Raw genomic sequence first — 55,291 nt, 5'->3', positions numbered from 1 at the left:
ACCGGCGCATGTCACGCCTGCTGAAATAGCTCAGCCCGCGCGCGCGGCGGTGACAGCCACCGTCGTGTAGGGCATGGTGAAACTGCCGCCCAGCGCATCGATGGCGTCGCCCACGCCGGCCAGGAGTTCGTCCAGGCGATCGGTGGGTAGCCGGGTCAGCAGGCCCGTCGTGGGCAACTGGTCGAGCCATTCGTCGCGGGTGTAGATCCGCTGCCACTCGAAGTGCCACTCCTGCGGTTCACCGAAATCGCCTGTCGCCCGGATCGTCTCGGCGGTCTTGTCGAAATGCGGCCTGTACAGATCCAAGGCCGACCGCGTCGGCCGGTTGACGGCAGGCAAGTCGGGAGCCACACGGCGATAGACCTCGCCGAGCGCCTCACCGACCTCCGGCGGCGGCTGGAAGACGTGATGAAAGGGCGCGAACAGGCCGCCCGGACGCAGCACCCGCGCCGCCTGCTCGGCCCCGGCGACCGGGTCCACCCAGTGCCAGGCCGTACCCGCCACGACCGCGTCGAACCGGCGGCCTACCGGATCCCAGTCCTCGAACGTGGCCACCTCGGTGTCGACTCCGGTGCCGCGTGCGAATTCGGCCATCCGCGCGTCGGGTTCGACTCCGAGCACCGTGCATCCGGCCGCCTGGAACTGCCGTGCGACGATCCCCGTGCCGCCGCCGACGTCGAGGACGTCCCGGCCGGGGGCGACCTCGAGGATGCGCGCGATGAGGGCGGCCGGATAAGCCGGCCGGGTTCGGTCGTAGCGCGCGGCGTCCGCGCCGAACGATTCCGCGACGGCGCGGGCGCGATGGGGTGCGGGCGACTCCGGCCGTGCGCGTTCGGGGCGGCGAGGTTCCGGCGGTAAAGTGGGCATGCGCCCACTCTAATTATCGAGTGGGCGCATGCCCACTAAACGGTACGATCAGTGGTTCGCCCTGAGCGAAAGGATGTCCGGTGCCGACAGGAGTGGCGCTGCGCGATGTGCGTGAGCAATTGTTCGGCGCGGCCGAGCGGATCCTGCTTCGGGCCGGGCCGGACGCGCTGACCAGCCGGGCGGTCACCACGGAGGCCGGATGTGCGAAAGGCGTGCTGCACCGGCATTTTACGGACTTCGACGACTTCCTCATCGAACTCGTCCAGGATCGGATCACGCGTATCCGCCTGCAGGCCGACACGCTGTACGGCGCTGCGGGGACGGGCACGGTCGTCGGCAACCTCGCGGACGCGCTGACCGAGCTGTTCGGCTCGGTCGCGGTGGCGATCGTCAGCCTGGTCATCTTCCGCGACGAGTTGCGAGCCCGGCTGCGGCGCACCCAGCCCACCGGAATCCCGATGATGCGCGAGGCCGCCACGATGGTCGCGGACTACCTGAGTCGCGAACGCGACCTCGGGCGCATCGCCGCCGACGCCGATATCGACACGCTCGCACCCACAGTGATCGGCGCCGGACATCTGAGCTTCGCCGACCGCACCGCACCGCCCGACGCCCCGGAGGTGCACCGGATGGTGAGCACGGTGCTGGCGGGCGTCCTACGGCAGTAGCCTCACTCCGGCACCGGGACTCGAACACTCTCCCAGGCAAGGCGTTTGGATTTCCCGGGGTCCACCTCGAGTCGCGGCGGATAGTCGATCACCCGGGTGATCCGGTGTTCCTCGGAGTATTCCGGCCACGTGGCCAGCGGCTTTCCGGTGCGGGCGAAAGCCAGCCAGTTGTCTTGGAATTCGTGCTGGACCGCGCGGAAACCTTTGTGCCCTCCCGCGATCGTCGTCGCCCGGCCGAAGGCCGAGTCCACGCCGCCGAACACCGGCAGCAGATCCAGGGCATGGGTGGCGCCGAATCCCGCGAGGCGCACCGCGCGTGGCGCGTAGTCGAAGCGGTAGGCGTAGGTGGGCGCCCGGCGGCTGTGAGCCTCCATGACCTGGAGGCTGGGGCGCAGGAACATGTAGTCGCCGCCCGCGCGCACCGCCGCCTTCGGTGCGGGATATCCGGGATACGCCGCGGCGATGCGGGATTCGGCCTCGCGCGATCCGGACAGCACGCCACGCAGTCGTTCCGGGGTGGTGGGCAATGTGTCGTCGAAACGGACGAACAGCCTGGCCTCGTCGAGGTTGGTCCCGATGATCAGCGGGACGGGATGCGCGCTGCCCTCGATGATCGCCGTGATCGGCAACTTCGGCAGGTAGTCGCCGTCCACCTCCGGTGCTATCGCGAACGCGCCGGGACGTTCGTGCGTGTCCCGGGCCATCTGCCGTTCGACCGCCTTGCGGATATCGTGCGTGCTCGCCTGCTGCAGCATCGTCACGGCGTTCGCGGGGGTGGCGCCGAGGTTGCCGACGCAACCGCGGGCGAACGCCCGGGCGTCCTCACGTGGCACGCCCCAGTCCGCGGGCGCGCTCTGGGCGATGCCGCGGTGGAACAGTCCGGCCGCGGCGGGCGTGGCCAGCAGGGTCAGCACGGCATGCGCACCCGCCGATTCGCCGAACACCGTGACGTTCTCCGGGTCGCCGCCGAATGCGGCGATATTGCGCCGCACCCACTCCAGCGCCGCGACCTGATCGCGCAGTCCGAGGTTGGAGTCGAAAGGCCTTTCCGGGGTGGAGAATTCACCGAAATCGACATAGCCGAAGGCGCCGAGACGGTAATTGATCGACACCACGATCACATCGCCGCGCAGTGCGAGCCGCGATCCCGAATACAGCCGCAGCGCGGTCGTGCCGATGAAGTACGCGCCGCCGTGGATGAACATCATGACCGGTCGCGGGGTCGACGACGGCGCGGCGGGCGCGACCACATTCAGCGTCAGGCAGTCCTCGCCGGACGGCTGCGCGCGCCGCGGACCGATCTGTGTGCCCCAGCGCGGCTGCACGGAGGCCAGGCCGAATTCGGTGGCCTCGCGTACCCCCGTCCAGGGCCGGACCGGTTGGGGGGCGCGGAAGCGCAAATCGCCGACCGGAGCGGCGGCGTACGGTATCCCGCGCCACCGCGCCAGGTGCGCACCACGCTGACCGCGAACGACACCGTCGGCGGTGGTGATCACCGCATCGGTGGCAGGACTCCCTGAACTCCCCGAACTCTCCGACATTCGTCGATGGTAACCGTTACTGGAGGTAACCTTCGACCTGCTTCACGGGGTTGACCTGGGCGTCCTCCGGGCTGACACCCTGATCGATGCGCGCGCGGCGCTGCCGCAGCAGGTCCCAGCACTGATCGAGCTGCACCTCGAGCTCGGCCAGTTGCGCCCGCTCGGCCCCCGGATCGAGTTCGCCCGAGGTGGCCTTGGACCGGAGTGCATGCTCCCGGTCCACCAGTTGAGTGATTCGCGTGAGGATGTCTTGATCGGTCATGTGGTCATGCTACGGGGCCGCGCGAATCGGGCGCGGCGCTCGGTCGATGCCCGCCAGACATCGCGCGGCGATGCGAGCCGCGCCCGGCAGGGCGGCACGCGGGAGCGCGGCGTAGCCCAGGGCTATGCCGTAGCGGCTCGGCGTGCCGAGGTGGTGCCGGGTGAGCCCGTCCAGCAGCACGCCCTGGGCGCGCGCCGCGGCGATCACCCGGGCCTCGGCCGCCGCCGACCCGAGCGTGGCCACCACATGCGATCCGGCGTCGTCACCGAGGACCCGCACACCGCGGCCACGCAGCTCATCGACGAGAAGTGCGCGCCTGGGCGGCATTTCGCGGCGGAGGCGACGCAGGTGACGGGCCAGGTCGCCGTGTGCGGCCAGCTCGGCGACGACCTGCTGGCCGGCCGGCGCGGGCCCGGTTCCGGTCGATTCCCGGTGTGCCACAATCGCTCGCGCCACCTGTGGCGCGGCGACCAGCCAGCCGACGCCGAGGCCGGTCGACAGGATCTTCGAGGCTGTGCCCAGATGGACGACGACGTCCGGCGCGAGGCTGATCAGCAGCGGTAAAGGCGCCGTGTCGTACCGCAATTCGCCGTCATAGTCGTCCTCGATGACGAATGCGCCGATGCGGCGGGCCAATTCGACCAGCGCTATGCGGCGCGTTGCGGGCATCCGGGACCCGAGCGGAAACTGGTGTGCCGGAGTGCAGTACACCGCCTTGACGTCCGAGGGGATCGCATCGATTCGCAACCCGTCGGCATCGACGGGTATCGGAACCAGCCGGATGCCCTCGGCGCGCAGCGCGCCGGCCGCACGCTGATATCCGGGATCCTCCATCGCGACCGCGTCACCCGGCCGCAGCAGCGCCGCGGCGAGTTCGCCGATCGCCGAACCGGTGCCCGACGTCGCCAGCACCACGCTGTCGCCGTCCGTGGCCAACCCGCGATGCCGCAGCAGATGGTCGGTGACGGCCGCGCAGAAGTCCGGGACGCCCGCTCTGGCCTTGTACATCAGCGGGGTCCGGTCGCCCGCGAGTCGCCACGCCCGGCGCCACGCCGCCCGATCGATCGCCTCCACGCACGGCGTACCGGGCGTGAGATCCAGCAGTCCGGCGACGGGATCCGGATCGGGCGGAGGAGCCGGATGCGGCCGCGCGGGCGCCGGGGCGGCGGTGAGATAGGTACCCGAACCGTGGCGTCCGCTCAGCCAGCCCTCGGCGTGCAGCTGGTCGTAGGCAGAGGTCACCACGGTGCGACTGACTCCCAGCTGAGTCGCCAGCGCGCGTGAGGACGGCAGCCTGTCGCCGCCGCGGAGGCTGCCCGCGACGGCGGCGGCCCGCAATCCGTCGGCGATCTGGACTGCCAGGGGGCGCGCGGCCGTGCGGTCGAGGATCAGCGGTAGATCGAGCTCGGCCATGAGTGAGCAGAGGTTGCGGCCAAGTGGTCTTCCGATCTCGTTGTCGATTGGCCATTTCATCATGCCACTGGGCCGGGCAGGCTGAGAATATGACCACTTCAGCCGACATCCGTACCCCGCTGTCGCCGACGCCGCGCAGCACCCTCACCCGCTACCGGGGCCAGCGCGACGCCACCGACCGCGCGGCGCTGGACGCCGTGCTGGACACCGGGACGGTCTGCCACCTCGGCGTGCTGATGCACGGCGCCCCGGTTGTCGTGCCCACCATCTACGGCCGCGACGGAGACACCCTCTACCTGCACGGATCCACCGGCGCGGGCAACCTGCGCACGGCCATGACCGGTGACGTCTGCGTCTCGGTCACCCTCGTGGACGGCATCGTCTACGCCCGCGCGGTCATGCACTTCTCGATGAACTACCGCTCGGCGGTCATCCACGGCCGGCCCGTGGAACTCACCGACCAGGACGAGCGCCTGCACGCCCTGCGCGTGATCGTCGAGCACGCCGCCCCCGGCGCCTGGGACAACGCCCGCCCACCCACCAAGAAGGAACTGGCCGCCACCACGGTCCTGTCCCTGGACCTGACCGAGGCCTCGGTGAAGACCCGCGCCGGCGACCCCTCCGACGACGAGTCCGACCTCGCCTCCGACACCTGGGCCGGAGTCCTGCCCATCCGCCAAACCTTCGGCGACCCGATAACCTCCGCCGACCTCACCCCGGGCATCGCCGTCCCCGAGCACGTTCGCACCCGTAACGCAACGTCGTAGTGCTGCAACGGGACTCCGTCGTCCTAGCCGTCGGCCAACCGTTGTCCAGCTCGCAGTCCCACCGTCATCGCGGCTGGCTGTCCCACCGTCATCCCGCATCGTCCCATCGTGGTCCGGCCGTCCCACTGTCGTCCCAGCCCACGGTCCGTATGTCCGCATGATTCGCGTCGGAGCCATCAGAAACAGGCGTGACGGGAGTGTCACCAATAGGTGGCGGGTAGGTCGAGTCCGGTCAGCGCGGCTTCGGTGAGGGTTCCCAAGGCGGCGGCCGATTCGATGCGTTCTCGATCCAGGGAGGTCAGGGCCAGCGTGTAGGTGTTCCCCAGACGCGACAGGTAGGCCGATAGGCGGGTGCGGGGCAGTGGGGTGACCAGGCCGGGGTGGATGGCGCGGGCGGCGACGCCGACGCAGCGGTGTGGGCCCAGGTGCGACAGGGAGGAGGGTAAGGGGCCGAGGTTGGAGCACAGGATGTCGCGTTCGCCCGCACCTCGGGTCAAGGCGTGGGCGGCTCGTGCGGGAAGCAGTTGCACGATCTCCTCCGGCATTCCGTCGGGGCTAGACATTCGGTATTCGTATGCGGCGCGGCATTTTTCGCGCAGCGTCGCGGGTGTGTCGGCGCGCGTCACGGTGACCTCGGTCATGGCCATGTCGTTGTTCACATGCGTTGTGGTGCGGGTGTCGACCGGGACGCTCGCGGTGATGGCCGGTCCACCGAATCCGCTGTCCCACAGCATCTGTGCGATCAGATAGATGAACAATGTATTGGTCGTGCCGCCGCGTGCGGTGGCCGCGAGTTCCCAGTCTGCCGCCGGGATCTCCAGTACCGCACCGTATATCGCGATGGTTCCGGTGCGAGACGGGGTCGTCGCCGGCCGCTTCGGTATGCCGCCGCGCACGGCACGCGCCGTCCCGCCGAGCACGGTGGTCCACTGGCGCCAGGCATCCGCCCAATCCGACTGCGGCACCATGGATTCGGAGGCGTTCGCATCCGGTCGCGCACTGCCGGTCGGTGATCGCCGATCGTCGATCGCCGACAGAGCCCGGTCGACCGCGATGGTCAGCCCTCGACCGTCGGTGAGCGCATGTGAACAGGTCAGCGCCACCACGGAGCCGCCGTCGGCCAGTGCCGCGGCCGCGAGCCGCCATCCGGGGCCGAACTGCGGGTCCAGATCGAATCCCAGCCCGTCGGCCCAGCCGAGCACCTCATCCGCACGCAGTGTCCGTTCGGTCGGCGACAGCGGATAGGCGCTGTCGTTCGCCCGCCAGTGCGGTCGAGCCCCGAGCACGCGCGCCCGGACCACCCGTCGCCCGAGCGGCCCGGTTCGCAGCGCGGAGTGCACCCGCTGCAGCAGTTCCGGCGGCACACGGTCGGCCGTCCGCCAGAGACCCTGCAGCGCGATCGGTGTACCCATGCCGCGATGCGTCCGCAGGAAGATCTCGTCCACGACGCTCAGCCTGCTCATGTTGCCCATGGTGCCATCGCTGCCGAGCCTGTCCACTCCGTCGGCCGCGGCAAGTTCCGTCGGCTCACCGTCCCCGATGTGCCGTGAAGGCTCCAGGTGGCCGGGGACCGGGTAGGCCGATTCAGGCGGAGGCGCCGTGGCGGCCCGCGCCGGAGGCGAAGCGCTCGGCTCCGGCCAGAGCCCCGTCGGAGTCGGCGAGGGCGGACAAGCCATGGCGCAGTTCGTTGGCCATGGCGGCGGATTCGTCCAGACCCTGCTGTTCCAGTGCGGACATGCGGTCCGTGCGCAGACAGGTCTGCGGGAGGGCGGCCAGCTGACTTGCGAGTTCCTCTGCGGCACGCCGTGATTCGCCGTTCTGTACGACGCGGTTCACCAGTCCCATCTGCAACGCCTCGGCGGCGCCCACGGCCCGGCCGGTGAGGATCATGTCCATCGCCCGGCCCGCGCCGACGATGCGGGGCAGCCGGACGGTGCCGCCGTCGATGAGCGGCACACCCCAGCGTCGGCAGAACACGCCGAAGGTGCTGTCCTGCTCCGCGATTCGCAGATCACACCACAGCGCCAGCTCCAGCCCGCCCGCTACCGCATAGCCGGATACCGCCGCGATCACCGGCTTGGACAGGCGCAGCCGCGTCGGCCCCATCGGCCCGTCGCTCTCCGGCTCCACCCGGTTGGAGTTCTCGGTGCCGAGGGCCTTCAGGTCCGCGCCCGCGCAGAATGTTCCGCCCGTGCCCCACAGCACCGCCACCGACGCGCTCGGGTCGGCGTCGAATTCCCGAAACGCGTCGGCCAGCGCCTGGGCGGTCGGCCCGTCGACCGCGTTGCGGGCCTGCGGACGATCCAGGACAACGGTGGAAACGGGCCCATTGCGCTCGATTCGCACACTCACAACTGCTCCTAGCTGGTTCCTCGGCCTGCCGCCGATGCTGTCACGGGACGTGGACTCGCTAGCCCGACCATACGTCCTGGATCGGGGGTTGCGTCAAGAAATGAATTAGTGGTTCACTTCTTGTATGGCCTACCGCCGCACACCCGCCGTGCAGGCCCGCCTGGACGCGCAGGCGGGCGTGATCGTGCATGCGGCCACGCGGGTGTTGTCGCGAGCGGGCTTCGCCGGGCTGTCCATGGCGGCGGTGGCGGCGGAGGCGGGCGTGGCGACGGGGACGGTGTACAAACACTTCAGCGGCAAGTCCGAGCTGATGACCGCGGTCTTCCGTGAGGTCGTGGGCCGTGAGGTGGCGGCCGTCGCGCGGGCCGCCGGGAGTGTCGTCGAGGGCGAGCCCGTGTCCGATGCCCCGCGCGGCGCGGTCGAGCGGGTCGTCGCCGCGACGGAGACCTTCGCCGCCCGCGCGCTGAAGAACCCGAAGCTGGCCTACGTGCTGCTGGCCGAGCCGGTGGACACGACCGTCGACGCCGAGCGGCTGCGCTTCCGCCGCGCCTTCACCGACCTCTACGAGGCCGCAGTGGCCGACGGTGTCGCCGATGGTCAACTGCCGCCGCAGAATCCGCGCACCACCGCCGCCGGACTGGTCGGCGCGATGGGTGAGGTCCTGGTCGGTCCGCTCGCGCAGGAGCAGCAGAGTGAGGCGGTGATCCCCGAGCTCGTCGGCTTCGCGCTGCGCGCGTTGGGGTTTCGGGAACCCGCTGCCGACACCACAGATCGCCGATAAGGAGTTCCCATGCCCACTCACGAGGTCTTCAACCAGGTTCCGCCGATCACACCGTTCGACTTCTCCCGCAATCCGGCCCTGATCGAGGGCCTGCACCGCGAGGGCGCGGGCTGGGCCGAGCCGGAGGTACGTGAATTAGGCGCTCTCGCAGGGGGAGTCGAGGCGCAGGAGTGGGGCCGGGTGGCCGAGGGGAATCCGCCGGTGCTGCACACCCACGACCGCTACGGAAATCGGATCGACGAGGTGGAGTTCCACCCGTACTGGCACCGGTTGATGGATGTGGCGGTGACGCACGGCCTGCACGGCGCGCCCTGGCTGGACGAGCGCCCCAGCGCGCACACCGCCCGCGCGGCCAAGTTCTACACCTGGGGCACCGCCGATCCCGGTCATATGTGCCCGATCTCGATGACCTACGCGGTGGTGCCCGCGCTGCGGCACAATCCCGAGCTGTCCGCCCGCTACGAGCCGCTGCTCGGTTCGCGCACCTACGATTTCGGCCTGCGCGAGCCCTCGACCAAGGCGGGGCTGATCGCCGGGATGTCGATGACCGAAAAACAGGGCGGCTCGGACGTGCGGGCCAACACCACCACGGCCACACCGCGATCCGACGGCGGCTACACCGTCGTCGGGCACAAGTGGTTCACCTCCGCACCCATGTCGGATATGTTCCTGACCCTGGCCCAGGCGCCCGGCGGGCTGTCGTGTTTCCTGCTGCCCCGTGTCCTGCCCGACGGCACCCGCAATGCCCTTCGCCTCCAACGCCTGAAGGACAAGCTGGGGAACAAGTCCAACGCCTCCTCGGAGATCGAATACGACAACGCCGTCGGTTGGCTGGTCGGTCAGGAGGGTGCGGGTGTCAAGACGATCATCGAGATGGTCAATATGACCCGCCTGGACTGCGTGATCGGCTCGGCCACCGGTATGCGCAGCGGCGTCGTGCAGGCGGTACACCACGCACGGTATCGGGAGGCATTCGGCGCCAAGCTGATCGATCAACCGGCCATGCGCAATGTGCTGGCCGATCTGGTGATCGAGTCCGACGCGGCCACCACCGTGATGATGCGTCTGGCCGGCGCCACCGATCGTGCGGCGAACGACCCGGCCGAGGCGTCGCTACGCCGGATCGCCCTGGCGGTCACCAAGTACTGGGTCTGCAAGCGTGCGCCCGTCCACGCGGCCGAGGCGCTGGAATGCCTGGGCGGCAACGGGTACGTCGAGGAATCCGGCATGCCTCGCCTGTACCGTGAGGCCCCGCTGTCCTCGATCTGGGAGGGTTCGGGCAATGTCGCCGCCCTGGACGCGTTGCGCGCCATGGGACGTCAGCCGGAGACCGTCGAGGCGTACTTCAACGAGGTCGCCCTGGCCCGCGGCGGTAACCACTACCTCGACGACGCGATCGACCGCCTCGGCAAGGAGCTCACCGACCTCGGCGATATCGAATATCGGGCCCGCCGCGTCGTCGAGCTGATGGCACTGGTCCTGCAGGGCGCCCAACTGGTCCGCCACGGCCACGCCGCCATCGCGGATGCGTTCTGCGCCAGCCGATTCGGTGGCGACTGGGGTATCGCGTTCGGCACTCTCCCGGTCGGGGTCGACACCGCCGCGATTCTCGAGCGCGCGTACGTCGACTGATCAGCCGAGTGCCTGTCCGCGCTCGGCCAGCACCTCGGACAGGATCCGAATCGCCTTCGGCCCCACACCGTGCAGCGCGAGCAGTTCGGCCTGCGATACCCCGGCCAGTTGGTCGAGCGTGTGATATCCGGCTCCGGTCAACGCCCGGGTCGCCGGGGCGCCGATCCCCTCGGGCAGGTCGCTGGCCACCATGAACGGGAGTTTATCGCGCCCGCCGGTCGACCGCGCGTGATCCGCGCGGGTGAGCGAGCACACGCTTCCGGCGGTACCCCGTGCGGATTAGCGTCGAGACATGGCTCGTACAACGACGTACACGCAGTTCATCGCCCTACGGCCCGAACGGTTGTGGGCGGTGCTGGCCGATCCGGCCCGCTGGCCGGAGTGGAATCCCGGCGTCACGGCGGTGACTCTGCGGGGCGCACCCGGCACCGGGGTCCGCGGTGACTATCTCCCGCGCGGACGGACGAGTGCGATGGTGCACGGACGGCTGGCCGAGCCGTTCACCATCACACGTTTCGTACCCGACCGCGAGCTGATCATCGAGCAGCCCGAACCGGCCGGGGTGATGCGCATCTCCTGGACCCTGACACCCCGGCACGGCGGTACCGAACTGGTGCAGCGAATCGGGGTGACCGGGATCTCGGCGCCCGCGTTCTGGCAGATCATCGGCCGGCGATTGCAGACCGATGCCCGTGTGTGTTTCGCGCGATTGGCTCGTCTGGCGGGAATCGAGCCCGATGAGAACGCGCGCCGTGTGATCATCGCCGGTGGCAGCGGCGCGTTGGGCCGCAATATCGCCGCCGACCTGATCTGCCGCGGCCAGCGCGTCACCATCCTGACCCGTCAGCGCGATCCCGCACTGCCGTTCGACCAGGTGTACTGGGACGGCCGCAGTGTCGGGGATTGGGTTGCGGCGCTGCGTAATCCGGGCGCAACCGCCGTGATCAACCTGGCCGGGAAGCTGGTCGACTGCCGCCCCACCGCGGCCAATGTCGCCGAATTGCGGTGCAGCCGAGTCGATTCCACCGCGGCGCTGGTCGCGGCGTCGAGGACGCTGGACCGTCCGATCGACTACTGGATCCAGGCCAGTACCACCGCGATCTGGTCCGATGCGGGCGAAAAACGCTGCACCGAGACGACCCCGCTCCCCGTCGGCCTGCCGCAGATGACCGGCGTCGCCGAGCCCTGGGAGCGGGCGTTCGAGGGCGCGAACACCGATCACTGGACGATCCTGCGCACCTCGATCGTGCTCGACCCCGATTCACCGGCCCTGCGGCGTCTGTGCGATCTGACTCGCGCCGGACTCGGCGGCCGGGTGGGCCCGGGCAACCAGTGGTTCAGCTGGATTCACGTCGAGGACTGGCTGGCGCTCGTGCGCGCGGCGCTCGGTCTCGATCCCGAGGTTCGGCTGCCGAATGGAATCCTGGTCGCGGCAACCGATTTCCCGGTGCGCAATCGCGACCTCATGGCGACATTGCGCCGTCACCTGCGCCGACCATCCGCCCCGCCGACCCCCACCACGGCGCTGAAGATCGGCGCGGTCTTCCTGCGAACCGATCCCGCTCTGGGCCTCACCGGCCGCCACGCCACCTCGGAAGTGCTGCCGCACACCGGATTCCGCTTCCGCTACCCGACCCTAAACGAGGCCTTGACCGACCTGCTGCCGCACTGACCCGGGCGGGCGGTCTCGACCACCGCACGCACCCGCTGGGCCTCGTACCGCGACGCATCGAAGGGCGCTACGCCGTTCGAACTCGTACCTACGGGACGACGGCGAAGGCGAGACCGATGAGCGTGACCACCTTGACCAGTTCGAGGCCGATGTACCAGAAGTGGGCGTGTGAGCGCGGTCCGTCCTCGCCCGCGAGGACTCGGTCCGAACGGCGGGACAGGGGCGGACGCACGAACGCCAACTGCATGGCGAGCACCACAGCGGTGATCACCAGCCAAACCCAGGTCGCGGTGGACGCGCGGATCACTGCGGCGGCGATGAGCAGCAGCACGCCCAGCACCGCCTCGACCGTGTTCAGGGCGCGAAAGACCATGCGGCCGATGCCGAGTCCGAGCGCCAGGGTGACACCCGGCGCTCGGAACTTCAGCGGGGCCTCCAGGAACGAGATCGCCAGTACCATGCCGAGCCAGAGTTCATGAGCTCAGCGGTGGTCGCGGTACCAGCGGATCAGCGCGTCGGTGGACGAATCCGCTTGGGGGGCGGGAGCTTCGGTGGAGGTGAGCAGCGGCGCGAGTTCCAGAGCCTGCTGCTTGCCGAGTTCCACGCCCCACTGGTCGAAGCTGTCGATGCCCCAGATGGTGCCCTCGACGAACACCTGATGCTCGTACAGCGCGATCAGCTGACCCAGCACCGACGGGGTAAGCCGCGGGGCCATGATGGCGGTGGTGGGACGGTTGCCGGGCATCACCTTGTGCGGCACGACCTTAGGGTCGGTGCCCTCGGCGGCGATCTCCTCGGCGGTCTTGCCGAACGCCAGCACCTTGGTCTGCGCGAACAGGTTGCTCATCAGGATGTCGTGCATGCTGCCGGTGCCATCGATGGTCGGCAGATCGTCGGTGGGCTGGGCGAATCCGATGAAATCGGCGGGGATCAGGCGCGTGCCCTGATGCAGCAGCTGATAGAAGGCGTGCTGCCCGTTGGTGCCCGGCTCACCCCAGAAGATCTCGCCGGTGGATGTGCTCACCGGGGTGCCATCGGCCCGTACGGATTTGCCGTTGGACTCCATGGTCAGCTGCTGCAGGTAGGCCGGGAACCGGGCCAGATCGTTCGAGTACGGCAGGACCGCCCGCGACTGCGCGCCGAAGAAGTTCGAGTACCACACGCCGAGCAGGCCCAGCAGTACCGGAGCATTCCGCGCCAGCGGGGCCTCCACGAAATGCCGGTCCACACTGTGCATTCCGGCCAGGAATTCGGCGAAGCGCTCGCGGCCGATGGCCGCCATCACCGACAGGCCGATCGCCGAGTCCACCGAATAGCGCCCGCCGACCCAGTCCCAGAACCCGAACATGTTCGCGGTATCGATGCCGAAGGCCGCCACCCGCTCCGCATTGGTCGATACGGCGACGAAGTGCTTGGCGACCGCGTCCTCGCCGAGCGCGGCGACCAGCCACCGCCGCGCGGCGGTGGCGTTGGTGAGGGTCTCGAGCGTCGAGAAGGTCTTGGACGAGATGATGAACAACGTCGAGGCCGGGTCCAGGCCGTCGAGCTTGGCGGTCAGATCCGCCGGGTCCACATTGGAGACGAACCGCGCCGAGATTCCGGCGTCCGCATAGTGCCGCAGCGCCTGGTACACCATGACCGGGCCCAGATCCGAGCCGCCGATGCCGATGTTCACCACCGTCGTGATGCGCTCGCCGGTGGCGCCGCGCCACTGTCCGGAGCGCAGCGCGTCGGTGAAATCACCCATCCGGCCGAGGACCTCGTGGACCTGCGCGCCCGCGTCGGCGCCGTCGACGAGCAGAGACTCGCCCGGCGGGAGCCGCAGCGCGATATGTTCCACGGCGCGGTCCTCGGAGGTGTTGATGTGCTCACCCCGGAACATCGCGTCGCGCCGCTGTGCCACACCGGCCGTCTCGGCCAATTCGACCAGTAGATCGAGGGTTTCGCGGGTGATGCGGTGCTTGCTGTAGTCGATCTGCAGATCCCCGACCTGAACAGTCAGCTCCCGCCCGCGGTCGGGATCCTCGGCGAAGAATTCGCGCAGATGCCGGTCGGCGATGGCCGTGTAATGGTCGTGCAGTTTCCGCCAAGCCGCCGTCGCGGTGATGTCGCTGCTCACCCAGGCGACATTACCGCCAGATATGCGATCGCGCCGGTATCACGGGTGAGATCCCCCCGCGGCATCGAGGTCAATTCGACAGGCAGGTGAACATCCAATGGGTGCCATAGTGTGCGGCGTTGCCGCCCTCGAGATGCACCCACCCCCAATGACCGGGCGTGTCGCCACCCGCACGGCACGGCCCCCCGAGCTGATAGCCCTGGGGCGTCGGCGGAGGCGGACCGTCCGGTGGGACCGTAGGGCCGGGTGACCAGCTGCCGCTGTCGATGGGGCCCAGGTCGATACCGCCGACGGTGACGGCGGCGGCGGTGCCCGTGCACACGGTGGCGATGGCGGCGGCCATGGCCGCGAGAGCGACTGTTCTTCTCACGATCCGATCCTCTCGTTCCGTGAACTTCCGCCTGGTAGAACGACTGGGCACGGATGGCCCAGCTACTGCCCACAGTAACCGCCCGGACGGGTGGCCGGACTATTGCACGGACTGTGCACATGACAGCTGGGGGCTGGACAGGCGGGCATAGGCTGATTCCATGGCTTCCGAACGTGAACTTCTCGCATCCGTACCAACCCAGCTCTGGATCGGCGGACCGGTGGATGCCACCGGTGGCGCCACCTTCCCGGTCGAGAACCCCGCGACCGGCGAAACCCTGCTCGAGGTGGCCGACGCATCCCCCGAGGATGCGATGCGCGCCCTCGACACGGCCGTCGCCGTACAGGACGAATGGGCGGCGACGCCGGCCCGTCAGCGTGGGGAGATCCTGCGCGCGGTGTACGAGAAAATCATCGAGCGCACAGAGGATTTCGCGCTGCTGATGACCCTGGAAATGGGTAAGGCGCTGCCGGAGAGCCGCAACGAGGTGCGGTACGGCGCGGAATTCTTCCGCTGGTTCAGCGAGGAGGCCGTGCGCATCCACGGCCGCTACCAGAGCGCGCCCACCGGAACCGGCCGCATCATCGTGCACAAGCAGCCCGTCGGCCCGTGCCTGGCGATCACGCCGTGGAACTTCCCCCTCGCCATGGGCACCCGCAAGATCGGCCCCGCGCTCGCGGCCGGGTGCACGATCATCGTCAAACCGGCCTCGGCGACGCCGCTGACCATGCTGCTGCTGGCCCAGCTGTGCCGCGAGGCGGGCCTGCCCGACGGCGTGCTGTCGGTGATCACCAGCCGCCGGTCCGGCGCTGTCACCGCACCGCTCATCAACGACCCGCGCCTGCGCAAACTGACCTTCACCGGTTCCACCGAGGTCGGCAAGAAGCTGGTCGAGTCCTCGGCGCACGGCCTGCTGCGCACCTCGATGGAACTGGGCGGCAACGCCCCGTTCGTGGTGTTCGACGACGCCGATATCGACGCCGCGGTCGCCGGGGCCATGCTGGCCAAGCTGCGCAACGGGGGCGAGGCGTGCACCGCCGCCAACCGCTTCCACGTGCACAACGCGGTGATCGAGGAGTTCACCGAGAAGTTCGTCGCGGCGGTGCAGGAGGTGCGCGTAGGCCCGGGCACTGATCCGGAGACCACGCTGGGCCCGCTGATCAACGCCGATCAGCTCGAGATCGTCAGCGAACTGGTCGACGATGCGGTGGCCCACGGCGCGCAGGTGCGCACCGGTGGCAAGGCGCCCGGCGGCCCCGGCTACTACTACCCGGCCACCGTGCTGTCCGACGTCCCGCCGACCGCGCGCATCCTGTCCGAGGAAGTCTTCGGCCCCGTCGCGCCGATTATCGGCTTCGACACCGAGGAGCAGGGCCTGGCCGCGGCCAACGACACCGAATTCGGTCTGGTCGCCTACGTCTACACGCAGAACCTGGACCGTGCCCTGCGCATCGCCGAGGGCCTGGAGAGCGGCATGGTCGGCATCAACCGCGGTGTCATCTCCGACCCGGCCGCGCCCTTCGGCGGCGTGAAGGCCTCGGGCTTCGGCCGCGAGGGCGGCACCGAGGGCATCGAGGAGTACCTGTCCACCAAGTACATCGCCCTGCCGTAGTGGACGATCGTGGTGGGCCCGAACCCCTTCGAGCCCACCACGACTCGATCAGCTACGCGCCGCGATCACGTCATCCACCTCATCATCACAAGCCAGCGACACCCCTTCCCGCGCCGCTAACGCCGCCACCGTGATCTGCGTCCGAATCACCTCGCGGTAGATGCGATCGACCTGGTCGATCAGACGGGGGATATTTCGTGGCGTGGTCACGACTCTTCCTCGAGGACGGCGTCGACCTCGTCCGGTGATACCGGAGCCGCACCGAGAAGCTCCATCATGCGACGATTGCCGATCCTCAGCTCGATGAGATCTCGGCGGTACTGCCTGGCGGCCTGTGTCGTCACGACCGCTCCTCCATGAGGGAGTCGATCTCCTGCTCGGTGATCATGCTGATGTTCATGACGGTCGCCATCCGCCCGAGCATGGCTTTGACGCCGAGCATGTCTCGTTCGAGGTGGTACGTGACCGTGCCGTAGCCGGTGTCCATATCGCGAACCTTGGACTCCAGCCTGTCCGTTCTGCGCCCGATATCACTCAGACGCCGTTCGATCGTCTCCAGTGCCATAACAACGACCCCCAATCATGTTGTGGCCCCTGCGAACTGGGCCGCTGTGAATACGGACGCCAGCGTACTCACGGGGACCGACAGAATCGATCGGGTTATCTGTCGCAGATGTGACACGGACGCAGAGAGCCGCCCTGGGGAATATTCCACCGGGGCGGCTCGGGTATCGGTCGGGATATCGCCTCAGCGACCCAGGCGGCCCCTGCCGAGGCGCAGCAGCAGCATGGCCAGGGTGTGGCCCTCCTGGCCCAGTTCGCTGAACCGTTCCAGAACCTTCATCTCCCGGGAGTGCACGAGGCGGGGACCGCCGCTGGCCATGCGGGTGCGGCCGATCAGGCGGGAGACCTCGGTACGCCGCTTGATCGCGGCGAGGATCTCGGCATCGAGACGGTCGATCTCCTTGCGGAGCTTGTCGATCTCGGCCTCGCTGGTGGGCAGCGCGGCGTCAGACTCTGTCTCAGTCGTAGAGGTATTCATACTTCTCTCCTCGTGTCAGAACGTCGATCGGCACGTGGCCCTACCCGTTACCGGCGTGTTCCTTCACCCGTGAATCAGACCCGGCGGGTCGTTCAGTTCTTTCGAAACACTATGCGCTCATGCCTTCGCACCGCTAGCACTAGGCTCCACCGTCACGCTCACGTACCCACGCGGACAGCGATCGACCGCATCATGGCACTGGACATATGCTCAGTTTGCCATGATGCGAAGGTCCGGCCAAACGATTCGCGCCCAAAGCCGGCCGGAGCGGGCGATCGGCCGTATCGCTACTACCTTGTCGGTGCCCGCCGGTAGCGTGGGAGGGCGATGGAGACGACGGCGGTTGAGACGAGGCATCCTGCAGTACAGACGGGCCCGGCAGGGGGTGATTCGCACGTGACGGCGGGCAAGTCACCCGCACCGCGCGATCGCGCCGCGGAGGCGTCCGATCGCGCCGAGCGCCTACTGGACGGGCTGAACCCGCAGCAGCGGGCGGCGGTGATGCACGCGGGTGTGCCCCTGCTCATCGTCGCGGGCGCGGGATCGGGCAAGACCGCCGTGCTCACCAGGCGTATCGCCTATCTGCTGGCCGCCCGCGGCGCCACTCCGGGGCAGATCCTGGCGATCACCTTCACCAACAAGGCCGCCGCCGAGATGCGCGAGCGGGTGATCGACCTGGTCGGCCCCCGCGCGGCCAGTATGTGGGTGTCCACGTTCCACTCCAGCTGTGTACGCATCCTGCGCACCCAGGCATCGCTGCTGCCCGGCCTGAACTCCAACTTCTCCATCTACGACGCCGACGATTCGCGCCGGCTGCTCGCGATGGTCATCCGCGACCAGGAGCTGGACGCCAAGAAGTACACCCCGCGCCTGCTGGCCACCGCCATCTCCAACCTCAAGAACGAGCTCATCGAGCCCGGGCAGGCCACCGCCGACGCCGAATCCGACGAGAGCCAGCTCCCCGGCATCGTCGCGCAGGTCTACACCGAATATCAGCGCCGCCTGCGCGCGGCCAACGCGATGGATTTCGACGATCTGATCGGTGAGACGGTGTCGCTGTTGCAGCGCCACCCGCAGGTCGCCGAGTACTACCGCCGCCGGTTCCGGCATGTGCTGGTCGACGAGTACCAGGACACCAACCACGCGCAGTACGTGCTGGTGCGCGAGCTGGTCGGGCATCACACGGCCGAACTGGACGACGCCGACGCCGGCGCGAACGCAGCCGATCCGGAGTTCGAGCCGGTGCGCCGCGACGGTGCGGTCGAACCCAGCGAACTGTGCGTCGTCGGTGACGCCGATCAGTCCATCTACGCCTTCCGCGGCGCCACCATCCGCAACATCGAGGAGTTCGAGCGCGACTTCCCCGATGCGGAAACCATTCTGCTGGAACAGAATTACCGTTCCACCCAGCACATCCTGTCGGCGGCGAACGCGGTCATCGCCCGCAACGAGGGCCGCCGCGACAAGAAGCTCTGGACCGATTCCGGCGAGGGCGATCTGATCGTCGGCTACGTCGCGGACAACGAGCACGACGAGGCGTCCTTCGTGGCCCGCGAGATCGACCGCCTATCCGATGCGGGCGATTACAACTACGGCGACGTCGCGGTCTTCTACCGCACCAACAACAACTCCCGTGCGCTGGAAGACATCTTCATTCGCATGGGCCTGCCGTACAAGGTGGTCGGCGGCGTCCGTTTCTACGAGCGCAAGGAGGTTCGCGATATCGTCGCCTACCTGCGGGTGCTGGAGAATCCGGAAGATGCGGTGAGCCTGCGTCGCATCCTGAACACCCCCCGCCGCGGCATCGGCGACCGCGCCGAGGCCTGCGTGGCGGTGCACTCCGAGCAACGCGGCATCGGATTCGGCCAGGCGCTGCGCGACGCCGCCGACGGCAAGGTGGCCCTGCTGAACACCCGGGCGCAGCGCGCGATCACGGGATTCCTGGATCTGCTCGATGAGATCCGCGCCGCCGGGACGCAGGAGGATCTGGACTTCCCGGATGTGGGCACGGTGGTGGAGGCGGTGCTGGACCGATCCGGCTATCGCACCGAACTGGAGATGTCGGACGATCCGCAGGATGGCGCCCGCCTGGACAACCTGAACGAACTGGTCAGCGTCGCACGGGAATTCAGTTCCGAGGCGCGCAACAATGTGGAGGCCGCCCGGTCCGAGGGGCTGGTGCCGGAGGCCGCCGAGGGCGAGCCGGAGCCCGGTTCGCTGGCGGCCTTCCTGGAGCGGGTGTCGCTGGTCGCCGACGCCGATCAGATCCCCGACGAGGGCACGGGCGTGGTCACGCTGATGACCCTGCACACCGCCAAGGGCCTGGAATTCCCGGTTGTCTTCGTCACCGGCTGGGAAGATGGTCAGTTCCCGCATATGCGCGCGCTGGGCGATCCCACCGAGCTGGCCGAGGAACGCCGCCTGGCCTACGTCGGCATCACCCGCGCCCGGCGCCGGCTGTATCTGACCCGCGCGGTCGTCCGGTCCGGCTGGGGCCAACCGGTATCGAATCCGGAATCTCGCTTCCTCCAGGAGATCCCGGGCCATCTGATGGACTGGCAGCGCCTCGAGCCCGCGAGCTCACCGATATCGCAGAGCCGTCGCCGTCGCGGCGAGGACGACGGCCTGGAACGGGATTGGACCCGCGGTGACGGCTGGTCCGAGCGCCCCGGCGCACGCGGCGGCCGCCGTCCCGCACCCGGCGGCATGAAACAGGCAGCCGCCACCCTCGTCCTCGCCGTAGGCGACCGCGTCAACCACGACAAGTACGGCCTGGGCCGGGTGACCGCCGCCGAGGGCGTTGGACCGATGGCCAGCGTGACCATCGACTTCGGTACAGCGGGCAAGATCCGCCTGATCCCGCAGTTCAGCGGCGGGGTGCTGACCAAGCTATAGGCCAGGGCCCGAGGGCTGACCGCGTGGGGTCAGTCCTCTTCGGTGCCCAGAGAGATGCCTCGGGAGGCGAGCCAGGGGAGGGGGTCGATGCGGTCGGTGCCGTGGAGCCAGACTTCGAAGTGGCAGTGGGGGCCCGTGGAGAAGCCCCGGTTGCCGATGGTGGCGATCTCATCGCCGGCCATGACTCGCTGACCCACGTTGACCAGGATCGTGTTGACGTGGCCGTAGACGGTCATGGTGCCGTCGTCGTGGCGTACGCGCACCCACAGGCCGAAGCCCGACGCCGGTCCCGCGCTGATGACCGTGCCGTCCATGACGGAGTAGATCGGGGTGCCGATGGGGCCGGCGATATCCACACCGGGATGCAGGACGCCCCAGCGGGTGCCGTACCCGGAGGTGAACACGCCGTTGGCGAACTTCGCGTACAGCGGGCGCAGCTTGGACTGCGCCTGGGCGGCGAGGTCGGCGGCGAACTGCTGGCCGTGGTGCAGGACGTCCTGGAACTGGCTCAGGTCGGTGACCGGTGCGATGTCGAGCATCTGAGGCGGCTGGCCGCTGGGCGCCGCTCCGGCGGCGACGGTCTGGGCGACCTCACGGATCTGACCGGTTGCCTGATAGTCGGTGGAGGCGTGATGGTCCGCGCTCGCGGCCCGGCTCATCCCGGCCTGACCGGCCGCGACGACGGCGCCGGCGGCCACCGCGACGACGGCCGCGCGCCCCTTGAGCGAACCGGGCGGGGCGGGCACGCGATGCGCGCCCGCGGCGCGACGGCTCGCGGCCCGGCCGACGCGGCCGGCGCCCTGGGGGGGTGCGCCGAGATCGGCCAGGTTGAACGGCCCGGCGTCGGCCTCCGGCTCGTCGTCCCAGGCATCCCAGCCCTGGTCGGCGGGTGCGGAGGGCCAGGACCCGCTGGTATCCGCAGCGCCCCAGGCGTTGTCGGCGGGGGGAGGCCACGCGCCGTTCGGATCGGCCGTGTTCCACGAGTTGCCGGCGCCGTAGGAATTGTCGTGGGGGTCGGGAGTCCATTCGGGGGCCGCGTTCCCACCGTGCTCCGGGCCTGGCCGGGGGGCGCCGGGGTCCGGTTCGCCCCACTGGCTCTGCCCGGGAGCCCCGCCGTCGGGGGCGGGAAGGTTCCAGGTGGCGGCCTGGGGCGTATGCCACGAGTCCGCGCGGGTATCACCGGGCGGGGCGGGAGCATAGGTGTCGAAGGTCGCCGAGAACCCGCCGAACGACGTGGCCCCGCCGAACGCGTTGTGGCCGTCGAGATTCTCGGCGTTACCGCGGTAACGCCGAGCGGATTGTGCCCGATGTCCGGACTGAAGAAGATCGCCGCTCATCACCGAATATCCGAATATGCCTGGAAGTCTGGGTTCGACGGGACACCCGCGGCGCGCCTGGCTACCTGGGAAGCGCTGTGCTGCATCAAGCCTGCCGTCCTCCTGTGCCCGTCAGCGGCGGCGCGGCCCTGTATAGGGGCCTCGTGCACGCCGGTCTCGTGACCGTGTTGTGACTTCGACCGCATTTACGGTAACGAAACGATTGCGACCCGGCAAGCGGTGCGCGCGAGATGCTCGAACATGTGAGATTGATCACGGTTAGCATCGGGAATATCGCATTCGATGTCGGGTCGAAGGCGCCAGACTACGACACCTCGCCCCGCCGCGTCGCTCATCGCCGTAGATTTCTTGCGCCTCTACCTGGCGGCACGTCAACAAACTACCCACCGGTAGTGGTGGCCAGCGCTTTTGCCCTCCCGGCCGCAACCCCGTGACCTGCGCCACTTAGGCTGTATGCGGCTGATTTCCCGCTCCTGTGACTGATTAGAGTCCGATCTGACCCGCCCTGTAACGACGGGCCGCCAACAACAGTCGTTGTCACCACAACGCAGACGAGACGGTGAGTACATGGATCTCTTCGAATATCAGGCGAAGGAGCTCTTCGTGAAGCACGGAGTGCCCTCGTCGGAAGGCCGGGTCACCGACTCGGCCGAGGATGCGCGTGCGATTGCGACCGAGATCGGCAAGCCGGTCATGATCAAGGCGCAGGTGAAGGCCGGCGGCCGTGGTAAGGCCGGCGGCGTCAAGTTCTCCGCGACCCCCGACGATGCCTTCACCAACGCCCAGAACATCCTGGGCTTGGACATCAAGGGCCACATCACCAAGAAGATCCTGGTCGCCGAGGCGAAGGATATCGCCGAGGAGTACTACATCTCCTTCCTGCTGGACCGCTCCAACCGCACCTACCTGGCCATGTGCTCGGTCGAGGGCGGCATGGAGATCGAGGAGGTCGCCGCGACCAAGCCCGATCGCCTGGCCAAGGTGCCGGTCGACGCGGTCAAGGGCGTCGACCTGGCCTTCGCCCGCTCGATCGCGGAGCAGGGCCACCTGCCCGCCGACGTTCTGGACGCCGCCGCGGTGACCATCCAGAAGCTGTGGGAGGTGTTCATCGGCGAGGACGCCACCCTGGTCGAGGTGAACCCGCTGGTCCGCACGCCCGACAACGAGATCCTGGCGCTGGACGGCAAGGTCACGCTGGACGAGAACGCCGAGTTCCGGCACAAGAAGGAGCACGAGGAGTTCGCGGACAAGGACGCGACCGATCCGCTCGAGCTCAAGGCCAAGCAGCACGACCTGAACTACGTCAAGCTCGACGGCCAGGTCGGCATCATCGGCAACGGCGCGGGTCTGGTCATGTCGACCCTGGACGTGGTCGCCTACGCCGGTGAGAACCACGACGGGGTGAAGCCCGCCAACTTCCTGGACATCGGCGGCGGCGCCTCGGCCGAGGTGATGGCCAACGGCCTGGACGTGATCCTGGGCGACAAGCAGGTCAAGAGCGTGTTCGTCAACGTGTTCGGCGGCATCACCGCGTGTGACGCGGTGGCCAACGGCATCGTGAAGGCCCTGGAGATCCTGGGCGACGCCGCCACCAAGCCCCTGGTCGTGCGCTTGGACGGCAACAATGTCGACGAGGGTCGCGCGATCCTCGCCAAGGCCAACCACCCGCTGGTGACGCTGGCGCAGACAATGGATGAAGGCGCCGACAAGGCGGCTGAGCTGGCTGCGGCCAAGTAAGGAAAACAGGGCAATGTCTATCTTCCTCAACAAGGATTCCAAGGTCATCGTCCAGGGCATCACCGGCGGCGAGGGCACCAAGCACACCGCCCTGATGCTCAAGGCCGGCACCCAGGTTCTGGGCGGCGTCAACGCCCGCAAGGCCGGGACCACCGTCTCCCACACCGACAAGGACGGCAACTCCGTCGAGTTGCCGGTGTTCGGATCGGTCGCCGAGGCGATGGAGAAGACCGGCGCGGACGTCTCGATCGCGTTCGTGCCCCCGGCGTTCTCCAAGGACGCCATCATCGAGGCCATCGACGCCGAGATCCCGCTGCTCGTCGTCATCACCGAGGGCATCCCGGTGCAGGACACCGCCTACGCGTGGGCCTACAACCTGGAAAAGGGCGGCAAGACCCGCATCATCGGCCCGAACTGCCCCGGCATCATCACCCCCGGTGAGTCGCTGGTCGGCATCACGCCGAACAACATCACCGGCACGGGCCCGATCGGTCTGGTCTCCAAGTCCGGTACCCTGACCTACCAGATGATGTACGAGCTGCGCGATTTCGGCTTCTCCACCGCGATCGGCATCGGCGGTGACCCGGTCATCGGCACCACCCACATCGACGCCATCGAGGCGTTCGAGAAGGATCCGGCCACCAAGGTCATCGTGATGATCGGCGAGATCGGCGGCGACGCCGAGGAGCGCGCCGCGGCCTACATCAAGGCCAACGTGACCAAGCCGGTCGTCGGCTACGTCGCGGGTTTCACCGCCCCCGAGGGCAAGACGATGGGCCACGCGGGCGCGATCGTGTCCGGTTCGGCCGGCACCGCCGCGGCGAAGAAGGAAGCGCTGGAGGCCGCGGGCGTGAAGGTCGGCAAGACGCCGTCCGAGACCGCCGCGCTGGCCCGCGAGATCCTGGAGAAGGCCGCGGTCGAGGTGTAGCTGTTCATTCGAAGGCCGCCGTCCCGGCACGGGGTGGCGGCCTTCGGCATTTACGGTGGTCGTGACCCGGGCGCATTCGTGCAGTAGCGTCAACAGGAGTATGCAGAGACGCTGAGGACTCGATAAGGAGACGACGACATGTCCTACCCGTCCGGGGGCTCCGGGTACAACGAACCCGCGCCTACACCCTCATCCGCACCAGGCTTCGCCTCGCAGCTCGGTGGCGTGGCAGGTTTCCCGGGCTCGAATGCCGCAGGACTGCCGTTCTATCTCACCGCCGGGACCCTTGTGCTCGGTGTGGTCAACTTCGTGTTCGGCTTCTTCTCGTATGTCACCCAGAACAGCCAGGACGTCGGGATGGGTGTGCACACCCCCGAGGTCACCCGCTCGTTCTTCGCGTATCCGGGCGGCGCCGCGCTGGTGACCCTGCTGCTGATCGGTGGTCTGCTGGCGGGCGTTTCGCTTCTGCCGAAGCAGAGCTGGATGGGCGCCGCGGCGGCCGTCTCGGTGGCGGGCTTCCTGGGCGTGCTATGCGTCTCGCTGAGTCTGCCCGACGGGTTCAGTGCGGCGTGGGGTACCTGGGTGGTGATCTTCCTGGCCTTCGTACAGGCCCTCGCCGCGGTGGCCGCGGTGCTGCTGGAAAGCGACATCGTGACCGTGCCCGAGCCGAAGCCGGCCGCACCGCAGGCGCCCCCGCAGCAGGGCTACGGCGCGCCGGTCGGCTACGGGTCGTACGGCCAGCAGGGACAGTACGGCCAGCAGGGGCAGGCGGCGCAGGCCCAGCCCGGAGCGCAGCCGCAGCCCGGACAGGCCGCGGCCCAGCAGCCGAGCCAACCGGCCGCCTACGGGCAGTACGGCCAGCAGCCGTCCTACGGGCAGGGGCAGCCGGCGCAGTCGCCGTACGGTCAGCAGTATCCGCAGTACGGCCAGCAGGGCCAGGGACAGTACGGTCAGCAGGGCTACGGCCAGTACGGCGCGCAGCCGGGCTATGGAGCTCAAGGCGCCCAGGGTGCTCAGCAGCAGCGTCCGCAGCAGCCGGCCACGCCGAGTACGGATTCCCCCGCACCCCCGACACAACAGTTCGGCAGCGCCGCCGCGGGCCAGCAATTCGGCTCGTCGGGCTACGGCCAGGCCGCCGCGCAGCCCGCGACGTCCGGACAGTCCGCCCCGAGCCCCACGCCGCAACCGGGCAACCCCTTCGGCGAGGAGCAGACCGCCAATCCGGCCGCCGACGCCACGCGCCAGTTCCGTCCGGGTGAAGACGACAAGTAGGCGAATCCGACACGAACGTCGGCGGGTCGGCGGCGTCTTGCGGCGCGCCTGACCCGCCGACGCGAGTCGACCTGTCAGGCTGAATCCCCGTGGGCGAGCGTTACACAATTGAGGGAATGCGGTCGTGAAGGCTTCTTCGGTGCGCCGGGACCCGCGCAGTGCCCACTCGGGTGACGACGACGGCCGACGGCCGCGGCCCGGTTCCAGGCGGTCCGGCCCGGGGCCCGAGGACAATCTGTTCCTGTCGCTGACCCCCGAACGAGCCCGGGTGCTGCTCATCGTGGCCGCCCGGGCGACCAGTTTCACCGTCGTGGTGATCGTGCTGCTGGTGGTCGCCACCCTGCTCGCCGCGAACAGCACCATGACCGGCGCGTCCGGTGCGATCGCCGCGGGATGGCTCGCGGTGCACCAGGTTCCGCTGGTGATCGGCAAGACCACCCTGAGTCTGCTGCCGCTCGTGCCGACCGGGCTGGTGCTGTGGCTGACCGCCCGTGACTGTGCCCGGGCGGTCGAACCCGATTCCACCCGTGCGGATCTGGGGTGGATCGTGGGCGCGGCTCTCTCGGGTCCGCTGCTGGTCACCGCGGTATGCCTGGCGGTGGCCGACGACGCCTCGTCCGTGGTCGCGCTGCAGCCGCCGCAGGCGTTGGCCGCCTTCGCCTGGGTGGGCGTGCTGCATCTGCTGGCCGCCGTCGCCGGTATCGCGAGCCGCCGCAACCCGCTGCGCGAACGGCTGGTCGCGCGGCTTCCGCCGTGGGTCGCGCCCGCGGTCGCCGCTGCCCGGCGTGCGGTCCGGCGCCTGCTGCTGAGCGGGCTGGCGCTGGCCCTGGTCTCGCTGCTGGTGCACTGGTCCCGGCTCGGCGATACCTATCGCGCGGCGGGCAACCTCGGCGGGTTCCTGGGTTTGACGCTGCTGTCGCTGGCCTATCTGCCCAATGTCGCGATCGGCGCGACCAGCGTGCTGGTCGGGGCCGAAGTGCATATCGGCGCGGGCGGGCTGAGCGCGTTCGCCGTTGCGGGAGCGCCGGTTCCGGCGCTGCCCGTGCTGGCGGCGGTGCCGACCGGTCCGGCGGCCGGTTGGTGGCCCGCGGTGCTGCTGGTGCCCGCCACGGTCGGCGTCCTGGCCGGAATGGACTGCGCGCGCGGCTCGGACGACGAGGTGCGCCGTCCCTGGGCGACGCTCACCGCGGCGGGGTCGGTCATGCTGGCGCTGGCCCTGCTGGGTGTGCTCTGCCGGGGTGAGGTGGGGTCGTTCGGGGGTATCGGGCCGAACGTGTTCGTATTCGCCGGGCTGGGCCTGATCTGGACGGCAGTGCCCGGATACGTCGGGCTGCTGTGCGGGCGATTGCTCCTACAGGCGCCGCCGGCCGACTTCGCCGATGATCGACAGTACGTGTTCGAGGACGACGGTTCCGAGCATGACGAGTACTACGACGAGGACGACCGCGGCGAGTACGAGAGCGCCGAGTACGAGGGCGACCAGGACGAGTACGACGATTCCGAGTACGAGCACGACAGGTACCACTACGACGACAGCGACGGTTACGACCGTTACCTGAGCCATTCCGATCCGGTGGTCGACGGCGAACTCGTCGAGGAGCAGCCGGCGCTGGACTCCCGGGGCATCCGCGGCTCCGGCGGCGATTACGACGGCCGCGATTACGAGGACATCGTCGATGCCGAGGTGGTGGAGTCGGACCTGCCGGAGACCGGCCGAGTGGACGGTCGTTAGGCTCTAGTCGTGGCGGTTCGTGTCCGCCGCGATCCCACGGTTCCCGATTCGCAGGGAGTAGAGCGCTGACCACCCCGCCCACCCACCTGGCGCCGACGGCCGCACCGGCGACCGTCGTCGTGCTCGCCTCGGGCACCGGGTCGCTGCTGCGCTCGCTGATCGAGGCGACCGAGACGACGGACTATCCGGCTCGCGTGGTCGCGGTCGGCGTCGACCGGGTCTGTGCCGCAACAGATCATGCCGAGGCCGCGGGGGTTCCGCACTTCCGGGTCGCGCTGGGCGACCACCCCGATCGCGGCGCCTGGGATGCCGCGCTGACCGAGCAGGTCGCCGCATACGAACCCGATCTGGTGGTGTCGGCGGGCTTCATGAAGATCCTCGGTCCGGCGTTCCTGGCGCGGTTCGGCGGCCGCCTCATCAACACCCACCCCGCGCTCCTGCCCTCCTTCCCGGGTGCGCACGCGGTGCGCGACGCGCTCGCCTACGGGGTGCGGGTGACGGGCTCGACCGTGCATCTGGTTGACGCGGGCGTGGATACCGGGCCGATTCTCGCGCAGGAGGCGGTCCCCGTGCTGCCGGACGACGACGAGGGCGCCCTGCACGAGCGGATCAAGGTTGTCGAACGGCGGTTGCTGGCGCAGGTCGTCGCGGCCGTCGCGATGCGAGGCATTGTCTCCGACGGACGAAAGGCAGTTATTCCAGAATGAACAGGTTCTACGGTGAGTGAGCGCAGCGAACGAACCAGCGATACTGGTGAGCGCAAGCCGATCAGCCGGGCGTTGGTGAGCGTGTACGACAAGTCCGGGCTCGTCGAGCTGGCCACCGGCCTGCATGCCGCGGGCGTGGAGTTGGTGTCGACCGGCTCGACCGCGGCGCGCATCGCCGGCGCCGGGATCCCGGTGACCAAGGTCGAGGATGTGACGGGCTTCCCGGAGACCCTGGACGGCCGTGTGAAGACGCTGCACCCGCGGGTGCACGCGGGAATCCTGGCCGACCTGCGTAAGCAAGAGCATGTCGATCAGCTGGTCGAGCTGGATGTGGATGCCTTCGAGCTCGTCGTGGTGAACCTGTACCCGTTCACCCGGACTGTCGCCAGCGGCGCCTCCCCGGACGAATGCGTGGAGCAGATCGATATCGGCGGCCCGTCGATGGTGCGCGCCGCGGCCAAGAACCACCCCTCGGTCGCGGTGGTCGTCGATACCGGCGACTACGACCGCGTACTCGCCGCTGCCGAGTCCGGCGGATTCACGCTTGCCGAGCGAACGGCCCTGGCAGCCAAGGCATTCCAGCATACCGCGAGTTACGACGTGGCGGTAGCGAGCTGGATGACCAGCGTTTTGACGGCGGATGTGCCTGGCGCACAGCAGGATTCGGCCGATGGCCAGGATTCCGCTGCGCCGCAGGGACTTCCGGCCTGGCTGGGCGCGACCTGGACCCGTGAGTCGGTGCTGCGCTACGGCGAGAACCCGCACCAGGCCGCCGCGCTGTACACCGACGACACCGTCGCCCCGGGGCTGGCGCAGGCCGAGCAGTTGCACGGCAAGGAGATGTCGTACAACAACTACACCGACGCGGACGCCGCCTGGCGCGCCGCCTGGGACCACACCGCGCCCGCGGTGGCTGTCATCAAACACGCCAACCCGTGCGGCATCGCGGTCGGCGAGGACATCGCGGAGGCGCATCGCAAGGCGCACGCCTGCGATCCGGTCAGCGCGTTCGGCGGGGTGATCGCGGCCAACCGTGAGGTGACCGTCGAGATGGCCGAGCAGGTCGCGGAGATCTTCACCGAGGTCATCGTGGCGCCGGGGTATGCCGACGGTGCGGTGGAGGTGTTGGCGCGCAAGAAGAATGTGCGCATCCTGGTGGCCCGCTCACCGCGCCGTGTGGGCGTCGAGGTGCGCCCGATCAGCGGCGGCGCACTCGCGCAGCAGCGCGATATCGTCGACGCCGAGGGCGACGATCCGGCCAACTGGACGCTGGTCTCCGGCGAGGCGGCCGATGCGGCCACCCTGGCCGACCTCGAATTCGCCTGGCGCGCTTGCCGTGCGGTGAAGTCGAACGCGATCCTGCTGGCCCACGACGGCGCCTCGGTCGGTGTCGGAATGGGACAGGTCAACCGGGTCGACGCGGTGCACCTCGCGGTGCTGCGCGCGGAGGATCGGGCCAAGGGCTCGGTCGCGGCCTCGGACGCCTACTTCCCGTTCCCGGACGGGCCGCAGCAGCTCATCACGGCAGGGGTGAAAGCCATTGTGCAGCCGGGTGGTTCGGTGCGTGATCAGCTGACGATCGATGCCTGCCGTGAGGCCGGCGTGACGATGTACTTCACCGGGGCAAGGCATTTCGCGCACTGAATGTGTGCTGAACGACAGAGCGCCCTGCGCGGGACTGCGGGTTCCCGCGCAGGGCGTCGTCCTCCGGGCTTCGGGCCTTGGACATCCCGAACCCCGGGTTTCGTCATCCCAGCCGAGGCTGGGAATCGGTCTGTGGATCACTCTGCGCGAGTGGAGAATTCGGCGATGACGAATCGCCGTACGATGGTGCGCAATTACGTGACATCAGTGCCCTGCGTGTGTGGTTCGGCCTGGTTCTTCACTACGTAACGCCTATGTGGGAAGGTAGCACTTCACAATCTCGCACGCTCGGTGAGTGCCCCGCATGATGGCAGTTCGTTCACATTTGTGACGAGGATCACAGATTTTTCGAATCTACTTGGCGCTGAGCACCTTTCGATTGCCGAGCGGTTGCTTCAGGGGGACTTCGAGGGTGCCGAATACCGCGATCATCGTGCACATACGTCCCACCGCCTGTGGGAGTTCACCCGAGCGCAGGGTCACGGTGACGGTGGTGTCGGTCTCGGTGGCGGCGGCGTCCACGCCATAGCAGTCCGGCGAGCCGATCTGGAAGTTCACCGCGATCCGATCGGGCGCGACCCGGTACCAGCTGTCGAACGGGATGGGCTCCGCGTGGACGATCGCCGGATTCGCGGTGAACATGCGCCCCGGATCCGGAGGCGTCTGCTCGGTCGGCGAGCTCGGGTCGGAGGGGGCGGACGAGCCGGTCGTCGCGGTGGCGGTATTCGCCTGCGCGCCACCGTGGTTCGTCTGTCCGCAGCCGGCGACGGCCAGCAATGCCAGCAGTGTCGCGGCGGCCGCGCCGAGGCGGCGCGGTCCCCAAGTCCTGTTCATGAGGCATCACCCTAGTGGGCGGGTGGGTGCGGTGACCGTGCCCGGTTCCCCGCCGGAGTGAACTTTCCGCAACGAATATGCGCAAGTGATGCGATCCGGACTACCGGACAGTACAGTCGGCAAACGACTAGCAATTCTAGCTCGACACCATCGAACAACCGACGAAGTGCTCCCTCGAGTCCCGAAAGGAAATCCGGTGGGCGACACATTGCACGTAGGTGACGAACTCGGTCTCGGCCAGTCTCTGCAGGGTGGCGCATACACGATGACCCTGCAGAACGATGGCAACCTGGTCCTTTCCGAGCCGGATGGAAAGGTCGTGTGGGCGACCAACACGCATGAGCAGGGCGTGCGGCGCGCTGTCCTGCAAGACGACGGCAACTTCGTGCTGTACAAGGACGACGGTGGCGCCTGGTCCACCAAAACCAGTGGTAAAGAGGCCGACCGATTGGTCGTGCAACCTGACCGCAACATCGTGCTGTATGGGAAGGACGGCAGCCCGATGTGGTCCTCGGGCACCAATACCGACAACCCGATCCAGGCATCCGCCGCGGCCGCGCCCGCGTCGGGTGGGCAGAGCTACACCGTCGCGTCGGGCGACACCCTGTGGGCGATCGCCGAGCGCTTCTACGGCGACGGCAACCGCTACATGGAGATAGCCACGGCCAACGGAATGGACAACCCGGACATGGTCTCCGCGGGCCAGACCCTGACCATCCCGTGATGATCGAATAATCAAGCAGCGCAACGCCAGAGCCCCGGAGCATTCCGGGGCTCTCGCGACGACCGCGACCACTGATTTCGCAAGTTATGGGTAACTTGCCGGGTACGGGCCAACTCGGCTACCGCCTGACCGCCGGCCGCCAACGCCAGTTGCGTGGCACGCAAGTCTGGCCTGAGGCGCGGAGAGGCGGAAGGGCCTTATCGGCTGGTGAAGGGTAGCAGTGCCATCTCACGGGCGTTCTTCACCGCGATGGCGACCTGCCGCTGCTGCTGAGGCGTGAGCCCGGTGACACGGCGGCTGCGGATCTTGCCGCGGTCGGAGATGAACGTGCGCAGCAGGTTCACATCCTTGTAGTCGACCACCTCGATGCCCGCGGCGATCAGAGGGTTCTTCTTCGGCCGGCGCGCCTGCTCGGCACGAACCTTCTTGGACGGTGCTCGCTTCACTGCCATGTCAGCGTTCCTTCTCGCTCGCGAGATACGGGGGATCTACCAACTCGACTTGTGCACACCTGGCAGCTCTCCGCGATGGGCCAGTTCGCGCACGCGCACTCGGGATAGACCGAATTTCCGCAAGTGACCACGGGGACGGCCATCCGTAGCGTCCCGATTGCGCAATCGTACCGGACTGGCATTGCGTGGCAGCCGCTGTAGGGCAGCATACAAATCGGCCGTTTCGGGCGCGCCAACCGCGGCAGCGCGGCGGGCTGCCTCCTTCAATTCCGCGCGTCGTTCGGCATGTCGCTCGACGATGACGCGGCGCTGCTCGTTGCGAGCGATCTTCGACTTCTTCGCCATCTCAGCGCTCCTCGCGGAAGTCCACGTGCTTACGCACGATCGGGTCGTACTTGCGCAACACCATGCGGTCCGGATCGTTTCGGCGGTTCTTCCGGGTGACGTAGGTGTACCCGGTGCCCGCGGTCGAGCGGAGCTTCACGATGGGGCGAATCTCGCTGTTGCGCGCGGCCATCAGATCTTGACCCCCTGGCGGCGCAGCCGCGCCACGACGGCCTCGATGCCATCGCGGTCGATGGTCTTGATGCCCTTGGCTGACACGGTCAGGGTGATTCGGCGGCCCTCGCTGGGCAGGTAGTAGGTCTTGCGCTGGATGTTGGGGTCCCAGCGCCGGTTCGTGCGCCGGTGTGAGTGCGAGACCGACTTGCCGAATCCGGGACGGCGCCCGGTGACCTGGCAGTGTGCCGACACGGATCCTCCTATTTATTGGTGATGAAAATCATTTTCGACAACAGACGTCGAACACTGTAGCGTGAGCCTCCGGTAAATGAAAATCATTGTCGAAAGGGGTTCCGGTGGTGTCTCCTCCCGGCCGTCGCATGCCCGTCGTGCTGTTGGCGGCCGCATCCGTCGAGCCCGTCGGCCCGGTCGCGACGGGCATGGATCGGGTGGCGTGGGCGATGCTGGATATACCGGGCACCGTGGTGGTCCGGCACGATCTGACCGCCCTGCACGAGGGCATCGTGCGCCGCACCGTGTGGTACGGCACGCCGGTCGGGCGCATGGCAGCCCTCTCCGGTGTCCTGGACCACCGTGCCGTGACGACGGTGCACGAGCTGGCGCACGGCTGTGTCTCGTGCACGCTGCGCGCCGACCTGCTGCCCCTGCTGTGCCTGCTGTCGATGCGGGATTCCGTGCGGCGCATCGTGATCCTGCTGGATCCCGCATTCGAGGCCGAGGCGGTCTGCCACGCGATCGAACACGTCGTGGTCGCCGGAGTCGCGGGCCGAGTGGACGGCCCGGCCGGGCGCAGCGTGCGCGTCGAGGCCGTGCTCACCGGACTGGACGCGCACACCTGGCCCGCCGATGCGATCGGCGACGACATGCTCAAGGAACGCGGCCTGTCCGCCGACGACGAGCGCACAGTGGCGCAGGTCGCCGTGGGACAGGTCGAATTCGCCGACGCGGTACTGATTTTCGCCCCCGATCCGTTCGCGGGCGGCGATCGGGCGCGACTGATGGCGATCCTGGACCGCCTGGTCCCGCAGGCCCCGGTCGACTGGCTCGATGAAGCTGTGGGGTCAGGTGCTGTGGGGGCAGGTAAAGAGGGTCCGGCCTGCGCGCGAATCGAGGGCCTGCTGGCCCGTATTGCCGGCGACTCGCGGCGCGGCCGGATCTTCGACGCGCACGCCCCGCTGCTGCGCGGCCGACCGCCGCTGGATACCGAATACGGCGTCACACTCGTGGAATTCGCCGCCGGCCGCCCGTTTCACCCTGAACGTCTGCACGAGGCCCTGGATGTGCTGTTCGACGGTGTCGTAACCGCGCGGGGCCGGATCTGGTTGGCCACCCAGCCGCATGACGCGGTATGGCTGGAATCGGCCGGGGGCGGACTGCGCGTGGGCGGCGCCGGTCCGTGGCTGGCCGCGATGACGCCAGAGGAATTCGCCGATGCCGATCCGGATCGTCGCGCGCTGGCCGCGCTGCGCTGGGACGAGCACTTCGGCGACCGGGACATCTCGCTGACGATCCTGGTCTGCGACGCCGATCCGGACGACATCCGGCACGCGCTGCACTGGGCACTGGTCGACGACGCCGAACTGGAGTTGATGCGCACCGCACCCGAACTTGTCGCCCGGTGGTCCGACCCATTCGGCGACTGGCACGAGGATCCGTGCGATTCGGCGGCATCCGAAGAACCCGAAACCAGCGCCTCGCCGCACGGGGCGCGCAACCGAGAGGCGGAGCAGTGAAGGCGGATATTCACCCGGACTACCATCCGGTGGTCTTCGAGGACGTCAGCACCGGCAAGCGATTTCTCACCAGGTCCACCGCCACCAGCACGCGTACGGCGCAGTGGGAGGACGGCAACAGCTATCCACTGATCACCGTCGACGTCACCTCCGATTCGCATCCGTTCTGGACCGGCGCGCACCGCGTGCTGGATACCGCGGGGCGGGTGGAGAAGTTCGAGCGAAAGTACGGCCGCCGCACGCGGTCCAGTGGGAAGGAGAGCTAGGGTGGCGGTTCCGAAGCGGCGTATGTCGCGTGCGAATACCCGTAGCCGACGGGCGAATTGGAAGGCGACGGTGCCTGAGCTGGTCTCGGTCACCGTTGGTGGCGTGGTCTATCGGGTGCCGCGACGGCTGGTTCCGGCGGTGCGGCGCGGGCTGATCGATCCGGCGCGGCTGTAGAGCCCACCGGATGAGCGCAAGGGCCTATTGTCACGTGGTTCTGCGACGTTCGTCCGGATGCTGCGACGTGCGGGCAAACGTCTGGATCGGCTCGAGCAGCCAGGTAGGCTCGAAGATGGTTGCGATATGGTAGCTGATTTGTGAACTACTTGCTGCGGGTTGGTTTTTGGGTGTGAAAAAGTCCAAACGAAGTGATGCATTCGTGCCCCTGGGCCGGTAGCCTCATGCACGAGGGCGGGTTCCTCAAAGCAATCGGGGGACCCGCTCATCGCCAAAGTTCCGCCGCCCCGCGCCTCGGGCAGGGCCCGCGTGCGACATCGGTCGCGTCGGCGGATAGCGGTTGAGGGGTGGGCTCGGTTGGGCCGCCGCCCGGCAAGTTACCCCCGGTTCGCAAAATCTGTTGTTGTGCCTGAGAGTTGCCGCGAGATTGGGGACGAGCGGTCGCCCCGTTGGCGGGGATATGCGGTCGCGCAACATAATTCGGGTGTCGCTATTACGCCATTATTTAGATCTGGTCACGTCGTATTCGGGAAGAATGGTCTGCGCGTACGTATGTTGATGCAGAATTTGGCTCAGGAATAACGGGATTCGGTAGTGCTTGCTGTCCGGCTCAGCGCGGCATGGCGCGGGGGTCGCGAGAAGAATGCTGGATATTCGATCATGCGCCTACTTCTTCTGGGTACGGGCGTGTATGTCTGCGTCAGACGAATGGAGTTGCCTGTGAAATGCCAGGTGAGGAAGGTGATGCAACCTACCTGATCAGGTATGACGATGTGATCCATGAGACACGATGAATATAGAAGTAGCGTGAGTCACATGTCGCTGCCTGAGCGTTAGCTAGAAAGTATCGAAGACTGACCATTTGGTCGTAGTTTTCACGTTATTAACAAAAAAGAGCGATTTTTGTCGAGTTTTTGACGGCCTTCGTTACTCGTTCGTAATCTGATGAAGGAAGTCTGGCTCGAGGATCGCTTTTCACGGGTCTGCGCTCCTGAAATAAGGGAGTGCATCAACTGAGAATCTGATGGGTATCGCTATGAAGAAGATGACGTACGCGGTGTCGCTCGCGACGCTTGCTACGACCGCCGCCGTTGCGCTCGCCACCGGCACCGCCTCGGCCGCCACGCCCGGCGCCGCGGCGCCCGTTGTCGATCCGCATGCCCTGAGCGTGCAGGTCGCGCCGGGGGTGCAGTACAGCGGCAACACCTCCGATATGTCCACGGTGTTGAACACGCCGCTCGGCAAACTGACCACCAAGGGCGGCCAGTTCCAGGTCGCGAACTCCAGCGGCCAGACCGTCTTCGGTCAGCAGAACTTCGTCACCGCGCCGAAGGCCGCCGCCGCCCCCTCGACCGCGATCTCCGCGACCGCCCCCTCGAGCCCGGTCGACACCCACCAGGCCGCCGCCGCGGCGCCGAACCCGGCGACCGAGCCGGCCAAACCGGTCGACGACGCCACCAAGCACGACCCCTCCGCAGACTTCGAGACCGCCCTCGGCACCGCGGGTACCAACTTCGGTCTGGCCACCGGCGTCGGCGGCATGGTCGGCGGCCTCACCGGCGCGGCCATCGGCTGCCCACTGGGCGTCGTGACCGGCGGCGTACTGACCTCGTGGACCGTGATCGGCACCCCGATCGGCATCGTCGGCGGCTGCCTCCTGGGCGCTTCCACCCTGGGCGGCGTCGGCGCCATCCTCGGTGGCGCGACCGTGGGCATCCCGGTCGGCGTCGCGAGCGGCGTGCAGATGTACAACACCCTGCACTCCGAGGGCGACGTGTAAAGAAGCTCCTCCGCCGGCGAAATCGTCTGCCCGCTCGGCTTCGTGTCGGAGAGTGGCGCGAGATGGAGAATCGGCTGATCGGGAGGACCGGCCGGACAACAGAACTCGGGCCGGATCGCGATGACTGCGATCCGGCCCGAGACCCTTTCCGGACTCTTATCCCACTGGTTCCTTGATCCTGCGCTGCGGCGGCCGCGTCCCCCGCGACTCGGGCATATTCCGCTGCGGTCGCGTCGGCCGCGGCCTGCGCTGCCTGGGCGGGGGCTGCAACCGTCCGGCGCGGTCCGGGGCGACCAGCACCGCGGTGATCGGAATCGCCAGCGATCCGACGCCGATCGCGAAGATCGGAATGAACGCCATGAACAGGTCCCGCCCGCCCGGCGGAGGCATGGCGGGGTCGAGATGGATCGACACCCCCGCCAGCCCGAGGTAACGGATCCCGACGACCGCGGCGGCGTACATCACCGACACCCCGATCAGGGGGAGCGTCCCGCGCAGCCGCGTCGCCCACAGCAGACCGAACGCGACAACCACCGCGGCGACGGTGCATCCGGCCGTGATCGCCGGGCTGATGGTGATCGACCCCTGCACGTCCATCGCGTATACGGCCAGGTAGTTCGTCAGGCTCAGGGCGAGGCCGATGACCAGGGCGCCACCCGTCAGCCGTAGCGGCTTCGGCGTCCGCCCGACGATGAGCAGTCCGGCCAGGATGGCGATGGGCATCAATGCCAGCGGCCCCGCGCCCTGCAGCAGGTCGTAGTGGATCAACCCGCCGGGCAGCCCGACGCTGAGCATCGAGACCGATACGGCCATGCAGGTGCCGATGGTGCCGATGCAGACCGCGGCCGCGGTGAGCCACACCAGACGGAACTTCGCGGTCACCGACATCGTCGACTGCCGGATACAGATCAGGCCGACCAGGGTTCCAGCCGCTGCCACGCCGAGCGACAGAGCGAGCACCCAGGTGCCCATGGTGAAGTACTGCACGAGCTCCCCTCAGACGGTTTCAGCGGGATGTCCGGCTGTCAGGCGTGCGATGGCGTATTCGGTGACTGTCGCCAGGGATCGCCGGACCTGGACCGGATCGCGGGCGTCGATATCGATGATCGGCACACCCTCGCGAATCGACAGGGCCTCCCGCAACTCCGAGGCCGGGAACCGCGGCGAATCGGGAAAACGGTTGACCGCCACCAGGAACGGCAGCTGCCGCGCCTCGAAGAAGTCGACGACGGCGAAGCTGTCCTCGATGCGGCGGGTGTCCAGCAGCACCACCGCGCCGATCGCCCCGCGCACCAGGTCGTCCCACATGAACCAGAACCGGCGCTGGCCCGGGGTGCCGAACAGGTACAGGGTCAGGTTGCCGGGCAGAATGATGCGCCCGAAATCCATGGCGACCGTGGTGGTTTCCTTGCCCGGCGTGGCCGTCAGGTCGTCGATGCCGTCGGACACACCGGTGATCATCGCCTCGGTGCGCAGCGGCACGATCTCCGAGACGGAGCCGACGAATGTCGTCTTACCGACGCCGAATCCGCCGGCGACGACGATCTTCGTCGACGCGGTGCGATTGTCGGATTCGTAGTTCACGGCGTCAGAGAGCGCGGAGTCCACGTAGGGTCCTCTCCATGAGCGAGCGGCGTTCGTCGTAGGTGGCGTTCTCACTGAGCGTGGTGTGCACCCGCAGCGTCCCGGCGACCACCAGATCGCCGATCACGACACGGATCATGCCCAGCGGGCGCCGCAGGCGGGCGGCGATCTCGGCGACCGACAGGCGGCCGCCGCCCAGACGAAGGATATCCGTTCGGACATCGCCCGCGGGCCAATCGAACCGGCTCGCATAGGGCAAGGTCTCCACGACCGCCTCCAGCGGCAGATCGACCGCGGGCTCGGTGCGCCCGGAGGTCAGGGCATACGGGCGAACCCGTGTGGTTGGCCGGGGATCGGCCCCGTGGGAGCTCGACATCGCACTCGTCAGACTGCGGACCGGGCGGTGGCTTGGACGACCGCACCGACCCGATCGACCAATAGAGCCATCTCGTAACCGATTCGGCCGATATCGTGCTGTTTGTTCGCCAGGACTGCCAGGTGCGAACCATTGCCGACGCTCATGACTAGAAGATAGCCCCGTTGCATGTCGACGACCGACTGCATCACCTTGCCGCCCTCGAAAAGTTGTGCGGCGCCCGAGGACAGGCTCGCCAGGCCCGCGGTCACCGCGGCCAGCTGTTCGGCGCGATCCGAGGGCAGATGCGGGCTCGTCGCCTGCAACAGGCCGTCGGCCGACACCAGCACCGCGTGGGAGACGCCCGGGACCTCCCGCGTGAAGCGGGTGACCAGCCAGTTCAGGTTCTCATCGGTGGGGGGCTGCTCAGTGTCCGTCATACGTGTCCTCCATCGTTGTACTGCGCATCGTGCGGCTGGGGCCCACCAATGGACTGATCTCCGTTGTACCCGTTCTCCCGGCGGGTGCTGGCTCGGCCGCTGCGTACGCCGCTCAGATGCCTGGACAGGTTCTCGCGGATCTCCTCCGGATCGGGGGCGCCGGAATCGGTGGTGGGGGCCAGACTGCCGGGCACCAGCTGGGCGCCCGGATTGCGGATGGGCAGGCCACCCGTGGTGCGATTGGATGTGGGTGCGGGGCGGCTGGCCTGGTCGGCCAGCGCCCAGCCCGCGTCGGCGGGGGAGGACCATGCCTCGACCGGTTCGTTCGTCGACGGTTCGACCAGCCACTCCGAGACCATGCGCTGGTAGATCGGGGACTCGGCGACCGGCTCGCGGGCCGGTCGATGCACCGGCAGGGTCGCGGTCTGTGCCCACAGGTCCGCGGAATCGTCGGCCCAGGACGCCGTCTGATCCGCGCCGGATGTATCGGTCGAATACGCGACCGGCGCTTGCGGATAGGTCGGCAGGGCGGGCAGATCACCCGAGGGCCAGGGCTCGGCGGACGGTCGCCGCCGGCGCGGGCGCAGAACGGTCTCGTCGGTCGGCATCGGGTCGGCGATCGACCGCGATGTGGAGGCGAGATCCGGTGTGCCCCACTGGTAGCTGGGTTCATCGACGGGTTCGGCGGAGGTCCAGTGCCCGGCCGGCGACGCCGAATCGCCGTCGTCCCAGCGGGTGACGGCCGCCGGCTGCTCGCCGGTGTCGCTCGGGCGCTGGTCGCTGTTCCACGCCTCGCCGTCGTTCCAGCGCGCGGCATCGTTGTTCTGCCGTGCGTCGCCCCACTGTGTCCCGGCGGGATCCTCGTGCGCCTGCTCGTATTCGTGCGGCTCGTATTCCGATGCGTCCCAGGATTCCACCTCGCCCGCCGCATCGGATTCGGGCGTGCGCCAGGAGGTCACCACGGGCCGGGACATATTTCTGGCCGTCGGCTCGTCCGGCACGCCCCACTGTTTCTGCGCGGCTTCGGGTTCGGGCGTTGCCCACGGATCCCGGGCGGGCTCGCCCCCGTCGAGGAACGACGCGCCGTCGGTCGAGCGTGGCCGGAATCCGATCACGCCGCCCTGATCCGGTTCGGAGAACAGATCGCCGACCGGCTGATCCACCACCGACAGCGCCGGAATGTGCGTCCCATCCGGGAACGGAACTCCCTGCGGCGTGGCGAACTCCACCTCGCCCGGCGTGCCCTCCGAAGCTCCCTCCGGACCGTAGGCGCCCGAAATGACCAGCGAGGCGGGCAGATCCACGGTGGCGGTGATGCCGGGCTGCTGCGCCATCGCCGAGGTGCGCCGCAGGCTGACGGTGACGGTGTGCCGCTTGGCGAGCCGGCCGACCACGTAAAGGCCCATGCGCCGGGCGGTTTCGATGGTCACCTCGCCACCGGAGGCCAACCGGTCGTTGATCGCGCGCAGATCCTCCCCGGACATGCCCAGGCCGCGGTCGGTGATCTCGATCAGGTACCCGCCCTCGGCGGACGGTGTCACCGAGACCGCCACCGGCGTGCTCGGCGGGGAGTAGCGCAGCGAGTTGTCGATCAATTCGGCCAGCAGGTGCTCGATGTCGACCGCGGGCTCACCGGCGACGACACCGTCGGGCACGGCGCCGATCTCGACCCGCTGATAGTCCTCCACCTGGGAGACCGCGCTCCAGAGCATGTCCGACAGCGGCACCGGCGGCAGCACGCCGCGGCGCAGCGCGGTGCCGGCCAGCACCAGCAGGTTGTCGCCGTTGCGGCGCATGCGGGTGGCCAGGTGGTCGAGCCGGAACAGGCTCTGCAGCCGGCCCGGATTGTCCTCGTCGCGCTCGAGATCCTCGATCAGTGTCAGCTGCTGTTCGACCAGCGATTGGCTGCGCCGCGAGAGGGTTTCGAACATGCTGCTGATCAGCAGGCGCAGGCGGGCCTGGTCGGCGGCCAGATGCAGCGCCTGGCGGTGCATATCGTCGACCGCGCGCGCGAGCTGGCCGATCTCCTCGGTGGTCTGCACGTCGATCGGGAGGATCTCCGGTGTCGCACCCCCCTCGCGCACCACCGAGAGCTCGCCCGGCAGGTCGCTGTGGGCGACCTGCAGCACGCCGCGGCGCAGCCGGCGCACCGGCACGACCAGCGAGCGCGCGACCGCCAGGGCCAGGGCCAGACCGGCGAGCAGGGTGAGTACCACGGCCGCCACGTCACGCAGCACGGTGCTGCGCGCGTCGGTCGAGGTCTGGGACAGACCGGAATTGATCAGGTCGACCAGATGGTCGGTGGCGTCGGCGTATGTCGCGGTACTCAGTCGCAGCGAACCGTTGACCCCGGGCAGCGAGCGCGGCTCGGCGTTGTTCTGGCTCAGCGCGTGCAGGCGCGTTTGCTGGGCGCCCAGCAGCACATCCGGTTTGTACGCCGACTCCGGCTGTACCACGGCGTACTGGTTGATCATGGTGAGCTCGGATCCGGAGGCGGTGAGCGCCTGCGCGAGCATGGCCGGATTGTTGCTGATCTCCCCGCTACCGATGAGCAGCTGTTGCTGCAGGAACATCCGGTGCGCGATGGTGAGGTCGCCCAGCTGCGTGTAGTACCGCCCCACCACGGCCTCCTGCGGCGTGGTCAGCGTCGACAGGGCGTTGCTGATATGGGTGGCGACGTCGTCGGACTGGTTGCCGACCGCCAGCGGGGAGCTGCCGCGCAGGCTGTTTCGCATGCTGCGCCCGGTGGCCAGGGCGTCGGTGACCTCGGTGTCGACCTGCTGGTCCACCTGTGAGCGCTGCAGGGCCGACTGGAGATTGGCCGCGGCCTGATCGAAGCGCGCGGAGACCTGATCCAGCGTCGTATCGGCCGCCGCGCCGGTCCCTGCGGCCACCGCGAGATCGTCGGCGGCCGAACCGAAGTCCAGCAGCGGCCGAATGATCTGCGCCTGCTGCGAGGCAGTATTCAACTGCGCGATGGTGCCCAGCTCGTCCTTGATACGCAAGACCGCGAACACCGAGGCCAAGACGACCGGTAGCAGAAGGACGATGCCGACCTTGCTCGTTACCGAGAGGTCGGACAAAGTTCGTTGCCATGGTCGCGGTGCAGTGCCCATCCCGCTTCCGTCGCCTCCGCTCGCGTTTACGCCCCGCGGGTCTCGCCGCAGCCCGCGCCCGCTACCACTGCACCTCGCCGGCGCTCGGCTCCGCAAATCCGGGTCCGAATTTGCGCAAAGTGAACTGTCGTTCTAGGGGCCGAACCGAGGGAGAACCAACCTCGGGTCTCCTTTTACCGCAGGCAACATACCGTGCGAAGTGGGGGACGGCAATTCGGGCATACGGGCTTTTCAATTTGTTTAATTGAGCGGCACGCAACATGTTTCATACGCCGTGCGGATGGGCATACGACAACACTCGGGTAAAGCGACTGGTCAGCGCCCGCAATGCTGCGGCGTGTCGAAGTGGGGCTTCTCAGTGGACTCTCAGATCGGCAGGCCAGACTGGACGACATGCGCATTCTGGTAGTCGATGACGACCGCGCGGTCCGGGAATCTCTGCGGCGGTCGCTTACCTTCAACGGCTACTCCGTCGAGCTGGCCGTCGACGGGGTCGACGCCCTGGACAAGGTGACCGATCAGCGGCCCGACGCCCTCGTCCTGGATGTGATGATGCCGCGCCTGGACGGCCTGGAAGTGTGCCGAAGGCTACGCAGCACGGGCGACGACCTGCCGATACTTGTTCTGACCGCCCGGGATTCGGTCTCCGAGCGAGTGGCCGGGCTGGACGCCGGCGCCGACGACTACCTGCCCAAGCCCTTCGCCCTGGAGGAGTTGCTGGCCCGGTTGCGCGCCCTGCTGCGCCGCACCACCGCCGACTCGATCGACGACGGCTCGGAAACCATGACGTTCGCCGACCTGTCGCTGGACCCGATCACCCGCGAGGTCTCTCGCGGCGAGCGCGCGATCAGCCTCACCCGCACGGAGTTCTCGCTGCTGGAGATGCTGATGGCCAATCCGCGCCGGGTGCTCACTCGTAGCCGCATTCTCGAGGAGGTGTGGGGATACGACTTTCCCACTTCTGGCAATGCGCTCGAGGTATATATCGGATACCTTCGGCGCAAGACCGAGGCCGAGGGGGAACCCCGGCTGATCCACACCGTGCGTGGCGTCGGCTATGTGCTGCGCGAGACGCCGCCGTAGGAGTTGGTCGACATCGTGGGAATTCACGGTCCACGTTCGATCGGGCAGCGCAGGTCGGCAGGGTCCAGCGGGCACGGTCCAGCGGGGCGGGGCCGTGGTCCGAACGGACGCGGCCGGGGCGTGAACGGGCGCGACGCCAATGGGCACGGCCGCGGTTCGGGCGGCCGGGACGTCGTGGCCGGACTCGGCCCGCATACCGACGAACTGCGTCCGCCCATGCCGCTGACCCGCTCGGTGTCGCTACGCTGGCGGGTGACCCTGCTGGCGGCCTCGGTGGTGGCCATCGCGGTGGCGGTCACCTCGATCGCCGCGTACGCGATGGTCGCGCGCTCGCTGTACGCCGACGTTGACTCGCAGCTGCGCGCCCGGGCCGACGTGATGATCAGCGACAACCTCGACAGCCTCGGACTGCTGCCGGTGCTGGAGATCGGCAGCCTCTACTCCAACGACATCGGTATCGCGCTGATCTTCCCGAATCTGGATCCGCCGTATATTCCGCCGCAGCCGATCGAGCCGCCGATCGGGGGCGCGGAGATGGCGGTGGCCCGCGGGCAGACCTCGTTCTCGCTGCGCACCGCGAACAATCAGCGGGTGCTCGCCGAGCGAATGAAAAGCGGTGCGACCCTGGTGATCTCGCAACGCTTACAGCCCACCCAGGAGGTGCTCAACCGGTTGGCGTGGCTGCTGTTCGTGGTGGGCGCGTGCGGCGTGGTCGCCGCCGCTGCCGCCGGAACCGCGGTGGGCCGCACCGGTTTACGACCGATCGCGCGGTTGACCGCGGCCACCGAGCGGGTGGCCCGCACCGACGATCTGGCGCCCATTCCGGTCACCGGTGACGACGAATTGGCAAGGCTCACCGAGAGTTTCAACTCCATGCTGCGGGCGCTGGCCGAATCCCGGGAGCGGCAGAGCCGCCTGGTCGCCGACGCCGGTCACGAACTGCGGACGCCGCTGACCTCGCTGCGCACCAATATGGAGTTGCTGATCGCCTCCTCGCGACCCGGCGCACCGCACATTCCCGAGCAGGATATGGCAGAGTTGCACGCCGATGTCATGGCCCAGATCGAGGAACTGTCCACGCTGGTCGGCGATCTGGTGGATCTCGCCCGGGAGGACGCACCGGAAACCGTCTACGAGCAGGTCGATCTCGGTGACGTGGCCGAGCGAGCGCTCGAGCGCGCTCGGCGGCGGCGCACCGCGGTGGAGTTCGTCGGCGATCTGCGGCCCTGGTTCGTCTACGGTCACGAGGCCGGACTCGAGCGCGCGATCCTCAATGTGCTCGACAATGCCGCGAAATGGAGCCCAGTCGGCGAGCAGGTTCGAGTCGCAATGCGCGAAACCGGGCCCGGATTATTGGAATTCGCGGTCGATGACGCGGGGCCGGGTATTCCACCGGCCGAGCGGGAGCTGGTATTCGAACGCTTCTACCGGACCACGGTCTCGCGATCGATGCCCGGTTCCGGGCTGGGGTTGGCCATTGTGAAGCAAGTGGTGACCAAACACGGCGGAACCATCACAATCGAGACATCCGATCGTGGCGGTGCGTTGATTCGCATCGTCCTTCCGGGGGAGGGCGGGTCACCCGCAATCTCCCCAGAACTGATGAAGAACTGAAAGCGCGATCTCAGACCGCTCTCAGTCGACGTCACCAGTGTGGTCGGCAGACGTGAGGAGAAACGAGAAAATATGACCGAGGACCCGAAGCAGAGCCCGCAAGCGCAGCAGCCGCCGGCGGGTCCGGAGTTCCGGGCACAGCCGCCCGAGCAGCCTCTCGACAAGCGACCGACCGAACAATTGTCCGTGCCCGGCCAGGGGGCCCCCGCCCCGGCCGGGCCCCAGGGACAGGGCGGGGCGCCCGGCTTCGGCGGCTGGCAGGGGACGAGCAAGCCGCAGACGCCGAGCACGCCGCAGGCCGCCGCCGGTTCGCCGACAAGCGGGTTCCCGGCCGGTGGCGCTTCGCCGACGACGCCCGCGTCCGGCGTGCCACAGGATCAGATCCCGCGCGATCCCGCCGCATCGCAGGGCATACCGTCGATGCCGTTCCCGCGTCAGCAGATGCCGTATCAGGTGCCACAGAATCCGGCCGAACAGACCGGCGCGGGGTCCGCGGTGCCGCCGGAGTACGCGGCCTGGGCGCCGCGCGATACGCCGACCCAGCAGCAGCCGATCCAGCACACGGCCCCGATTCCCCCGTATCCGTACGCCTACGGCGGCGGGCAGCAGCCGCTCACCGGGCCGATTCCGACCGCTGCGTACCCGGCCGAACCGCGGCCCACCGGTTCGTTCGGCAGCGTCCCCTACACCAGCCCCACCCCGCCGCAGCGCGCCCGCCTCGGACTGCTCGCGGGCGCCGTGGCGCTGGCCCTGGTGGCGGGCGGTATCGGCGGCGCGGTCGGCGCGCTGGTGACCGGCTCGAACTCGGACTCCTCGACGAGTAGCGCGCTGGACGGCTCCGCGACGAAGGCGAATCCGGCCTCGGTCACCGCGCCCGCAGGTTCGGTGCAGGCGGTGGCGCAGAAGGTGCTGCCCAGCGTGGTCATGATCAAGGTGGTCGGCGGTCAGACCGAGGGCGAGGGTTCCGGCGTCATCCTGTCCGCCGACGGGCTGATTCTGACCAACAACCACGTCGCCAGCGGTGCGGGCCCGGGCGCCAAGATGCAGGTGCAGTTCAAGGACGGCAGCACCACCTCGGCCACGGTCGTCGGCGTGGATCCGGTCTCCGATATCGCGGTCATCAAGGCCGCCAACAAGTCCGGCCTGACACCGATCGACCTGGGCACCTCCCAGGGGTTGCAGGTCGGCCAGCCGGTCGTGGCGATCGGCTCGCCGCTGGGGCTGGCCGGGACCGTCACCACCGGCATCGTCTCGGCGCTGAATCGGCCGGTGTCCACCAGCGGTGAGTCCGGTTCGCAGGGCACCGTGATCTCCGCGATCCAGACCGACGCGCCGATCAACCCGGGCAACTCCGGTGGCGCGCTGGTCGATATGAACGGCAAGCTGATCGGCATCAACACCGCGATCGCCACCCTGGGCGGTTCGGATCAGGGAGACGGGCAGCAGAGCGGTTCGATCGGCCTGGGCTTCGCGATCCCGGTCGATCAGGCGCGCCGCGTGGCCGACGAGCTGATCAAGTCCGGCCACGCGACCTACGCGCAGCTGGGCCTGAGCGTGCTGAACCAGACGCCCGGCAATGTCGACACCAGCGGTGCGGTGGTGCAGAGCGTCGTGGCGGGCGGCCCCGCGGCCGCGGCCGGGATTCCGCAGGGCGTCGTCGTGACCAAACTCGACGATCAGGTGATCGACAGCGGCGACGCACTGGTCGCCGCGGTGCGCTCGCATCAGCCGGGCGACAAGATCTCGATCACCTACACCGACCCGAACGGCCAGAACCCGAAGACCGTCCCGGTGACCCTGGCCGGCGCTGCCGCGGACGGTGGCAAATGACTACTCGCCCACCCCGCAACCTGACCCTGCTGGAACAGCGTGACGGAGGCGCCGGGGGACCGGAATCCCTGTCACCCCAGGACGCTACGGTAAGCGACATGGAAATCGATGCCCCTGTAGCGGGCCGCGCGCTCGTGGTGGTTGTGGACGACCGATCCGCCCATGGTGGGGTGGATGCGCTGGGTCCCCTGGTGACCGAACTGCTCACCGAGGCCGGGTTCCTGGTCGATGCCACGATCCTGGTGGCGGGCGATGAGGTCGAGATCCGCAATGCCCTCAACACCGCCGTCATCGGCGGCGTCGACCTGGTGATCTCGGTCGGCGGCACGGGGATGTCCCCGCGCGATGTCACCCCCGAGGCCACCTCCGAGGTGCTGGACCGGGAGCTGCCCGGCATCAGCGAGGCGCTGCGGGCGTCGGGCCTGGCGGCGGGTTCGGTCGATGCCGGTCTGTCCCGAGGGCTGGCCGGTATCTCGGGGAGCACGCTGGTGGTCAACCTGCCCGGTTCGCGGACCGCGGTTCGCGACGGTATGGCGACGCTGGGCCCCTTGGTCAGCCGGGTCGTCGACGAGTTGTCCGGTCTGGATGAATGAATGAGACAGGACGGCGCGACTGAGCCACGCGAGGTCGCGGGTGAGGCGGATGCGACGGAGGCTGGTCCCGAAGCCTCCGGGTCCACGCCCCCTGCGAACCCCTCGCGTGGTCTGTCGGTGGCCGATGCCGCGCGCCTGGCTCGCATCTTCGGAGATCCCCTCCCGCAAACCACCAGCGACGAGCGCGGCCCCGGCGACGAGTCGAACTCCTCGTCCGACGACTGGCTGCGCTCACAGGTTCCGCCGCATCACGGCTAGCCGAACCTGAGAGGTCTCTCAGCATCGCGCATGTGCGGTGAGCAGCCGATATACCGGTTGCTCACCGCACATGCGTGTGAGGCGGTCGTCTTTCTGTGAATATCCCATGAATGCTCACAGCATTTTCGCAGGTGGGAATGCTATGTGATCTACCTCACATCAGAATTCTCTCAGCTTACGTTGTCAATCTGTTGTCAAACCGTTTAATGTTCGCCTTTGGGCTGTACCAATCAACGGTTCTCACAGGCCCGGAGGTGGCGTTTCGGCGTCGACTCCGATGGGACACCGGCCCGGTCCCGGCATTCGGTCTGTCGGTTGCAGCGGGTTAGCTGCTGGATGCTCGTCCGGCAACGATCTGGCGACAGACTTCTTGGGTCGACGAGAGCCGCACATCAACCCCGGTGGTCGGGGTTGAGCACACAACCTCGGTAATCGGGGTTGGAGACGGCAGTTTCGGTGGTCGGAGCTGATACGCCCAACGTCGGTGGTCGGGGTTGCCCGTCAGTCTCGGTGGTCGAGGCTGGATTTGCAGCTTCGGTGGTCGAGGCTGCCTGCAAGAACCTGATGAGGGGAAATATGAGCGACAACCGCACCAGCGGTCTGCGTCGCGGTGCCCGTTTCGCGGGTATCGGCGCGGCGGCAGCCGTTGCGATCGGACTTCTGTCAACCGGCGCTGCGAATGCAGACGCCTTCGTATCGTTGCCGGACGGTGTGAAGGCTGGCCCTGCCGGTGTGAGAATCACCCGCACCCATGAGCGTGCGACCGTTTCGCCGTCTCTGGCCTCCAACGGTGCCGGCCGTGTGGTCTGGGTTTCGGGCGACGCGGAAGCGGACGTGCCCAACGCGCCCATCGCGACCGTCGGTCCGAACAACGGCCAGTTGAACACGCCCGGATCCAACAACTCGTCCACGCACGGCGCGTCCCAGATCAACACCGGGTACATCGTCGGCTGCCAGGTCGATATCGGCGACGACGCCATCTCCGCCGGAGTCTCCGGCAGCGTCAGCCTGACCGACGCCTCCCTCGGCGGCTCGGTCGGCCTGAACATCGGCCCCGGCCAGGTGAAGTTCGTCCAGGTCGACAGCAAGGACATCACCAAGCCCGGTCACTACGGCGTGGACTATCAGGACGCCGAGATGAACATCCAGGGTTGCGCGGGTTATGCCCAGGCGCGCGCGTACACGGTTGTCGAAATCGTCGGCAACCACTACTCGAAGACCACTCTCTACGGTCAGCCGTTCAGCATCGGCTGACGTGGTCTTATTCGCCAACCCCATTCTCGCGCATAGCGATTCACCTCTGAGGGACTCGAACATGAACATCCGCAAGTCATTGACTCGTGCGGCCGGTATCGGCGTTGTCGCCACCGCTGCCCTGGGTCTGTTCTCCACCGGCGCCGCGAACGCCGATACCTTCGTCGGACTTCCGGGTGGCAACGTCACCCAGACCTTCTCCGACGGCACCCAGGTGCACGGCTGGCTGGACGGTGAGTCGGCCAACATCAACCCGTCGCTGGGCTCCACCCCGGTGCACCGCAACGCCTGGGTTTCCGGTACCGCGCACGTGCACCTGACCGGCAATGCCTCGGTCAACGGCGGCAATATCTACCCCGGTTACGTCGTCGGTTGCCAGGTCAACATCTCGGGCGCCAATGCCAGCGGCTCCCCGAGCGTCGGCGGCAGCTGGGACAGCTCGGGCAACGTCACCCCGAGCGCCGGCGTGGGCACCAGCGGCAACCTGACCCTCGGTCCGGGCCAGGCGCAGGCGTTCTACATCCTGGACACGGAAAAGGCGGACGATTTCGGCAACGACATCCACAAGACCTACACCGCGTTCACCGGTAACGACGCCTCGGTCGCGTGGTCCGATGAGACCATCGGTCTGACCGGCTGCGGGGGCTACGCGCAGGCCCGCTCGTTCGTCAGCTACGAAATCAGTGACGACCACATTCAGGGCTGGGTCACGCTGTGGGGCAAGCCCTTCAGCATCGGCTGAGTCCGGTTGATTCTGTGACGATGGGTCCGGTGCGCGACGCGCCGGGCCCATCGCTCGTTGCCCCGCGCGCCGTTTCGCCGGACCGCCGCGCTGTCCGGACGTTCAGGATTCGTGCCGTCCGCCCGAACTGCTGCCGCTCGTGGCCAGCAGATCCCGGATCTCGGTGAGCAGCTCGATTTCGGTTGCCGCGACCGAGGCTGTGCCCCAGCGCTTCACGGCCCGGCTGGCCGGGAGCACGACCAGGAAGTACACGATCGCCGCGATGATGACGAAATTGATTGCGGCGGTGACTATCGGGCCGAGCGAGACATAGGTCGCGGGCTTGTCCGAGATGATCCGGAATCCCCAGCCCACCTCGCCGGTTCCGCCGAAAGCCTCGAGCAGCGGATTGATGAACCCTTTGGTGAGCGCTGTGATGACAGCGGTGAATGCGGTGCCTATCACGACCGCGACCGCCAGGTCGATCACGTTCCCCCGGAGTAGGAATTCCTTGAAACCCTTCAGCATTGCTGCTCCTGTCTCATCCGGCTCACGATGAATCGTCTGTGGGGCAAATGCTTGGCAATCTTGATGGACTCTACTGAAATGTCACCGTGAGTGCGGTACGCAGTGATGCCGCGGCGACCACCGTGGCGTGCTGTGCGTCGAGAGCCAGCAGCACGACGCGCTCATCGGATGCGCGTGGCCGTGACAGGCCCGTGGATTCCGCGCCGGACGCGGCCCCGGGTACCGAAACTACGACGGCGTCGGCGGCCAGGGCGTGCGGGGGAGCCCGCGAATCGGGTTCGCCCGGCGTGTCGGGTTCGGCGGCGATCACATCGACCCGGTCGCCTGGTCGCAGGATGTCGGCCACGGCGTTGTCCGCCAGCCGGATCGGCACGATGCGCGCATCGGCGGTCCCGGTCGCGACGTGTGCCAGTCGGGGGCCGACCACGCGCAGGTCGGTGAATATCTCCCCCGGGCGCATGGCGGCAGTGAGGATCGCGCCGATCAGAGCCGACGGTGAGTGCACGACTCCGGCCGGCAGAGCACCCTCGGTGAATTCGGCCGTGCGCAGATCCGCGGCGGCGAGCGCGCGGCCCGGCGCGAGATCGCGCGCGGCCACCACGGCTGTGATCCGGTGCGCGCGGGGATCGCCGCGCAGCAGCAGGAACACGGCCAGCGACGCCAGCGCGGCGGCGAGGACCCGGCGGGCCAGCGTGCTGTCCAGCCACGGCGGGCGCAGGTGAAGCAGCGATTCCCAGGGCCTGGCCCGGCCCAGATCACGATCGCCGCGTGGGTTCCTCAGCCGGGGGACTCGGTTCGTCATACCGGCACGCTACGGGCGTGCGGCTACCCCTCGATCGGGAAAACAGCAGGTCGGAATTGGGCTGTGGATAACTTGTCGGCTGTGGACAACACACCGATAGCCCGACCGTCGAATAGTGAATATCCGCCGATCGGGCCCTGTATTGCGGCTGATGCGACCAATCCGGCCGGGTGCGGTTGCCGGGAAGGTCAGGCGGCCGAGTCGCTGGCGGTCGATCCGCTCGAGGCGGTGCTGCTGGAGCTGGACGAGGAGTCCTTCGACGAACCGTTCGACGACGAGGAGGCCTCGGCCTTGGCGGGCTCGCTCGCGGTCGTCGAACCGCTGCGGCTGTCGGTGCGGTAGAACCCGCTACCCTTGAATACGATGCCGACCGAATTGAAGAGCTTGCGCAGCTTGCCGTCGCACTTCTCGCACACGCTCAAGGCATCGTCCGAGAACGACTGAACGATGTCGAACTTATCGCCACACTGCGTGCACTGGTACGAGTAAGTAGGCACAGGAACCTCCACAGTCTCCGTCGTTAGCACTCTACAGCCGACAGTGCCAACAATGCCAATTGGCAAATCATTCCATATTCGGTGGTTGCGTCATCGGGGGAACGGCCAGGGGCGCCAAGCCCGATCCGGGTGTCAGGACCCAGCCCATGCGGCGGTCGTGTGGTTCCTCGGGTAGTTGGTCCAGGACCTCGTCGTCGCGGACGACCGCGATGAGCCGGGCGGTGGGGCGGGCTGATGGGAGGGTGCGGTCGTAGTAGCCCGCGCCGCGGCCCAGACGGACCCCGCGGCGGTCCACCGCGAGCGCCGGGATCAGGATGGTGTCCGCCCAGCCGATCGCGGCCGGGGACAGGCGGGGGCCGGTGGGTTCCAGCAGGCCGTAGCGGGCGCGGCGCAGTTCGTGTTCGCCGCTGTATTCGGCCCAGTCCAGCGGTCCCGGCGGCCCGGTCACCGGGAGCAGCACCCGTACCCCGGATGTGCGCAGTGCATCCAGCATCGCGGTGGATCCGGGCTCGCCGCGTACCGGAACATAGGCCGCAACCCAGATCTCGCCCGCCGTGTCCAGCGGTAGCTGGGCCAGCGTGGCCGTCAGCGCGGTCGTCTCCTCCGCCTGTACGGCGGGGTCGACTTTCGCGCGGCGGGCCAGCAATTCGGCGCGCCACGCCTTTTTATCGGGCCCACCAGCGATGTCCACAGTGACACGATATGGGACGCGACACGCGATGTGAGGCACCGGCCTTTCTGGTTTCCCCAGGACAGCGCCGGGGAATTGCTGAAAGCATGCTGGGCGATCTCGACCCGATAGCGCCTGGCTGAAGTCTCATCCAGCGGCCGTGCGGGCCGCCGAATAGGCTTCCCGGTGTGCCCGGGCTGCCCCGAACTCGACCCGGCCGACAAGACCGAATGGATAGGGTGTGCCATATGACAGCGACGGGTGAGTCGTGTTTTCGCACGGCAGTGGTCCCCGCGGCCGGGCTCGGAACAAGGTTCCTGCCCGCGACCAAGACCGTGCCCAAGGAACTGCTGCCGGTGGTCGATACGCCCGGCATCGAATTGGTCGCCGCGGAGGCGGCCGATTCGGGTGCCTCGCGCCTGGTGATCGTGACCGCACCGGGTAAAGACGGCGTGGTCGCGCACTTCGTCGAGGACCTGATGCTCGAGAACACCCTCGCCGAGCGCGGCAAGTTCCAGCTGCTGGAGAAGGTCCGCAAGGCGCCCGGACTGCTCGCTGTCACCTCGGTCATCCAGGAGGAGCCGCTGGGCCTGGGCCACGCGGTGGCGCAGGCCGAACCGGTACTGGACGCCGACGAGGACGCGATCGCGGTGCTGCTGCCGGACGATCTCGTCTTGCCCTCGGGCGTGCTGGACGTGATGACCCGGGTGCGGCGCAAGCGCGGCGGTTCGGTGCTGTGCGCGATCGATGTGCCGAAGGATCAGGTCAGCGCCTACGGCGTCTTCGACGTGGCGACCCTTCCGGATGCGGACAATCCGGATGTGATGCGGGTCAACGGCATGGTGGAGAAGCCCGCACTGGCCGACGCCCCGTCCACCTACGCCGCGGCCGGTCGTTATCTGCTCGATCGTGCGATCTTCGACGCTTTGCGCCGCATCGAGCCGGGCGCGGGCGGGGAATTACAGCTCACCGACGCCATCTCACTGCTGATTTCCGAGGGCCATCCGGTACATGTCGTTGTCCACCGTGGGTCGCGACACGACCTGGGCAACCCGGGCGGTTATCTTCGAGCTGCGGTCGATTTCGCTTTGGAGCGGGAAGAATACGGTCCAGCCTTGCGTGAGTGGCTGGAGCGGCGCCTGTCTCCCGACTGGGATCCGCAGCTGACCTCGGAGTAATCCGGTATCAGCCCAGCGCGCGCCGCACCGGAGACGAACTGTGAGGAAGGGCTGCATGCGCTCGGTGGAGGATCAGCAGATCAAAGTGACCGCGGCGGCCGTTGCGCCCCGGCCGGTCCGGGTCGCGATCTCCGAGGCCCAGGGTCTGCTGTGCGCCGAGGACGTGGTCACCGAACGGCCGCTGCCGGGTTTCGATCAGGCGGCCATCGACGGCTACGCGGTGCGCAGCGTCGACGTGCAGGGCGCGGGGGCCGATATCCGCGACGAGGCCGGCGATACGGTCGATCTGACGCTGCCGGTGGTCGGCGAGGTCGAGGCCGGTTCACGCCAGCCCATCCGATTACAGCCACGTCAGACGGTGCGCGTGGACACCGGCGCACCCCTGCCCACGCTGGCCGACGCGGTGCTGCCGCTGGATTTCACCGACGGCGGGCGGGCCAAGATCAAGGTCTACGAGCCGGTCCGTACCGGTGACTACGTGCGCCGGATCGGTGATGACGTGCAGCCCGGGGATATCGCGGTGCGTGCGGGCACGATCATCGGCGCGGCGCAGGTGGGCCTGCTGGCCGCGGTGGGCCGGGACAAGGTGCTGGTGCATCCACGCCCGCGCCTGTCGGTGATCGCGATCGGCGGCGAACTGGTCGACATCGATCGCACGCCCGGCCCGGGGCAGGTGTACGACGTGAACTCCTATGCCCTGGCCGCCGCCGCCCGCGACGCGGGCGCCGACGTGAACCGGGTGGGCATCGTCAGCGCCGACCCCAAGCAACTGCGCGATGTGGTGGAGGGCCAGCTGGTCCGTTCGGAGGTCGTGGTGATCGCGGGCGCGGTGGGCGGCTGGGCCTCGACGCAGATCCGCGAGGCGCTCGAGGGCCTGGGTGAGCTGGAGATCGAGCGGGTCGCCATGCATCCCGGCTCGGTGCAGGGCTTCGGGCGCCTGGGCCGGGACGAGGTGCCGACCTTCCTGCTGCCGTCGAATCCGGTTGGGGCGCTGGTGGTCTTCGAGATCATGGTTCGCCCGCTGATCCGCATCGCTCTCGGGCGACGGCATCCGATGCGGCGCATCGTGCGTGCCCGCACCATCATGCCGATCAGTTCGATGGCCGGCCGGCGTGGCTATCTGCGCGCCCAGCTGATGCGCGACGAGCAGACCGGCGACTACCTGGTGCAACCGCTCGGTATGAACGGCTCCTCACATCTACTGTCCACGCTGGCCGAGGCGAACGGCCTGATCGTTCTGGAACCAGAGGTCATCGATGTGCGCACCGGTGACGAGGTCCAGGTTGCTTTTCTTTCCCAACGCGGATAGTGCGATGGATATGAATGTATTCCGGGCCGCTCAGCATCCCGGCTGGCCCGCACATCTCGGCCCGGTGCGGGCAGCCGGCGGACGAGTCACCCTGCGGCCGATCCGGCTGCGCGACGCCACCGCGTGGTCGCGTATCCGGGTGCGCGACCACGATCATCTCGAGCCGTGGGAGCCGACCGGGCGCGGCGCGTGGGAGGCCCGCAACCATCCCTCGAACTGGCCGTCGCTGTGGTCGAGCCTCAAGGCCGAGGCCCGGCACGGGGCGATGATCCCGCTGGTGATCGAGGTGGACGGCGCCTTCAGCGGGCAACTGACCATCGGCAACATAGTGCGCGGTGCACTGCGGTCGGCGTGGATCGGCTACTGGGTCGCCAAGGATGTGGGCGGGCAGGGCGTCGCGACCGCCGCGTTGGCGCTGGGCCTGGACCACTGCTTCGGCCCGGTGGGTCTGCATCGGGTGGAGGCCACCGTGCGCCCGGAGAACCACCCCAGCCAGGCCGTGCTGCGCAATGTCGGCTTCCGCGAGGAGGGGATGCTGCGCCGCTACCTGGATGTCGACGGCGCGTGGCGGGACCACCTGCTGGTCGCGATCACCGTGGAAGAGATTTCCGGCACGGTGGTGGAGCGGCTGATCCGCTCGGGGCGGGTGATCTCGCCCTGAACCCACCCACCCCGCCGACTTACCATTCCCGTTTACTTCTGTTACTCATGTGACAGGTGTGGACGGCGCGCCTCAAGGATATTCAATGGACGGCGAACTAGCCTACGGTCGTCGGTGGTGCGTCCCGCGCCGCCGGAAGGGAGCCGGTGCAGTGGCCCGAGAATGCGGCGGCGTTACGCCTGCCGCGGCGACGGGACACGGTGCGGGCACGGTCGGCGGTACGCCGGCGCACAGTGGGTATGTGGCGAGGAACGAGCGGATAGGCAGATCCGTCGCAGGGACGACAGACCGGCGGAGACGGAGGTGTGAGCGGTGCCGAATTCGATCTTGTGGATCGGTCTGGTGGTGCTCTGGGTCTTCGTGCTGTTCCCGTTGTTGGCAGCCCGGTATCCGCGTATTCGGCGCACGACCGATACCGCCCTGGCGACCCGGGTACTGCATCGCGGCGGCACCAAGAGCCGCGCCACATCAGGCGGGCACGATTCCGATCCCGACTGGATACCCAGACGCGTACAAAGAGAGATCGTTCACGGCGATGATGCGGAGGATCGGATGACGACGTCGGCCGATGAGCACGTCACCGAGCACGACCACGCCAGCGGCACGGACGGTGCGGGCGCCGTCGGCACCGATGTCATCGAGGCCGAGTTCGACGAGTTCGGCGATGTCGGATTCGACAGCGCCTCAGCGCAATCCGATGATGTCCGAGGCGATGACGCGGACGCCGAGCCCGGCTCCGGCGCCGTAGTTCTGTCCGAGGCGCCCGATGCCGCGTCCGATGTGGAGCCGGACCCCGCGTCCGGACGCGTCGTTCCGCCCCGGCGCGGCCGTGGCGGTTACGACCCCGAGGCCGACGCGATGGCCCGCGCCGCCCGCTACCGGTTCCGTCAGCGCACCACGCTCGGGCTGGTGCTGAGCGCGCTGCTGTTCGGTGGGTTCGCCGTCGCGGTGACACCGATGCT

59 protein-coding genes (2 of these 59 running past the window's edge) are annotated in these 55,291 nt (G+C 68.3%); 30 read left to right on the top strand and 29 right to left on the bottom strand.

Annotated features, from left to right (window positions below; translation table 11 throughout):
- Nucleotides 1-29, top strand: the 3' end of a protein-coding gene (locus tag JZ791_RS04055) for an Fpg/Nei family DNA glycosylase (protein WP_216892760.1). Its footprint begins 838 nt before the window's first position; only the last 29 of its 867 coding nucleotides appear in the window; its start codon lies beyond the left edge, outside the window; its stop codon occupies nt 27-29.
- Nucleotide 30: 1 nt separating this feature from the next.
- Here the strand turns inward: JZ791_RS04055 and JZ791_RS04050 are convergent, their stop codons facing one another.
- Nucleotides 31-867 (bottom strand): class I SAM-dependent methyltransferase, encoded by an 837-nt coding sequence (locus tag JZ791_RS04050; RefSeq protein ID WP_216892759.1) that lies wholly within the window; start codon nt 865-867, stop codon nt 31-33.
- Between the two features lie 80 nt (nt 868-947).
- Here JZ791_RS04050 and JZ791_RS04045 point away from each other — a divergent pair, with 80 nt between their 5' ends.
- Entirely contained in the window at nt 948-1,535 is a 588-nt protein-coding gene (locus tag JZ791_RS04045) for a TetR/AcrR family transcriptional regulator (protein ID WP_216892758.1), read from the top strand.
- Between the two features lie 2 nt (nt 1,536-1,537).
- Here JZ791_RS04045 and JZ791_RS04040 read toward each other — a convergent pair whose 3' ends face one another.
- The 3 genes from JZ791_RS04040 to pdxR are packed head-to-tail and all read right to left on the bottom strand — an operon-like array spanning nt 1,538 to nt 4,751.
- Nucleotides 1,538-3,076, bottom strand: a complete 1,539-nt coding sequence (locus JZ791_RS04040) for a carboxylesterase/lipase family protein (RefSeq protein WP_216892757.1) — start codon at nt 3,074-3,076, stop codon at nt 1,538-1,540.
- Between the two features lie 16 nt (nt 3,077-3,092).
- The gene (locus JZ791_RS04035) at nt 3,093-3,338 is read right to left on the bottom strand and encodes a DUF2630 family protein (RefSeq protein WP_216892756.1); all 246 of its coding nucleotides are present in this window, start codon (nt 3,336-3,338) and stop codon (nt 3,093-3,095) included.
- Between the two features lie 9 nt (nt 3,339-3,347).
- Nucleotides 3,348-4,751 carry a MocR-like pyridoxine biosynthesis transcription factor PdxR gene (gene pdxR / locus JZ791_RS04030; protein WP_216892755.1) on the bottom strand — a complete coding sequence of 468 codons (1,404 nt, stop codon included), beginning with the start codon at nt 4,749-4,751 and terminating at the stop codon, nt 3,348-3,350.
- An 89-nt stretch (nt 4,752-4,840) separates the two neighbouring features.
- On the opposite strand from pdxR, the gene JZ791_RS04025 reads away from it, so the two are divergent.
- Complete coding sequence (locus JZ791_RS04025) at nt 4,841-5,518, top strand: pyridoxamine 5'-phosphate oxidase family protein (protein ID WP_216892754.1); 678 nt, start codon at nt 4,841-4,843, stop codon at nt 5,516-5,518.
- A 200-nt stretch (nt 5,519-5,718) separates the two neighbouring features.
- On the opposite strand, the gene JZ791_RS04020 is transcribed toward JZ791_RS04025, so the two are convergent.
- Complete coding sequence (locus JZ791_RS04020; RefSeq protein ID WP_254205173.1) at nt 5,719-6,981, bottom strand: hypothetical protein; 1,263 nt, start codon at nt 6,979-6,981, stop codon at nt 5,719-5,721.
- A 121-nt stretch (nt 6,982-7,102) separates the two neighbouring features.
- On the bottom strand, nt 7,103-7,870 hold the full coding sequence (locus JZ791_RS04015) for a crotonase/enoyl-CoA hydratase family protein (protein WP_216892752.1): 768 nt from the start codon (nt 7,868-7,870) through the stop codon (nt 7,103-7,105).
- Between the two features lie 124 nt (nt 7,871-7,994).
- Between JZ791_RS04015 and JZ791_RS04010 the strand changes: the two genes are divergently transcribed.
- Both JZ791_RS04010 and JZ791_RS04005 read left to right on the top strand, forming a co-directional pair.
- Nucleotides 7,995-8,651, top strand: a complete 657-nt coding sequence (locus JZ791_RS04010) for a TetR/AcrR family transcriptional regulator (RefSeq protein WP_216892751.1) — start codon at nt 7,995-7,997, stop codon at nt 8,649-8,651.
- Nucleotides 8,652-8,660: 9 nt separating this feature from the next.
- Nucleotides 8,661-10,283 carry an acyl-CoA dehydrogenase family protein gene (locus JZ791_RS04005; RefSeq protein WP_216892750.1) on the top strand — a complete coding sequence of 541 codons (1,623 nt, stop codon included), beginning with the start codon at nt 8,661-8,663 and terminating at the stop codon, nt 10,281-10,283.
- On the opposite strand, the gene JZ791_RS04000 is transcribed toward JZ791_RS04005, so the two are convergent.
- Nucleotides 10,284-10,475, bottom strand: coding sequence for a helix-hairpin-helix domain-containing protein (locus tag JZ791_RS04000; RefSeq protein WP_216892749.1), 192 nt, complete (start codon nt 10,473-10,475; stop codon nt 10,284-10,286).
- Between the two features lie 100 nt (nt 10,476-10,575).
- On the opposite strand from JZ791_RS04000, the gene JZ791_RS03995 reads away from it, so the two are divergent.
- Complete coding sequence (locus tag JZ791_RS03995) at nt 10,576-11,955, top strand: DUF1731 domain-containing protein (protein WP_216892748.1); 1,380 nt, start codon at nt 10,576-10,578, stop codon at nt 11,953-11,955.
- A gap of 88 nt (nt 11,956-12,043) precedes the next feature.
- On the opposite strand, the gene JZ791_RS03990 is transcribed toward JZ791_RS03995, so the two are convergent.
- The 3 genes from JZ791_RS03990 to JZ791_RS03980 form a co-directional block, all read right to left on the bottom strand.
- Complete coding sequence (locus JZ791_RS03990; protein ID WP_216892747.1) at nt 12,044-12,415, bottom strand: hypothetical protein; 372 nt, start codon at nt 12,413-12,415, stop codon at nt 12,044-12,046.
- 21 nt (nt 12,416-12,436) lie between these two features.
- Complete coding sequence (gene pgi, locus JZ791_RS03985; RefSeq protein ID WP_216892746.1) at nt 12,437-14,074, bottom strand: glucose-6-phosphate isomerase; 1,638 nt, start codon at nt 14,072-14,074, stop codon at nt 12,437-12,439.
- Nucleotides 14,075-14,144: 70 nt separating this feature from the next.
- Complete coding sequence (locus JZ791_RS03980) at nt 14,145-14,444, bottom strand: hypothetical protein (protein ID WP_216892745.1); 300 nt, start codon at nt 14,442-14,444, stop codon at nt 14,145-14,147.
- A gap of 160 nt (nt 14,445-14,604) precedes the next feature.
- On the opposite strand from JZ791_RS03980, the gene JZ791_RS03975 reads away from it, so the two are divergent.
- Complete coding sequence (locus JZ791_RS03975) at nt 14,605-16,056, top strand: NAD-dependent succinate-semialdehyde dehydrogenase (RefSeq protein ID WP_216892744.1); 1,452 nt, start codon at nt 14,605-14,607, stop codon at nt 16,054-16,056.
- Nucleotides 16,057-16,104: 48 nt separating this feature from the next.
- On the opposite strand, the gene JZ791_RS03970 is transcribed toward JZ791_RS03975, so the two are convergent.
- The 4 genes from JZ791_RS03970 to JZ791_RS03955 form a co-directional block, all read right to left on the bottom strand.
- Complete coding sequence (locus tag JZ791_RS03970) at nt 16,105-16,266, bottom strand: hypothetical protein (protein WP_216892743.1); 162 nt, start codon at nt 16,264-16,266, stop codon at nt 16,105-16,107.
- Nucleotides 16,263-16,400 (bottom strand): hypothetical protein, encoded by a 138-nt coding sequence (locus tag JZ791_RS03965; RefSeq protein WP_216892742.1) that lies wholly within the window; start codon nt 16,398-16,400, stop codon nt 16,263-16,265. Before JZ791_RS03965 ends, JZ791_RS03970 begins: the two co-directional genes overlap by 4 nt.
- Nucleotides 16,397-16,621 (bottom strand): hypothetical protein, encoded by a 225-nt coding sequence (locus tag JZ791_RS03960; RefSeq protein ID WP_216892741.1) that lies wholly within the window; start codon nt 16,619-16,621, stop codon nt 16,397-16,399. The genes JZ791_RS03965 and JZ791_RS03960 overlap by 4 nt, the downstream gene beginning before the upstream one ends.
- Before the next feature lie 183 nt (nt 16,622-16,804).
- Nucleotides 16,805-17,098, bottom strand: a complete 294-nt coding sequence (locus tag JZ791_RS03955) for a chorismate mutase (protein WP_216892740.1) — start codon at nt 17,096-17,098, stop codon at nt 16,805-16,807.
- 327 nt (nt 17,099-17,425) lie between these two features.
- Between JZ791_RS03955 and pcrA the strand changes: the two genes are divergently transcribed.
- Nucleotides 17,426-19,993 (top strand): DNA helicase PcrA, encoded by a 2,568-nt coding sequence (gene pcrA / locus JZ791_RS03950; RefSeq protein WP_216892739.1) that lies wholly within the window; start codon nt 17,426-17,428, stop codon nt 19,991-19,993.
- Between the two features lie 29 nt (nt 19,994-20,022).
- On the opposite strand, the gene JZ791_RS47145 is transcribed toward pcrA, so the two are convergent.
- Nucleotides 20,023-20,820, bottom strand: coding sequence for a M23 family metallopeptidase (locus JZ791_RS47145; RefSeq protein ID WP_438804479.1), 798 nt, complete (start codon nt 20,818-20,820; stop codon nt 20,023-20,025).
- Between the two features lie 1,077 nt (nt 20,821-21,897).
- Between JZ791_RS47145 and sucC the strand changes: the two genes are divergently transcribed.
- The 6 genes from sucC (at nt 21,898) to purH (ending at nt 29,350) form a co-directional block, all read left to right on the top strand.
- Entirely contained in the window at nt 21,898-23,067 is a 1,170-nt protein-coding gene (gene sucC, locus JZ791_RS03940) for an ADP-forming succinate--CoA ligase subunit beta (protein WP_216892737.1), read from the top strand.
- A 13-nt stretch (nt 23,068-23,080) separates the two neighbouring features.
- On the top strand, nt 23,081-23,995 hold the full coding sequence (gene sucD / locus JZ791_RS03935) for a succinate--CoA ligase subunit alpha (protein ID WP_216892736.1): 915 nt from the start codon (nt 23,081-23,083) through the stop codon (nt 23,993-23,995).
- A gap of 138 nt (nt 23,996-24,133) precedes the next feature.
- The gene (locus JZ791_RS46265) at nt 24,134-25,267 is read left to right on the top strand and encodes a DUF5336 domain-containing protein (protein ID WP_216892735.1); all 1,134 of its coding nucleotides are present in this window, start codon (nt 24,134-24,136) and stop codon (nt 25,265-25,267) included.
- A 124-nt stretch (nt 25,268-25,391) separates the two neighbouring features.
- Nucleotides 25,392-26,999, top strand: a complete 1,608-nt coding sequence (locus JZ791_RS03925; protein ID WP_216892734.1) for a cell division protein PerM — start codon at nt 25,392-25,394, stop codon at nt 26,997-26,999.
- Nucleotides 27,000-27,064: 65 nt separating this feature from the next.
- On the top strand, nt 27,065-27,706 hold the full coding sequence (purN, locus tag JZ791_RS03920; RefSeq protein ID WP_216892787.1) for a phosphoribosylglycinamide formyltransferase: 642 nt from the start codon (nt 27,065-27,067) through the stop codon (nt 27,704-27,706).
- 12 nt (nt 27,707-27,718) lie between these two features.
- Complete coding sequence (gene purH / locus JZ791_RS03915) at nt 27,719-29,350, top strand: bifunctional phosphoribosylaminoimidazolecarboxamide formyltransferase/IMP cyclohydrolase (protein ID WP_308162757.1); 1,632 nt, start codon at nt 27,719-27,721, stop codon at nt 29,348-29,350.
- A 354-nt stretch (nt 29,351-29,704) separates the two neighbouring features.
- Here purH and JZ791_RS03910 read toward each other — a convergent pair whose 3' ends face one another.
- Nucleotides 29,705-30,184, bottom strand: coding sequence for a hypothetical protein (locus JZ791_RS03910; RefSeq protein ID WP_216892733.1), 480 nt, complete (start codon nt 30,182-30,184; stop codon nt 29,705-29,707).
- Nucleotides 30,185-30,380: 196 nt separating this feature from the next.
- Between JZ791_RS03910 and JZ791_RS03905 the strand changes: the two genes are divergently transcribed.
- Complete coding sequence (locus JZ791_RS03905) at nt 30,381-30,908, top strand: LysM peptidoglycan-binding domain-containing protein (protein ID WP_216892732.1); 528 nt, start codon at nt 30,381-30,383, stop codon at nt 30,906-30,908.
- A 197-nt stretch (nt 30,909-31,105) separates the two neighbouring features.
- Here the strand turns inward: JZ791_RS03905 and rpsR are convergent, their stop codons facing one another.
- From rpsR to rpmB, 4 genes are read right to left on the bottom strand one after another with little or no spacing between them, the layout of a single operon-like run.
- Entirely contained in the window at nt 31,106-31,360 is a 255-nt protein-coding gene (gene rpsR, locus JZ791_RS03900; RefSeq protein WP_216892731.1) for a 30S ribosomal protein S18, read from the bottom strand.
- Between the two features lie 36 nt (nt 31,361-31,396).
- On the bottom strand, nt 31,397-31,705 hold the full coding sequence (gene rpsN, locus JZ791_RS03895; RefSeq protein WP_216892730.1) for a 30S ribosomal protein S14: 309 nt from the start codon (nt 31,703-31,705) through the stop codon (nt 31,397-31,399).
- 1 nt (nt 31,706) lies between these two features.
- Nucleotides 31,707-31,877, bottom strand: a complete 171-nt coding sequence (gene rpmG / locus JZ791_RS03890) for a 50S ribosomal protein L33 (protein ID WP_216892729.1) — start codon at nt 31,875-31,877, stop codon at nt 31,707-31,709.
- The gene (rpmB, locus tag JZ791_RS03885; protein ID WP_216892728.1) at nt 31,877-32,113 is read right to left on the bottom strand and encodes a 50S ribosomal protein L28; all 237 of its coding nucleotides are present in this window, start codon (nt 32,111-32,113) and stop codon (nt 31,877-31,879) included. The genes rpmG and rpmB overlap by 1 nt, the downstream gene beginning before the upstream one ends.
- Nucleotides 32,114-32,241: 128 nt before the next feature.
- On the opposite strand from rpmB, the gene mrf reads away from it, so the two are divergent.
- From mrf to JZ791_RS03865, 4 genes are all read left to right on the top strand, one after another.
- Nucleotides 32,242-33,615 (top strand): ribosome hibernation factor-recruiting GTPase MRF, encoded by a 1,374-nt coding sequence (gene mrf / locus JZ791_RS03880; RefSeq protein WP_216892785.1) that lies wholly within the window; start codon nt 32,242-32,244, stop codon nt 33,613-33,615.
- Nucleotides 33,612-33,881 (top strand): type B 50S ribosomal protein L31, encoded by a 270-nt coding sequence (locus JZ791_RS03875; RefSeq protein WP_216892727.1) that lies wholly within the window; start codon nt 33,612-33,614, stop codon nt 33,879-33,881. Before mrf ends, JZ791_RS03875 begins: the two co-directional genes overlap by 4 nt.
- Before the next feature lies 1 nt (nt 33,882).
- Nucleotides 33,883-34,056 carry a 50S ribosomal protein L32 gene (gene rpmF / locus JZ791_RS03870; RefSeq protein ID WP_216892726.1) on the top strand — a complete coding sequence of 58 codons (174 nt, stop codon included), beginning with the start codon at nt 33,883-33,885 and terminating at the stop codon, nt 34,054-34,056.
- A 1,024-nt stretch (nt 34,057-35,080) separates the two neighbouring features.
- A complete protein-coding gene (locus JZ791_RS03865) occupies nt 35,081-35,836 on the top strand; it encodes a hypothetical protein (protein ID WP_254205172.1) in 756 nt (251 codons plus the stop codon).
- A 156-nt stretch (nt 35,837-35,992) separates the two neighbouring features.
- On the opposite strand, the gene JZ791_RS03860 is transcribed toward JZ791_RS03865, so the two are convergent.
- From JZ791_RS03860 to JZ791_RS03835, 5 genes are read right to left on the bottom strand one after another with little or no spacing between them, the layout of a single operon-like run.
- Nucleotides 35,993-36,823, bottom strand: coding sequence for an MHYT domain-containing protein (locus JZ791_RS03860; RefSeq protein ID WP_216892725.1), 831 nt, complete (start codon nt 36,821-36,823; stop codon nt 35,993-35,995).
- A gap of 9 nt (nt 36,824-36,832) precedes the next feature.
- Entirely contained in the window at nt 36,833-37,444 is a 612-nt protein-coding gene (locus JZ791_RS03855) for a GTP-binding protein (protein ID WP_308162756.1), read from the bottom strand.
- On the bottom strand, nt 37,425-37,796 hold the full coding sequence (locus JZ791_RS03850; protein ID WP_216892724.1) for a DUF742 domain-containing protein: 372 nt from the start codon (nt 37,794-37,796) through the stop codon (nt 37,425-37,427). The genes JZ791_RS03855 and JZ791_RS03850 overlap by 20 nt, the downstream gene beginning before the upstream one ends.
- Before the next feature lie 8 nt (nt 37,797-37,804).
- Nucleotides 37,805-38,215, bottom strand: coding sequence for a roadblock/LC7 domain-containing protein (locus tag JZ791_RS03845; protein ID WP_216892723.1), 411 nt, complete (start codon nt 38,213-38,215; stop codon nt 37,805-37,807).
- A complete protein-coding gene (locus tag JZ791_RS03835) occupies nt 38,212-41,331 on the bottom strand; it encodes a sensor histidine kinase (RefSeq protein WP_254205171.1) in 3,120 nt (1,039 codons plus the stop codon). The genes JZ791_RS03845 and JZ791_RS03835 overlap by 4 nt, the downstream gene beginning before the upstream one ends.
- A gap of 393 nt (nt 41,332-41,724) precedes the next feature.
- Between JZ791_RS03835 and JZ791_RS03830 the strand changes: the two genes are divergently transcribed.
- The 7 genes from JZ791_RS03830 to JZ791_RS03800 all read left to right on the top strand — a co-directional run bounded on the left by JZ791_RS03830 (nt 41,725) and on the right by JZ791_RS03800 (nt 48,705).
- Complete coding sequence (locus JZ791_RS03830; RefSeq protein ID WP_216892722.1) at nt 41,725-42,414, top strand: response regulator transcription factor; 690 nt, start codon at nt 41,725-41,727, stop codon at nt 42,412-42,414.
- Nucleotides 42,415-42,630: 216 nt separating this feature from the next.
- The gene (locus JZ791_RS03825; protein WP_216892782.1) at nt 42,631-44,028 is read left to right on the top strand and encodes a HAMP domain-containing sensor histidine kinase; all 1,398 of its coding nucleotides are present in this window, start codon (nt 42,631-42,633) and stop codon (nt 44,026-44,028) included.
- 72 nt (nt 44,029-44,100) lie between these two features.
- A complete protein-coding gene (locus JZ791_RS03820; RefSeq protein WP_216892721.1) occupies nt 44,101-45,858 on the top strand; it encodes a S1C family serine protease in 1,758 nt (585 codons plus the stop codon).
- A gap of 98 nt (nt 45,859-45,956) precedes the next feature.
- Nucleotides 45,957-46,451: a MogA/MoaB family molybdenum cofactor biosynthesis protein gene (locus JZ791_RS03815; protein WP_216892781.1), complete on the top strand. Its 495-nt coding sequence runs from the start codon at nt 45,957-45,959 to the stop codon at nt 46,449-46,451.
- A complete protein-coding gene (locus JZ791_RS03810) occupies nt 46,452-46,709 on the top strand; it encodes a hypothetical protein (protein ID WP_216892788.1) in 258 nt (85 codons plus the stop codon).
- Between the two features lie 576 nt (nt 46,710-47,285).
- Complete coding sequence (locus tag JZ791_RS03805; protein ID WP_216892780.1) at nt 47,286-47,963, top strand: MspA family porin; 678 nt, start codon at nt 47,286-47,288, stop codon at nt 47,961-47,963.
- 61 nt (nt 47,964-48,024) lie between these two features.
- Nucleotides 48,025-48,705 (top strand): MspA family porin, encoded by a 681-nt coding sequence (locus JZ791_RS03800; RefSeq protein WP_216892720.1) that lies wholly within the window; start codon nt 48,025-48,027, stop codon nt 48,703-48,705.
- A gap of 102 nt (nt 48,706-48,807) precedes the next feature.
- Here JZ791_RS03800 and mscL read toward each other — a convergent pair whose 3' ends face one another.
- From mscL to JZ791_RS03780, 4 genes are all read right to left on the bottom strand, one after another.
- Nucleotides 48,808-49,212: a large conductance mechanosensitive channel protein MscL gene (gene mscL, locus JZ791_RS03795; protein ID WP_216892719.1), complete on the bottom strand. Its 405-nt coding sequence runs from the start codon at nt 49,210-49,212 to the stop codon at nt 48,808-48,810.
- Between the two features lie 70 nt (nt 49,213-49,282).
- Nucleotides 49,283-50,014: an RcpC/CpaB family pilus assembly protein gene (locus tag JZ791_RS03790; protein WP_216892718.1), complete on the bottom strand. Its 732-nt coding sequence runs from the start codon at nt 50,012-50,014 to the stop codon at nt 49,283-49,285.
- A gap of 188 nt (nt 50,015-50,202) precedes the next feature.
- On the bottom strand, nt 50,203-50,511 hold the full coding sequence (locus tag JZ791_RS03785) for an FmdB family zinc ribbon protein (RefSeq protein ID WP_216892717.1): 309 nt from the start codon (nt 50,509-50,511) through the stop codon (nt 50,203-50,205).
- Between the two features lie 67 nt (nt 50,512-50,578).
- Nucleotides 50,579-51,202, bottom strand: a complete 624-nt coding sequence (locus tag JZ791_RS03780; RefSeq protein ID WP_216892716.1) for a 5-formyltetrahydrofolate cyclo-ligase — start codon at nt 51,200-51,202, stop codon at nt 50,579-50,581.
- A gap of 227 nt (nt 51,203-51,429) precedes the next feature.
- Between JZ791_RS03780 and JZ791_RS03775 the strand changes: the two genes are divergently transcribed.
- The 4 genes from JZ791_RS03775 to sepX form a co-directional block, all read left to right on the top strand.
- Nucleotides 51,430-52,359 (top strand): UTP--glucose-1-phosphate uridylyltransferase, encoded by a 930-nt coding sequence (locus tag JZ791_RS03775; protein WP_216892715.1) that lies wholly within the window; start codon nt 51,430-51,432, stop codon nt 52,357-52,359.
- A gap of 55 nt (nt 52,360-52,414) precedes the next feature.
- Complete coding sequence (gene glp, locus JZ791_RS03770; RefSeq protein ID WP_216892714.1) at nt 52,415-53,668, top strand: molybdotransferase-like divisome protein Glp; 1,254 nt, start codon at nt 52,415-52,417, stop codon at nt 53,666-53,668.
- 10 nt (nt 53,669-53,678) lie between these two features.
- Nucleotides 53,679-54,329: a GNAT family N-acetyltransferase gene (locus JZ791_RS03765; protein WP_216892779.1), complete on the top strand. Its 651-nt coding sequence runs from the start codon at nt 53,679-53,681 to the stop codon at nt 54,327-54,329.
- Nucleotides 54,330-54,641: 312 nt separating this feature from the next.
- Nucleotides 54,642-55,291, top strand: partial view of a divisome protein SepX/GlpR gene (sepX, locus tag JZ791_RS03760; protein WP_216892713.1) — the 5' portion only. The gene runs 331 nt beyond the window's last position; 650 of the gene's 981 nt are visible here — the first part of the coding sequence; it begins with the start codon at nt 54,642-54,644; the stop codon falls past the right edge of the window.

The organism is Nocardia alni, assembly GCF_019038435.1.
In the GTDB taxonomy this organism is placed as follows: domain Bacteria; phylum Actinomycetota; class Actinomycetes; order Mycobacteriales; family Mycobacteriaceae; genus Nocardia; species Nocardia alni.
The sequence above is the reverse complement of the archived record's forward strand: the minus strand, read 5'-3'. Positions and strand labels throughout refer to the sequence as shown.

Excerpts from the sequence above, each read along its gene's own strand:
- JZ791_RS04050 (WP_216892759.1), bottom strand. The coding sequence starts at position 867 with ATGCCCACTTTACCGCCGGAACCTCGCCGCCCCGAACGCGCACGGCCG.
- JZ791_RS04040 (WP_216892757.1), bottom strand. The coding sequence starts at position 3,076 with ATGTCGGAGAGTTCGGGGAGTTCAGGGAGTCCTGCCACCGATGCGGTG.
- JZ791_RS04035 (WP_216892756.1), bottom strand. The coding sequence starts at position 3,338 with ATGACCGATCAAGACATCCTCACGCGAATCACTCAACTGGTGGACCGG.
- pdxR (WP_216892755.1), bottom strand. The coding sequence starts at position 4,751 with ATGGCCGAGCTCGATCTACCGCTGATCCTCGACCGCACGGCCGCGCGC.
- JZ791_RS04025 (WP_216892754.1), top strand. The coding sequence starts at position 4,841 with ATGACCACTTCAGCCGACATCCGTACCCCGCTGTCGCCGACGCCGCGC.
- JZ791_RS04020 (WP_254205173.1), bottom strand. The coding sequence starts at position 6,981 with ATGAGCAGGCTGAGCGTCGTGGACGAGATCTTCCTGCGGACGCATCGC.
- JZ791_RS04010 (WP_216892751.1), top strand. The coding sequence starts at position 7,995 with ATGGCCTACCGCCGCACACCCGCCGTGCAGGCCCGCCTGGACGCGCAG.
- JZ791_RS04005 (WP_216892750.1), top strand. The coding sequence starts at position 8,661 with ATGCCCACTCACGAGGTCTTCAACCAGGTTCCGCCGATCACACCGTTC.
- JZ791_RS04000 (WP_216892749.1), bottom strand. The coding sequence starts at position 10,475 with ATGGTGGCCAGCGACCTGCCCGAGGGGATCGGCGCCCCGGCGACCCGG.
- JZ791_RS03995 (WP_216892748.1), top strand. The coding sequence starts at position 10,576 with ATGGCTCGTACAACGACGTACACGCAGTTCATCGCCCTACGGCCCGAA.
- JZ791_RS03990 (WP_216892747.1), bottom strand. The coding sequence starts at position 12,415 with ATGGTACTGGCGATCTCGTTCCTGGAGGCCCCGCTGAAGTTCCGAGCG.
- JZ791_RS03975 (WP_216892744.1), top strand. The coding sequence starts at position 14,605 with ATGGCTTCCGAACGTGAACTTCTCGCATCCGTACCAACCCAGCTCTGG.
- JZ791_RS03960 (WP_216892741.1), bottom strand. The coding sequence starts at position 16,621 with ATGGCACTGGAGACGATCGAACGGCGTCTGAGTGATATCGGGCGCAGA.
- JZ791_RS03955 (WP_216892740.1), bottom strand. The coding sequence starts at position 17,098 with ATGAATACCTCTACGACTGAGACAGAGTCTGACGCCGCGCTGCCCACC.
- pcrA (WP_216892739.1), top strand. The coding sequence starts at position 17,426 with ATGGAGACGACGGCGGTTGAGACGAGGCATCCTGCAGTACAGACGGGC.
- sucC (WP_216892737.1), top strand. The coding sequence starts at position 21,898 with ATGGATCTCTTCGAATATCAGGCGAAGGAGCTCTTCGTGAAGCACGGA.
- sucD (WP_216892736.1), top strand. The coding sequence starts at position 23,081 with ATGTCTATCTTCCTCAACAAGGATTCCAAGGTCATCGTCCAGGGCATC.
- JZ791_RS46265 (WP_216892735.1), top strand. The coding sequence starts at position 24,134 with ATGTCCTACCCGTCCGGGGGCTCCGGGTACAACGAACCCGCGCCTACA.
- JZ791_RS03910 (WP_216892733.1), bottom strand. The coding sequence starts at position 30,184 with ATGAACAGGACTTGGGGACCGCGCCGCCTCGGCGCGGCCGCCGCGACA.
- rpsR (WP_216892731.1), bottom strand. The coding sequence starts at position 31,360 with ATGGCAGTGAAGCGAGCACCGTCCAAGAAGGTTCGTGCCGAGCAGGCG.
- rpsN (WP_216892730.1), bottom strand. The coding sequence starts at position 31,705 with ATGGCGAAGAAGTCGAAGATCGCTCGCAACGAGCAGCGCCGCGTCATC.
- rpmG (WP_216892729.1), bottom strand. The coding sequence starts at position 31,877 with ATGGCCGCGCGCAACAGCGAGATTCGCCCCATCGTGAAGCTCCGCTCG.
- mrf (WP_216892785.1), top strand. The coding sequence starts at position 32,242 with ATGCCCGTCGTGCTGTTGGCGGCCGCATCCGTCGAGCCCGTCGGCCCG.
- JZ791_RS03865 (WP_254205172.1), top strand. The coding sequence starts at position 35,081 with ATGGGTATCGCTATGAAGAAGATGACGTACGCGGTGTCGCTCGCGACG.
- JZ791_RS03850 (WP_216892724.1), bottom strand. The coding sequence starts at position 37,796 with ATGTCGAGCTCCCACGGGGCCGATCCCCGGCCAACCACACGGGTTCGC.
- JZ791_RS03845 (WP_216892723.1), bottom strand. The coding sequence starts at position 38,215 with ATGACGGACACTGAGCAGCCCCCCACCGATGAGAACCTGAACTGGCTG.
- JZ791_RS03835 (WP_254205171.1), bottom strand. The coding sequence starts at position 41,331 with ATGGGCACTGCACCGCGACCATGGCAACGAACTTTGTCCGACCTCTCG.
- JZ791_RS03830 (WP_216892722.1), top strand. The coding sequence starts at position 41,725 with ATGCGCATTCTGGTAGTCGATGACGACCGCGCGGTCCGGGAATCTCTG.
- JZ791_RS03825 (WP_216892782.1), top strand. The coding sequence starts at position 42,631 with ATGCCGCTGACCCGCTCGGTGTCGCTACGCTGGCGGGTGACCCTGCTG.
- JZ791_RS03820 (WP_216892721.1), top strand. The coding sequence starts at position 44,101 with ATGACCGAGGACCCGAAGCAGAGCCCGCAAGCGCAGCAGCCGCCGGCG.
- JZ791_RS03815 (WP_216892781.1), top strand. The coding sequence starts at position 45,957 with ATGGAAATCGATGCCCCTGTAGCGGGCCGCGCGCTCGTGGTGGTTGTG.
- JZ791_RS03810 (WP_216892788.1), top strand. The coding sequence starts at position 46,452 with ATGAGACAGGACGGCGCGACTGAGCCACGCGAGGTCGCGGGTGAGGCG.
- JZ791_RS03805 (WP_216892780.1), top strand. The coding sequence starts at position 47,286 with ATGAGCGACAACCGCACCAGCGGTCTGCGTCGCGGTGCCCGTTTCGCG.
- JZ791_RS03800 (WP_216892720.1), top strand. The coding sequence starts at position 48,025 with ATGAACATCCGCAAGTCATTGACTCGTGCGGCCGGTATCGGCGTTGTC.
- mscL (WP_216892719.1), bottom strand. The coding sequence starts at position 49,212 with ATGCTGAAGGGTTTCAAGGAATTCCTACTCCGGGGGAACGTGATCGAC.
- JZ791_RS03790 (WP_216892718.1), bottom strand. The coding sequence starts at position 50,014 with ATGACGAACCGAGTCCCCCGGCTGAGGAACCCACGCGGCGATCGTGAT.
- JZ791_RS03775 (WP_216892715.1), top strand. The coding sequence starts at position 51,430 with ATGACAGCGACGGGTGAGTCGTGTTTTCGCACGGCAGTGGTCCCCGCG.
- glp (WP_216892714.1), top strand. The coding sequence starts at position 52,415 with ATGCGCTCGGTGGAGGATCAGCAGATCAAAGTGACCGCGGCGGCCGTT.
- JZ791_RS03765 (WP_216892779.1), top strand. The coding sequence starts at position 53,679 with ATGAATGTATTCCGGGCCGCTCAGCATCCCGGCTGGCCCGCACATCTC.